Origin of the sequence: Agrobacterium leguminum, from assembly GCF_005144435.2 — a bacterium.
Taxonomy (GTDB): domain Bacteria; phylum Pseudomonadota; class Alphaproteobacteria; order Rhizobiales; family Rhizobiaceae; genus Agrobacterium; species Agrobacterium leguminum.
Map to the genome: position 1 here is coordinate 971,973 of NZ_CP120212.1, position 57,671 is coordinate 1,029,643.

General features: G+C 59.7%; 46 protein-coding genes and 1 tRNA gene (2 of these 47 cut by a window edge). 32 read left to right on the top strand and 15 right to left on the bottom strand.

Annotated elements, in window-relative coordinates; genetic code table 11:
* On the bottom strand, positions 1-734 hold the 5' portion of the coding sequence (locus tag CFBP4996_RS19040) for a GlxA family transcriptional regulator (protein WP_080854209.1). Its footprint begins 241 nt before the window's first position; 734 of the gene's 975 nt are visible here — the first part of the coding sequence; its start codon is at positions 732-734; the stop codon falls past the left edge of the window.
* An 89-nt stretch (positions 735-823) separates the two neighbouring features.
* Between CFBP4996_RS19040 and CFBP4996_RS19045 the strand changes: the two genes are divergently transcribed.
* From CFBP4996_RS19045 to soxG, 4 genes are all read left to right on the top strand, one after another.
* Complete coding sequence (locus CFBP4996_RS19045) at positions 824-2,074, top strand: sarcosine oxidase subunit beta family protein (RefSeq protein ID WP_080854208.1); 1,251 nt, start codon at positions 824-826, stop codon at positions 2,072-2,074.
* A gap of 73 nt (positions 2,075-2,147) precedes the next feature.
* Positions 2,148-2,423, top strand: coding sequence for a sarcosine oxidase subunit delta family protein (locus CFBP4996_RS19050; RefSeq protein WP_080854207.1), 276 nt, complete (start codon positions 2,148-2,150; stop codon positions 2,421-2,423).
* A complete protein-coding gene (locus CFBP4996_RS19055) occupies positions 2,420-5,383 on the top strand; it encodes a sarcosine oxidase subunit alpha (protein WP_080854206.1) in 2,964 nt (987 codons plus the stop codon). The genes CFBP4996_RS19050 and CFBP4996_RS19055 overlap by 4 nt, the downstream gene beginning before the upstream one ends.
* Entirely contained in the window at positions 5,376-5,924 is a 549-nt protein-coding gene (gene soxG / locus CFBP4996_RS19060; RefSeq protein ID WP_080854205.1) for a sarcosine oxidase subunit gamma family protein, read from the top strand. The genes CFBP4996_RS19055 and soxG overlap by 8 nt, the downstream gene beginning before the upstream one ends.
* A 9-nt stretch (positions 5,925-5,933) precedes the next feature.
* Here the strand turns inward: soxG and CFBP4996_RS19065 are convergent, their stop codons facing one another.
* A complete protein-coding gene (locus tag CFBP4996_RS19065) occupies positions 5,934-6,974 on the bottom strand; it encodes a LacI family DNA-binding transcriptional regulator (protein ID WP_080854204.1) in 1,041 nt (346 codons plus the stop codon).
* 148 nt (positions 6,975-7,122) lie between these two features.
* On the opposite strand from CFBP4996_RS19065, the gene CFBP4996_RS19070 reads away from it, so the two are divergent.
* The 9 genes from CFBP4996_RS19070 (at position 7,123) to CFBP4996_RS19110 (ending at position 16,230) form a co-directional block, all read left to right on the top strand.
* Positions 7,123-8,088, top strand: a complete 966-nt coding sequence (locus tag CFBP4996_RS19070; protein WP_080854203.1) for a substrate-binding domain-containing protein — start codon at positions 7,123-7,125, stop codon at positions 8,086-8,088.
* Between the two features lie 105 nt (positions 8,089-8,193).
* The gene (locus CFBP4996_RS19075) at positions 8,194-9,198 is read left to right on the top strand and encodes an ABC transporter permease (protein ID WP_162936062.1); all 1,005 of its coding nucleotides are present in this window, start codon (positions 8,194-8,196) and stop codon (positions 9,196-9,198) included.
* Positions 9,199-9,207: 9 nt separating this feature from the next.
* Entirely contained in the window at positions 9,208-10,029 is an 822-nt protein-coding gene (locus CFBP4996_RS19080) for an ATP-binding cassette domain-containing protein (RefSeq protein ID WP_080854201.1), read from the top strand.
* A gap of 23 nt (positions 10,030-10,052) precedes the next feature.
* A complete protein-coding gene (locus CFBP4996_RS19085) occupies positions 10,053-10,955 on the top strand; it encodes a sugar phosphate isomerase/epimerase family protein (RefSeq protein WP_080854200.1) in 903 nt (300 codons plus the stop codon).
* Positions 10,956-11,038: 83 nt separating this feature from the next.
* Positions 11,039-12,211, top strand: a complete 1,173-nt coding sequence (locus CFBP4996_RS19090; RefSeq protein WP_080854199.1) for a Gfo/Idh/MocA family protein — start codon at positions 11,039-11,041, stop codon at positions 12,209-12,211.
* 81 nt (positions 12,212-12,292) lie between these two features.
* Entirely contained in the window at positions 12,293-13,234 is a 942-nt protein-coding gene (locus CFBP4996_RS19095) for a sugar phosphate isomerase/epimerase family protein (RefSeq protein ID WP_080854198.1), read from the top strand.
* A gap of 55 nt (positions 13,235-13,289) precedes the next feature.
* Complete coding sequence (locus CFBP4996_RS19100) at positions 13,290-14,219, top strand: sugar phosphate isomerase/epimerase family protein (protein WP_080854197.1); 930 nt, start codon at positions 13,290-13,292, stop codon at positions 14,217-14,219.
* Positions 14,220-14,488: 269 nt separating this feature from the next.
* Positions 14,489-15,148, top strand: coding sequence for a hypothetical protein (locus CFBP4996_RS19105; protein WP_080854196.1), 660 nt, complete (start codon positions 14,489-14,491; stop codon positions 15,146-15,148).
* Positions 15,148-16,230, top strand: a complete 1,083-nt coding sequence (locus tag CFBP4996_RS19110; protein WP_080854195.1) for a helix-turn-helix domain-containing protein — start codon at positions 15,148-15,150, stop codon at positions 16,228-16,230. Before CFBP4996_RS19105 ends, CFBP4996_RS19110 begins: the two co-directional genes overlap by 1 nt.
* A 183-nt stretch (positions 16,231-16,413) precedes the next feature.
* Here CFBP4996_RS19110 and CFBP4996_RS19115 read toward each other — a convergent pair.
* The 6 genes from CFBP4996_RS19115 to CFBP4996_RS19140 form a co-directional block, all read right to left on the bottom strand.
* A tRNA-Ser gene (locus CFBP4996_RS19115) sits at positions 16,414-16,503 on the bottom strand.
* 197 nt (positions 16,504-16,700) lie between these two features.
* Positions 16,701-17,582, bottom strand: a complete 882-nt coding sequence (locus CFBP4996_RS19120; RefSeq protein ID WP_080854194.1) for a dihydrodipicolinate synthase family protein — start codon at positions 17,580-17,582, stop codon at positions 16,701-16,703.
* The gene (locus tag CFBP4996_RS19125; RefSeq protein ID WP_080854193.1) at positions 17,579-19,222 is read right to left on the bottom strand and encodes an ABC transporter ATP-binding protein; all 1,644 of its coding nucleotides are present in this window, start codon (positions 19,220-19,222) and stop codon (positions 17,579-17,581) included. The genes CFBP4996_RS19120 and CFBP4996_RS19125 overlap by 4 nt, the downstream gene beginning before the upstream one ends.
* Positions 19,215-20,138: an ABC transporter permease gene (locus tag CFBP4996_RS19130; RefSeq protein WP_080854192.1), complete on the bottom strand. Its 924-nt coding sequence runs from the start codon at positions 20,136-20,138 to the stop codon at positions 19,215-19,217. The genes CFBP4996_RS19125 and CFBP4996_RS19130 overlap by 8 nt, the downstream gene beginning before the upstream one ends.
* Before the next feature lie 15 nt (positions 20,139-20,153).
* Positions 20,154-21,068 (bottom strand): ABC transporter permease, encoded by a 915-nt coding sequence (locus tag CFBP4996_RS19135; RefSeq protein WP_080854191.1) that lies wholly within the window; start codon positions 21,066-21,068, stop codon positions 20,154-20,156.
* Between the two features lie 76 nt (positions 21,069-21,144).
* Positions 21,145-22,653, bottom strand: a complete 1,509-nt coding sequence (locus CFBP4996_RS19140) for an ABC transporter substrate-binding protein (protein WP_080854190.1) — start codon at positions 22,651-22,653, stop codon at positions 21,145-21,147.
* 323 nt (positions 22,654-22,976) lie between these two features.
* Here CFBP4996_RS19140 and CFBP4996_RS19145 point away from each other — a divergent pair, with 323 nt between their 5' ends.
* Genes CFBP4996_RS19145 through CFBP4996_RS19155 form a run of 3 tightly spaced genes read left to right on the top strand, consistent with a single transcriptional unit; the run spans position 22,977 to position 26,250 of the window.
* The gene (locus CFBP4996_RS19145) at positions 22,977-24,173 is read left to right on the top strand and encodes a sialidase family protein (RefSeq protein ID WP_080854189.1); all 1,197 of its coding nucleotides are present in this window, start codon (positions 22,977-22,979) and stop codon (positions 24,171-24,173) included.
* Positions 24,170-25,126 (top strand): 4-hydroxythreonine-4-phosphate dehydrogenase PdxA, encoded by a 957-nt coding sequence (gene pdxA / locus CFBP4996_RS19150; RefSeq protein WP_080854188.1) that lies wholly within the window; start codon positions 24,170-24,172, stop codon positions 25,124-25,126. Before CFBP4996_RS19145 ends, pdxA begins: the two co-directional genes overlap by 4 nt.
* Positions 25,123-26,250, top strand: coding sequence for an iron-containing alcohol dehydrogenase (locus CFBP4996_RS19155; protein WP_080854187.1), 1,128 nt, complete (start codon positions 25,123-25,125; stop codon positions 26,248-26,250). The genes pdxA and CFBP4996_RS19155 overlap by 4 nt, the downstream gene beginning before the upstream one ends.
* 45 nt (positions 26,251-26,295) lie before the next feature.
* Here CFBP4996_RS19155 and CFBP4996_RS19160 read toward each other — a convergent pair whose 3' ends face one another.
* The 4 genes from CFBP4996_RS19160 to CFBP4996_RS19175 form a co-directional block, all read right to left on the bottom strand.
* A complete protein-coding gene (locus CFBP4996_RS19160) occupies positions 26,296-27,003 on the bottom strand; it encodes a FadR/GntR family transcriptional regulator (RefSeq protein ID WP_035260774.1) in 708 nt (235 codons plus the stop codon).
* A 4-nt stretch (positions 27,004-27,007) separates the two neighbouring features.
* Positions 27,008-28,048, bottom strand: a complete 1,041-nt coding sequence (locus tag CFBP4996_RS19165; protein WP_080854857.1) for a four-carbon acid sugar kinase family protein — start codon at positions 28,046-28,048, stop codon at positions 27,008-27,010.
* Between the two features lie 233 nt (positions 28,049-28,281).
* Positions 28,282-30,525: a polysaccharide deacetylase family protein gene (locus tag CFBP4996_RS19170; protein ID WP_080854186.1), complete on the bottom strand. Its 2,244-nt coding sequence runs from the start codon at positions 30,523-30,525 to the stop codon at positions 28,282-28,284.
* Between the two features lie 175 nt (positions 30,526-30,700).
* The gene (locus CFBP4996_RS19175; protein WP_035260778.1) at positions 30,701-31,090 is read right to left on the bottom strand and encodes an acyl-CoA thioesterase; all 390 of its coding nucleotides are present in this window, start codon (positions 31,088-31,090) and stop codon (positions 30,701-30,703) included.
* A 134-nt stretch (positions 31,091-31,224) separates the two neighbouring features.
* Between CFBP4996_RS19175 and CFBP4996_RS19180 the strand changes: the two genes are divergently transcribed.
* Positions 31,225-31,458 (top strand): hypothetical protein, encoded by a 234-nt coding sequence (locus tag CFBP4996_RS19180; protein WP_080854185.1) that lies wholly within the window; start codon positions 31,225-31,227, stop codon positions 31,456-31,458.
* 31 nt (positions 31,459-31,489) lie between these two features.
* Here CFBP4996_RS19180 and CFBP4996_RS19185 read toward each other — a convergent pair whose 3' ends face one another.
* Positions 31,490-33,298, bottom strand: coding sequence for an ABC transporter ATP-binding protein/permease (locus tag CFBP4996_RS19185; RefSeq protein ID WP_080854184.1), 1,809 nt, complete (start codon positions 33,296-33,298; stop codon positions 31,490-31,492).
* A 292-nt stretch (positions 33,299-33,590) separates the two neighbouring features.
* Here CFBP4996_RS19185 and CFBP4996_RS19190 point away from each other — a divergent pair, with 292 nt between their 5' ends.
* The 7 genes from CFBP4996_RS19190 (at position 33,591) to CFBP4996_RS19220 (ending at position 45,329) form a co-directional block, all read left to right on the top strand.
* A complete protein-coding gene (locus CFBP4996_RS19190) occupies positions 33,591-36,917 on the top strand; it encodes a transglutaminase family protein (protein ID WP_080854182.1) in 3,327 nt (1,108 codons plus the stop codon).
* Between the two features lies 1 nt (position 36,918).
* Positions 36,919-39,324 carry a circularly permuted type 2 ATP-grasp protein gene (locus tag CFBP4996_RS19195; protein ID WP_020808587.1) on the top strand — a complete coding sequence of 802 codons (2,406 nt, stop codon included), beginning with the start codon at positions 36,919-36,921 and terminating at the stop codon, positions 39,322-39,324.
* Positions 39,325-39,328: 4 nt separating this feature from the next.
* Entirely contained in the window at positions 39,329-40,207 is an 879-nt protein-coding gene (locus CFBP4996_RS19200; protein WP_059757870.1) for a transglutaminase family protein, read from the top strand.
* A gap of 168 nt (positions 40,208-40,375) precedes the next feature.
* Complete coding sequence (locus CFBP4996_RS19205) at positions 40,376-41,614, top strand: vWA domain-containing protein (RefSeq protein ID WP_080854181.1); 1,239 nt, start codon at positions 40,376-40,378, stop codon at positions 41,612-41,614.
* Between the two features lie 124 nt (positions 41,615-41,738).
* Positions 41,739-43,361, top strand: a complete 1,623-nt coding sequence (locus CFBP4996_RS19210) for an ABC-F family ATP-binding cassette domain-containing protein (RefSeq protein ID WP_003519640.1) — start codon at positions 41,739-41,741, stop codon at positions 43,359-43,361.
* A 60-nt stretch (positions 43,362-43,421) separates the two neighbouring features.
* Positions 43,422-44,432 carry a 2-hydroxyacid dehydrogenase gene (locus CFBP4996_RS19215; protein ID WP_080854180.1) on the top strand — a complete coding sequence of 337 codons (1,011 nt, stop codon included), beginning with the start codon at positions 43,422-43,424 and terminating at the stop codon, positions 44,430-44,432.
* A gap of 144 nt (positions 44,433-44,576) precedes the next feature.
* Complete coding sequence (locus CFBP4996_RS19220) at positions 44,577-45,329, top strand: FadR/GntR family transcriptional regulator (protein WP_080854179.1); 753 nt, start codon at positions 44,577-44,579, stop codon at positions 45,327-45,329.
* Between the two features lie 55 nt (positions 45,330-45,384).
* On the opposite strand, the gene CFBP4996_RS19225 is transcribed toward CFBP4996_RS19220, so the two are convergent.
* Together CFBP4996_RS19225 and CFBP4996_RS19230 are read right to left on the bottom strand one after the other, a co-directional pair.
* Positions 45,385-46,182, bottom strand: a complete 798-nt coding sequence (locus tag CFBP4996_RS19225; protein WP_080854178.1) for a carbohydrate-binding protein — start codon at positions 46,180-46,182, stop codon at positions 45,385-45,387.
* Positions 46,183-46,192: 10 nt separating this feature from the next.
* Positions 46,193-47,980 (bottom strand): heparinase II/III domain-containing protein, encoded by a 1,788-nt coding sequence (locus CFBP4996_RS19230; RefSeq protein WP_080854177.1) that lies wholly within the window; start codon positions 47,978-47,980, stop codon positions 46,193-46,195.
* A 247-nt stretch (positions 47,981-48,227) separates the two neighbouring features.
* Between CFBP4996_RS19230 and CFBP4996_RS19235 the strand changes: the two genes are divergently transcribed.
* The 8 genes from CFBP4996_RS19235 to CFBP4996_RS19270 form a co-directional block, all read left to right on the top strand.
* Entirely contained in the window at positions 48,228-49,157 is a 930-nt protein-coding gene (locus CFBP4996_RS19235) for a carbohydrate ABC transporter permease (RefSeq protein WP_416172225.1), read from the top strand.
* Between the two features lie 3 nt (positions 49,158-49,160).
* Complete coding sequence (locus CFBP4996_RS19240; protein WP_080854175.1) at positions 49,161-49,997, top strand: carbohydrate ABC transporter permease; 837 nt, start codon at positions 49,161-49,163, stop codon at positions 49,995-49,997.
* Positions 49,998-50,001: 4 nt separating this feature from the next.
* The gene (locus tag CFBP4996_RS19245; RefSeq protein WP_080854174.1) at positions 50,002-51,174 is read left to right on the top strand and encodes a glycoside hydrolase family 88 protein; all 1,173 of its coding nucleotides are present in this window, start codon (positions 50,002-50,004) and stop codon (positions 51,172-51,174) included.
* Positions 51,175-51,187: 13 nt separating this feature from the next.
* A complete protein-coding gene (locus CFBP4996_RS19250; RefSeq protein ID WP_080854173.1) occupies positions 51,188-52,297 on the top strand; it encodes an ABC transporter ATP-binding protein in 1,110 nt (369 codons plus the stop codon).
* A gap of 19 nt (positions 52,298-52,316) precedes the next feature.
* A complete protein-coding gene (locus CFBP4996_RS19255) occupies positions 52,317-53,021 on the top strand; it encodes a DUF624 domain-containing protein (RefSeq protein WP_080854172.1) in 705 nt (234 codons plus the stop codon).
* Between the two features lie 48 nt (positions 53,022-53,069).
* Complete coding sequence (locus CFBP4996_RS19260; RefSeq protein WP_080854171.1) at positions 53,070-54,350, top strand: ABC transporter substrate-binding protein; 1,281 nt, start codon at positions 53,070-53,072, stop codon at positions 54,348-54,350.
* A gap of 70 nt (positions 54,351-54,420) precedes the next feature.
* On the top strand, positions 54,421-56,286 hold the full coding sequence (locus tag CFBP4996_RS19265; RefSeq protein WP_080854170.1) for a DUF2264 domain-containing protein: 1,866 nt from the start codon (positions 54,421-54,423) through the stop codon (positions 56,284-56,286).
* A gap of 5 nt (positions 56,287-56,291) precedes the next feature.
* Positions 56,292-57,671, top strand: partial view of an acyltransferase gene (locus CFBP4996_RS19270; RefSeq protein ID WP_080854169.1) — the 5' portion only. The gene runs 288 nt beyond the window's last position; the window shows 1,380 of its 1,668 coding nt (coding positions 1-1,380); the start codon lies at positions 56,292-56,294; its stop codon lies off the right edge, out of view.

Below are 57,671 nucleotides of genomic sequence, written 5' to 3' on the forward strand. Positions count from 1 at the left end.
GCCAGTTTCGCCATGGTCTGCCGGTCGAGCGGGCTTTCAATGGTCGTTTCCATTTTTTCCAGCACGGTCAGCAGGGCCGGATGGTTGGTGCCATGGCGCTCGGCGGCGGAACCCCTTTGCGGCGCGCCGGGTTCGGCCACGGCCGTGTGCAGATACCAGTCGCTGACACGCCGTGCGAAATGCGCGCCCATTCTCTGCGAAATCATCGCATGCATCATGTCGAGGGGCGCGACGCCGCCGGCGCAGGTGATGCGGTCCCCGTCGAAAACGAACCGCGCCTGCCGGGGCGTGAGATGGCCGAAGGCCTCTTTCAGCACCGGCGCATGCTCCCAGTGAATGGTGAAATCGCGGTTTTCCAGCAATCCCGCCGCCGCCAGCACATAAGCGCCGCTGGAGATGCCCCCGATCCGGACACCCTGCCGCGCCAGCCGCCTTAACGTCCCGTAGGAATTTTCCGCAACGGTCCAGTCCTGCGGCCCGCCCCCTGCGCAGACAAAGATCGTGTGGCATCTCTCGCCTGCGGTGGCGAGTGCCTCGCAGCCGACAATGATGCCGGAAGAACTTCTGACAGCCTTGCCATCGAAAGACAGGGGAACCACATCGTAAAGATCGGTTCCGGCGATCAGATTGGCGGCGCGCAATGGCTCCGTCGCCGAGGCGTAGGACATCAGCGCGAAATTCGGAACCAGGATGAAACCAATGCGCTGGACATTCTTCTGCTCAATGATCGTCATGTCTCTTTTTTTAATCATTATGTCCTTTATTTGCAATTCCCTTTCGAACGACGCCGGTAAGCTTGCGCGATATCGTTCGAGGTACGCAGATGCGCTATTCCGCCTTTTCCATTTTCAAGAACGGCCTTTTCGGCAACAAGGCGTGGAAACCCGCCTGGCGGGACGTGTCTCCGAAACCGCATTATGACGTCATCATCGTTGGCGGCGGCGGACATGGGCTGGCGACGGCCTATTATCTTGCGAAAGAATTCGGCGTCACCAATGTCGCGGTGCTGGAAAAAAACTACATCGGCTCCGGTAATGTCGGCCGTAACACCACGATCATTCGCTCCAATTATCTGCTGCCGGGTAACAATCCCTTCTACGAACTTTCGATGAAGCTGTGGGAAGGGCTGGAGCAGGATTTCAATTTCAACGCCATGGTTTCCCAGCGCGGCGTGCTGAACCTCTATCATTCGGATGCGCAGCGCGACGCCTATACAAGGCGCGGCAACGCGATGCGGCTGCACGGCGTCGATGCCGAATTGCTGGACCGCGCCGCAGTCAAGGCCATGCTGCCGTTTCTCGATTTCGACAATGCCCGCTTTCCGGTGCAGGGCGGCCTGCTGCAAAGACGCGGCGGCACCGTGCGTCACGATGCCGTCGCCTGGGGTTATGCGCGCGGCGCAGACAGCCGCGGCGTCGATATCATTCAGGGCTGCGAGGTAACCAGCGTTCGCCGCGAAAACGGCAGGGTCGTGGGTGTGGAGACCAGCAGGGGCTTCATCGGCTGCGGCAAGCTGGCGCTCGCGGCAGCTGGCAATTCCTCGCAGGTGGCCGCCATGGCCGGGCTGAAACTGCCGATCGAAAGCCATGTGCTGCAGGCTTTCGTGTCGGAGGGTCTGAAACCCTTCATCGATGGTGTCGTCACCTTCGGGGCCGGCCATTTTTACGTTTCGCAATCGGACAAGGGCGGCCTCGTCTTCGGCGGCGATATAGACGGCTACAATTCCTATGCCCAGCGCGGCAATCTGGCGACGGTCGAACATGTCGCGGAGGCAGGCAAGGCGATGATACCGGCGCTCTCGCGCGTCCGGGTGCTACGCTCCTGGGGCGGCATCATGGATATGTCGATGGATGGTTCACCGATCATCGACCAGACCCCTATCGACAATCTCTACCTGAATGCCGGCTGGTGTTATGGCGGCTTCAAGGCGACGCCCGCTTCCGGTTTCTGCTTCGCCCATCTTCTGGCGCGCAGCGCACCGCAGGAAACGGCAACGGCCTTCCGGCTGGACCGCTTTCGGCGCGGTTATCTCATCGATGAAAAGGGCCAGGGCGCCCAGCCCAACCTTCACTAAATTTGTAGCGGGATGACGAAAACCGCTCACAGTTTTCGCCATCCCGCTATCTGGCGGATCAAGGACATCTGAAATGGCAAGTCTCGTGCCCTGCCCGCATTGCGGGCCAAGACCCAGGGAAGAATTCACCATCAAGGGCGCAGCCCTTCAAAGGCCCGCCGCCGATGCCGACGCGGAGGAGTGGTTCGATTATGTCTATCTGCGCGACAATCCGCGCGGAGCCTATGAGGAATATTGGCACCACACATCCGGCTGCCGCCGCTGGCTGGTCGTCGCCCGAGATACCGCCACCCATGAGATATCCGCCTGCCGCGACGCCGCCGACAAGACGAAAGTGACAAACGCATGAGCGCCAACCGCCTGAAGACCGGCGGTCTGATCGACCGTTCCAAACCGCTTTCCTTCACCTTCGACGGCAAGCCGATGTCGGGCTTTCAGGGCGACAGCCTCGCTTCCGCCCTACTCGCCAACGGCCAGAAACTCGTCGGCCGCAGTTTCAAATACCACCGCCCGCGCGGCATATTGACGGCGGGCGCAGCCGAGCCGAACGCGCTGATGACCATCGGCTGCGGCGGGCGCACGGAGCCGAACACCCGCGCCACCATGCAGGAGCTTTATGCCGGGCTGGAAGCCAGCAGCCAGAACCGCTGGCCCTCTCTCGATTTCGATATCGGCGCCTTGACCGGCCTTCTGTCTCCCTTCCTCGGTGCGGGGTTCTACTACAAGACTTTCATGTGGCCTGCCGCCTTCTGGGAAAAGATCTACGAGCCCTTCATCCGCAAAGCCGCCGGCCTCGGCAAGGCGAGCTACGAGGCTGACCCGGATGCCTATGACAAATGCTGGGCGCATTGCGACCTGCTGGTGATCGGCTCCGGCGCGGCAGGTCTGGCAGCAGCGCTTGCCGCAGGACGCGCCGGCGCGCGCGTCATCATTGTCGATGAACATTCCGTCGCAGGCGGCGGGCTTCTTTCCGAAACGGCGGCCATCGGCGGCGAGAGCGCACCGGATTTCGCGGCACAATGCGTTGCCGAGCTCGAAACCCTGCCGAATGTGACGGTGCTGACGCGGACCACGGCTTTCGGCTGGTATGACGGCAATGTTTTCGGTGCGCTGGAGCGGGTGCAGAAACATCTGCCCGATCCGAAAGCCCATGTGCCCGTGGAGCGCCTGTGGCGTATCGTCGCCAAGCGGGCGCTGCTTGCAACCGGCGCGGAAGAACGGCCGCTGGTCTTCGGCGGCAACGATGTTCCCGGCGTGATGATGGCGGGCGCCATGCGCAGCTATCTCAACCACTATGCCGTCAGCCCCGGCACGGCGACGGCAATTTTCACCACCAATGACAGCGGTTATGCGCTCGCCCGCGATCTGGAGGCGCAGGGTGTCGCTCTGGCCGCCATCATCGACAGCCGTGAACAGGGCAATCCGGGCTACGAAGGCAAGGCGCGCGTCATCAAGGGTGGCGTCGTCTCGAATGCCAAGGGCGGCAAGGCGCTTTCCGCCATCGAGGTTTATGCGAATGGCCGTGCGGAGAGCCTGAATGTCGATGCGCTGGCCATGTCGGGCGGCTTCAGCCCCATCATCCATCTCGCCTGCCATCGCGGCGGCAAGCCGGTCTGGTCGGAGGACGATGCCGCTTTTCTGGCACCCGACAATCTCAAGGGGCTGGAACTCGCCGGCGCGGTTTCTGCAAAAAACGGTATCGCCGCCTGCCTTGAGGATGGCGCGCGGAAGGGCGCGGCGCTCGCGCAAGAGCTCGGCTTTGCATCAACCGCACCGATATTCGGCACGGTGGAAAACGATATCGTAGCCCCGCCCGCAAAGCCGCTCTGGTCCATCCCCGGCATCAAGGCGAAAGCCTTTGTCGATTACCAGAACGACGTTCACCGCAAGGATCTCGGCCTCGCCATCCGTGAAGGTTATGGCCATGTCGAACTCGCCAAACGCTACACCACCAACGGCATGGCGACGGATCAGGGCAAGCTTTCGAATGTCAATGCCATCGGGCTGCTGGCCGAAGCGCGTGGTATCTCCCCGGCGGATGTCGGCACCACGACGTTCCGGCCGTTTTATACGCCCGTCTCCTTCGGAGCACTGACCGGAGCCTATCACGGTCAGCATTTCCAGCCGGTACGCAAATCGCCGCTGCATGGTTGGGCCGAGAAAAACGGGGCCGTGTTCGTTGAAACCGGGCTCTGGTATCGCTCTTCCTGGTTTCCGCGCGAAGGCGAAAGCGGCTGGCGGGAAAGCGTCGATCGTGAGGTTCTGAATGTGCGCAAGAATGCCGGGCTCTGCGATGTGTCGATGCTTGGCAAGATCGAAATCTGTGGCAAGGACGCCGCCGAATTCCTGAACCGGGTTTATTGCAACGCTTTCCTCAAACTGCCGGTCGGCAAGGCGCGTTATGGTCTGATGCTGCGTGAGGACGGCATGATCTATGACGACGGCACCACCAGCCGGCTGGAGGAAAACCGCTTCTTCATGACGACCACCACCGCCTATGCGGCGGGCGTCATGAACCATCTTGAATTCTGCGCGCAGGCGCTCTGGCCTGATCTCGACGTGCGGCTTGCCTCCGTCACCGATCAATGGGCGCAGATGGCGATTGCCGGGCCGAAGGCGCGCACCATTCTGCAAAGAATCGTCGATGAAGATATTTCCGACGAGGCCTTTCCCTTCCTTGCAGCCAGGGAAGTCTCCCTGTTTGGCGGGCAACTGCATGGACGCCTGTTCCGGATTTCCTTCTCCGGCGAACTGGCCTACGAACTTGCCGTCCCGGCCGGTTACGGTGAAAGCGTCGCCGACGCGCTGATGGAAGCCGGCGAGCCGGAGAATATCATGCCCTATGGCGTCGAGGCGCTTGGCGTGCTGCGCATTGAAAAGGGCCATGTCACCCACAATGAAATCAACGGCACGGTGGTGCCCGCCGATCTCGGCTTCGGCAAAATGGTCTCTACCACAAAGGCCGATTTCATTGGCCGACGGATGCTGGAGCGCGAGGGGCTTTCCGACGCCGCCCGTGCGAGCCTCGTCGGCGTCGTACCGCTTGATCCAAAACAGTCCTTCCGCACCGGCTCGCATATTCTTGCGAAGGATGCCACGGCAACGCTGGAGAACGATCAGGGTTATGTGACCTCCAGCGCCTTCTCACCGCATCTGGGTTCGACTATCGGTCTCGCCCTGGTCAAGAATGGTCCTGCGCGGCATGGCGAGGAAATCATGGTCTGGAACGGCCTGCGCAACGAATTTACCCAAGCCCGCCTTTGCAACCCGGTTTTTGTCGATCCTCAAAACGAGAAACTCCATGTCTGATTTCAAGTCTGACTTCAAATCTGGCGTCCGGCCAACGCTCCGCCCGGTGCTGGGCGCGAAGCGAGCGATTGCCTCCACCGCCATCAAGCTCTCTCCCCTGCCGGAAGGCACGATCATCCACGTTCTGGCCGCACCCGGCGCAGCGGATTTGGAAGCCCGCCTTCGCGACCTTGCCAAAGGCGATATACGCGCGGTCTCACCGGGCCAATGGTTCATCGTCGGTGAACACCCTCTGTCTCATGCTGATATGAAGGCGCTTCTTGCAGCGCTCGAGCCTCAGGCAACGGGTGTCGACCAGAGTCAGGGACGCGTTCGCATCCGCATCGAAGGCAAGATGGCCGAGCGGGTTCTGGCCAAAGGCACGGCGGTCGACCTGTCTCTAGCAGCCTTCCCGGTGGGACATTCCGCCGCGACGCTGATCGGCCACATCGCCGCCCACCTCACCCGCGTCGACGGACAGGTCTTCGAAATCATCGTGCTGCGCGGTTTTGCCGAAAGCCTGTGGGACGATCTTGCCCGGATGAGCCTCGAATTCCAGTGATCGTGCCGCTCAGGTCCAGATGCTTTCGGGCGTCAGGATTTCGAAGGGCACGATCCGCTGTTCAACGGAAGACGAATCTCCATTCTCGATGCGCCGTAACATCACATCGATCAATTGCTGCGGCATCCTGTCGAGGGGAAGCGGCAGCGAGGCGGTGATCAGTCCTTCGTTGAGGCCTTTTCGTGTTTCCGGCCCGATATCGTTACAGATGATTTTTATGTCGCGCTGCCGCTCGGCAGGCAGTTCCCTGAGTGCGCGCAGAACACCCGATATGCCGCCGCCATTGACATAAATCCCCCGGAGCCCCGGTTCGGCAGCAATCATATCCCGCACGATGACATAGGCATTTTCCGGCTCCTCATGGGTCAGCAGCGTTTCCGCGACCTGAAGTTCAGGTGTGTTCTCGCGCATATAGGAGCGGAAGCTGGCGTCCGAAACATCCTGGCACTGATACCGATTGCTGCCGATCAGCGGCGCGACCACGCCCTCGCCCTTTACCGTCTGGCTGAGGAACCATGCCGCCGTGCGGCCGCGTTTCCAGCTGTCGGTGCCGACAAAGCCCGCCCGGCTTGCCGCCGATAGATCGGATACGTAAGTCACCACCGGAACGCCCCTGCCCCGCAGCTCGTCGATCGCCTGGCTGACGAGCGGATGATCGGCCGTCACCACCGCGATTGCGCCGCAGGATTGTCCCATCTTCAAGAGATTGGCGGACACGGCCTCCGGTGAAAGATCGTCCTCGAAAACGACATCCGGCTCAATGATGCTATCCGGCCGCTGGCGTGCGGCGGCGACGATCCCTTCCGCCCAAAGCCGGTAAAGCGGCCGGTGGGATTGCTGCAGCAGAAAGCCGAGCCGGTGATGGGGCATGGCCTCGCGGCGACGGTCCTTGATGGTGCCGAGACCATAAAAACCGATCTCCTCCGCCGCCTTGAGTATCTGCTCGATCGTATCCTGGCGCACGGAAGTCGAACCGTGCAGCAGCCGGTTGACCGTGGAGATGCTGACACCGGCGGCTTTTGCAAGATCGGTAATGGTCGGTCGGTTCATGACGCCTCACAATCGTATCATCCATGAATGACATGAAATGATATTAAATGCAACATTAAATGAAATATAAATTCCATTCCCATGAAAATGAAAGATATAAATCACCCTGTCATTAGGGCCCGTCGGGAGAATGGGCAGGGAGGAAGCAATGGCATTTTTCAGGAAATTTCTCGCAACGGGCGCTGTCTCGCTCGTGATGGCATCCGGCGCGTTCGCGGCCAATATCGCCGTTGTCGGCGGCAAGAACGACGATGCGTTCTGGAACCTCATCAAAAAGGGTGTCGACGACGCACGCCTCGTGGTCGAGGCGAATGGCGGCAAGGTCAATTACCTGCGTTTGCAGACCTATGACAATTTCGCGCCCGACGTGGTGCAGCTGATCCAGACCGCCATCAGCCAGAAGGTCGATGGTCTCGTCATTCCGAACTGGGTTCCGGAAGGCGAGGACCCGGCGATCCGGGAAGCCATCAATGCCGGTATCAAGGTCATTCTCATGAATGCCGGTGGGCACGAAAAGGCAAAGGAACTCGGCGCGATCAACTATGTCGGCTCCGACGAATATATTGCCGGCGTCGCCGGCGGCGAATATTTCGCGAAACAGGGCAAAAAGAACGTCATCTGCGTGAACACCGTTCCGGGCGCCGCCAATCAGGAGGCGCGCTGCAAGGGCGTCATCGACGGCATCACCAAGGCCGGCGGCGCCGGCAAGCAACTGCCGCTTCCCGCCACCAGTTTCGGCGACGCCACCGCCGTCGCCGAGGCGATCAAGGCGACATTGCTACAGGACGGCAAGATCGACGGCGTCCTGACCATTTCGGCGGGCGATGCGGATTCAGCCGCCATCGGCATCATGCAGGCCGGCAAGACCGAAACCGCCCTGCTTGGCACTTTCGATCTCAACCAGTCCGGCCTCGACCGGATCAAGGACGGGACACAGGGTTTTGCAATCGACCAGCAGCCCTACCTGCAATCATTGCTGGCGGTAACGCTTCTGGCCTCGGCCATCGATTTCGGAACCGATCTGCCGACCGCCCCGCTGCTGACGGGACCGAACATCGTCGACAAATCCAACATCCAGACCACGCTTGCCGGCGTCGCCAAGGGAGCGCGCTGAGCGGTGATCCATACCCGCCTCCGATCCCCGGCGAAACCGGGGATCGGGGTTTGACGGGCAGAGGATATCCCCTCGGCACTTAGGGCCAATATTGGAGTGAACGACGTGAAAAATCTCTCTTTGGGCGACCTTCTGCGCCGCCCGGAATCAGGTGCCTTTCTCGGCCTTGTTTTCGTTCTTGCCTTCTTCGTCATCTTCGGCAGCATCGATTTTCTGAAACCCGCCGGTGCCGCAAGCTGGCTGAATGTCGCCGCCAATCTCGGCATCGTCGCCATTCCCGTCGGGCTGCTGATGATTTCCGGCGAGCTCGATATTTCCATCGGCGCGATGATCCCAGCCGGCGCTCTGACGGTCGCCATTATCTCCGGTTATTACGGCATGCCGATCTGGCTCGGCATCATCGGCGCGCTTTGCCTTGGGTTGCTTGTCGGGCTTATCAACGGCTTTCTGGTGATACGGACCGTGGTGCCCTCACTGATCGTCACGCTCGGCACGCTGTTTGCGGTGCAGGGGTTGATCCTCGGCTTTTCCGTGCTTCTGACCGGCACGACCAGCGTGGCGCTGAGCCCTGCCCAATCCGGCCCCGTCGCCAAATTCCTGTTCGGACAGTTCATCGGCGGCAGTTTTCAGGTGAGCATCGTCTGGTGGCTGCTGCTGACGGCGATCTATATCTTCTATGTCCATTATTCGCCCTTCGGAAACTGGATTTTCGCCATGGGCGGCGACCGGGTGAGTGCCCGCAATGCCGGCATTCCCACCGACAAGCTGACGGTGACTCTTTTCGTCCTTTCCTCCGTCAGCGCCTCCTTTGTCGGTGTCTGTCAGGCAATCCTGTTCAACGTCGCCCAGGTTTCGGCCGGCATGACCTTCATCTTCAACTCCATCATCGCGGTCGTCGTGGGCGGGGTGCTGCTGACCGGCGGCTTCGGTTCGGTGATCGGTATTTTTCTCGGCACCATCACCTTCGCCATCGTCAATCAGGGCATTTATTTTACCGCCTTTGACCGCAACTGGTCGAGCCTCATCATCGGCGTCATGCTGCTCCTGGCCGTGCTGATGAACAACACCTTCCGCGTCATGGCGCTCACCTATTCGCCGAAGAAGAAGTGAGGCAAGACGATGTCGACACCCATTCTCGAACTTAAAAACGTCAATAAATCCTTCGGCCCGATCGATGTTCTGCACGATATCTCGCTGAAGGTGCGCGCCGGCGAGGTGCTCTGCCTGCTGGGAGACAATGGCGCGGGCAAATCCACGCTGATCAAGACATTGGCCGGCGTCTACCAGCCGAGTTCCGGCGAAGTGCTGATGGATGGACAGCCGGTCAATTTCGACGGGCCGCGCGATGCGCAGCGCATGGGCATTTCCACCGTGCACCAGTTCGGCGGAACCTTTCCGCTGATGAGCATCGGCCGCTCCTTCTTCATCGGCGCAGAACCCACCAAAGGCTTCTGGCCCTTCCGGATCTACGACCGCAAGAAAGCCAACGAAATCGCCGTCAAGGCAGTGCAGGAATTCGGCATCACCCGCATCGATGACGGCGACCGCCTGATCGGCGGGCTTTCCGGCGGCGAACGGCAATCGCTCGCCATCGCCCGCGCAGTACATTTTGGCGCACGCGTTCTGATCCTCGATGAACCGACGGCGGCGCTTGGTGTGAAACAGGCGTCCCACGTTCTGCGCATCGTGCTGGAAGCGCGCAAGCGCGGCATCGCGGTGATCTTCATCACCCATCAGATCACCCACGCCATTGCCGTCGGCGACCATTTCGCCGTGCTGATCCGAGGCGCAGTCGCCGCCAATTTCCGCAAGGGCGAGAAGTCCCGCGAGGAAATCACCGATCTGATGGCTGGCGGTGAGGCGCTCGCCGATCTCGGTGCCGAGGTGGAAAATTACATGGCCAGCCATGACGGCCATCCGCCGCAGCCGCCATCAAATTAAGACATAGACAAGGATCAAGACCGATGAAAATCGCCATCGACCCCCACATGCACCGTTTCACCAGCCTCGATGCGTTGCCCGCCAAGGTGAAGGAACTCGGCTACGACTGGATCGAACTCAGCCCGCGCGCCGATTTCCTCGAATGGTTCAAGGCGCCACGCGTCTTTCCCGAGCGGATCAGGTCTTTCAAGAAGGCGCTGAAGGACGCCGATGTCGGCATCGCCTCGCTGCTGCCGATGTATCGCTGGGCCTCCAATGACGAGACCGAACGGCAGGCGGCGGTAAAACACTGGAAACGTGCCATCGAGATCGCCATCGAACTCGAGGTCGACACGATGAACTCCGAATTCGGCCGCGGACCGCATCCCGACAAGGGTTCCTGCTACTGCTGCCATACCGGCTCGATGATCGAGGCCTGCGAGGATGCCTGGTGGCGCTCGATGGAAGAACTGGTGCCGATCTTCGAGCGCGAAAACATCAACCTGCATGTCGAGCCGCATCCGGAAGACTGGTGCGAAACGCTGCAACCGGCGCTGGACATTATCCGCACGGTCAATTCGAAGAACGTCAAATTCCTCTATTGCGCGCCGCATACCTTCTATTTCGGCGACGACACCAAGGCGATGCTGCGCGAGGCGAAGGATGTGCTCGCCCATGTCCACGTGGGCGATACCTTCAACCACAAGGCCAGTTCCGGGCTTCGCTATATCCTCAATCCGCCGGGCACACAGGCGCGGGTGCATCAGCACCTGAATATCGGCCAGGGCGAAGTGCCGTGGGACGACTTCTTCGGCACGCTTTCCGAAATCGGCTTTGACGGCATCATGACCTCCTGCGTCTTCGCCTGGGAGGACAGGGCCGATGAATCGAGCCGGTTCATGCGCACCAAGATGCAGGACTATATCGACCTCTATTTCAAGAAATGACGCGGCAAACCGGCGCCCAAGCCCGAGGCAGACCCCGCCTCCCGCCGCGGCCATTCGCAACATCAAATGGAAAGACGACTGACATGATCAACGGAGAAAGACTGATTTCACGCCCGCTGCGCTGGGCCATGGTGGGCGGCGGACGCACGGGACAGGTGGGCTACAAGCACCGCACCGGCGCCCTGCGCGACGGCAACTACCAACTCATTGCGGGCGCCTTCGACCTCGATGCCGAAAGGGGCAGAGACTTCGGCGTCAATCTCGGCGTGGCGGCGGAACGCTGCTATGCGGATTACAAGGCGCTGATTGCCGGCGAGACGGCACGCGAAGACGGCGTGGATGTCGTCTCCATCGCCACCCCCAATTTCACCCATTACGAGATCACCAAGGCCTGCCTTGAAGCCGGGCTGCACGTTATCTGCGAAAAGCCGCTATTCTTCACCGTGGCCGAATGCGACGAGGTGGCGCGGCTGGCCGAGCAGAAGGGCCTGATCGTCGGCGTCACCTATGGTTTTACCGGGCATCCGCTCGTCCACCAGATGGCGGCCATGGTCAAAAAGGGGATGCTCGGCGACATCCGTATCGTCGACCTGCAATATACCCATGGTTTCAATGCCGGTGACGATGTGGGCGCGGGCGAGGCCGTCAAATGGCGCACCAATCCCCGCACCGCCGGCCCGACCTTCGTGCTGGGCGATATCGGCACGCATCTCTATTATCTCTCGGAAGTCGTGCTGCCGCATATGAAGGTGGAACGCCTGCTCTGCGACCGCAAGGCCTTCATCCCCACGCGCGCGCCGCTGGAGGACCACGCCACCGTTCTGATGCACTACGACAATGGCGCACGCGGCCGCCTCTGGGTCTCCTCCGTCAATGCCGGCAATATGGGATCGCAACGTTACCGTTTCGTCGGCTCCAAGGCGTCGCTCGAGTGGTCCGATTCCCATCCCGATCAGCTGATCTACGAGGTTCAGGGCGAACCCGGCCGCATCCTGCATCACGGCATGCCCTATCTGGAACAGGAAAGCCTCGCCATCGACCGCATGGGCGCGCTGCATACCGAAGGTCTCGGCGATAGCTGGTCGAACATCTATCTCTGGATCTCCCAGGCAATCGACGCGGCAAATCGCGGTGACAGGGCTTTCCTGAAAACCCACCATTATCCCGGCATCACCGCCGGCACCGAAGGCGTTCGCTGGCTGGAAAACTGCGTCCGTTCGGCCGATGCCGACGCCGCCTGGGTCGATTTCGCTTAACCAGCTTGGGGGCGCGCCGGACAACTCTCCCGTCCTCCTCCTCTTCAGGCGCGTCCCCATACCTCCTCGGAAAGATGAACTATGAAACTCGCAATTTGTACTGACGTCATGGCAAGCCTGCCCTTCACCGATATGCTCGACAAATGCGTCGCGCTCGGTGTCGAGGGCATAGAGATGACCGGCGGCGGCTGGTCAAGCGGCCCGCATTTCCGGGCCGACGAACTTCTGGCGGATAAGGGTCTGCTCAAATCCAAGCTCAAAGAAATCGAGGCCCGTGGCCTCGAAATCGCTGCGCTGAATTGCTCCGCCAATCCGCTCGATCCCGGCGATATGGGCAAACGCCACCTGAAGGAGATTGAGGACACCGTCCGGCTGGCGGGTGAAATCGGCGTGACGAAGATCGTCACCATGTCCGGCCTGCCGGAAGCAGCGCCGGGTGACACCGTGCCGAACTGGCTCGTCTACACCAAGAGCTGGCCGAACGAGATGCCGGAGCGCGACCGTTACCAATGGGAAGATCGCGCCTTTCCGCTCTGGCACGGGCTTGTGAAGCTCGCCAAGGAAGCGGGCGTCGAAAAATATGCGCTCGAGAATTTCTCTGCCATGCTCGTCTGGAACCCGGAAACCCTGTTCCGCCTGCGCAATGAGGTCGGCCCGACGGTCGGCATGAATCTCGACCCGTCGCACCTGATGTGGATGGGGGCCGATCCCATCGCGTCCGCCCGTTCACTCGGCAGCGCGATCCACCATTGCCACGGCAAGGACACCCGCATCGAACGCGGACTGGCGGATGTGAACGGCCTGCTCGAGCTTAAAGAGGTGACTGACGTCGCCAACCGCAGCTGGAACTATGTGGCGGTGGGCGCCGGCCATGATCTGCAATGGTGGAAGGAATTTTTCTCCGTGGTGCGCATGGCCGGTTACGATGGCTGGGTCAGTCTGGAAATGGAAGATTTCACCATGTCCACCGAGGCGGGCATCCAGTCCTCCATCGACGCCCTTAAAGCCACCATCAGCCGCTGAGACCTGCTCCGGGCCGCACAAGGCGGCCCGGCGTCAATTGCGCCACGAGGATGCCATGACCAACCGGATCACCATCACCACCGCTCCCTGCTGCTGGGGCGTCGACGACGTCAAAAATCCCCATCTGCCCCATTGGGAAAAGGTGCTGGACGAGGCGAAGACCGCCGGTTTCGGCGGCCTGGAACTCGGCCCCTACGGTTATCTGCCGCTCGACCTCGAGCGTGTTTCGCAGGCGCTGGACGAGCGCGACCTGAAGATCGTCGCCGGCACGATCTTCGACGATCTGGTCTCACCGGACAACCGCGACAATCTGCTGCGCCAGACCGACGAGATCTGCGCGCTGATCACCCGCCTGCCGAAACCGGAACCCCATGCCGGCCAACGCTTTTCCGCCCCCTATCTGACGGTGATGGACTGGGGACATGACGAGCGGGATTATGCCGCCGGCCATTCCGACCGCGCGCCGCGCCTCGATGGCGGCGCATGGAAAGGCATGGTGGAGAACATCCGCGCCATCGCAACGCTCGCCCGCGAAAAATATGGCGTGCGCGCCACCATCCACCCCCATGCTGGCGGCTACATCGAATTTGCCGATGAGTTGCAGCAGATCGTCGAGGACATTCCCGCCGATCTGGCAGGCCTCTGCCTCGATACCGGCCATATGGCCTATTCCGGCATGAACCCCGTCACCACGCTTCGCCGCTATTGGGATCGCGTCGACTATATTCATTTCAAGGATATCGACGCTGCGGTTTTCGAGGAGGTGATGGCAGAACGCATCCGCTTCTTCGACGCCTGCGCCAAAGGCGTCATGTGCCCTATCGGTCGCGGCTCAATCGACTATCCAGCCATCCGCAGCCTTCTGACGGAACTTGGCTATGGCGGCTATATCACCATCGAGCAGGAGCGCGATCCGCGCAATGCGGGAAGCATTCTGGATGATCTGGCTGCCAGCAGAGCATTTCTCGCTGAGTGCGGGTTCTGAGAAAACGTGACAAAGTGTCGAAGCTCTTGCAGCGCGGCTTCATACCGCGCCTTCCCTTCGCACTTGTGCTTGCCAGCGCCCTCTGAGTTTTCTGATTGTCGCCATCGTGATCTCCAACGGCTTTTGTCGATCACGCGTAGGATGCCCCGGAAAGGGGGCCAAGGATTTATTTCCATAAGCGCGCAAATTTCCGCCACGAAACTTAGGCCTTGCGCGTTTAATTTTTTTCCTCTCTTATGAGGGTGAGATTCTTAAACGAGAGATGCACCATGTCGCCTTTCCGCACTGCAATTCTTGACAACCCATCAGATGCGAAACAGCGTCTAGCTGATTTTGGACTCACCCTAGAACAAATATTGACGATACGGGATTCTGCAAGAGCGGCTGCCGATGATGCAAGCCCTTTAATGCCTCTGAATGCGCCTGGGACGTTGGCCTACATTCATGGCGTCGGTGCGTTGAGAGGTCAAACGCTAGACAGTGAATGGGTTGTGGATCGAACGTTAGGCGTAGAGGCGGTGATTAATCGCACACTCGGTATTCGCCTCGGCTACCAAAATGTAGATCGAGCATGCGATTTAATATTCGCACCGATGCCGCGCTCTGCAAAAGGTAACGGCACAGCCCAACTATGTCCTGTGCCGTTATTTGATTATTTCGGTGTTGCCCTAGAAAGTGACACAGACCGCCTGCCACCTGCTGATGTTAACGATCCGCTGGGTGATCAAGTTAGAACATATTTCGTAATGGTCGGTGAAGACGGTAGCGTCGAAGTCTCTTGCCCCGTGATTGGAAATAAGAGATATGCCGGATTCGTGGAACGAATTTTCGTTGATCGCCCCGATGGGGAGTGGGAACTGGCAATTGATCTGGACACCGGGCCGATGGACGATTTTGATGTGCCAGTGATTTTTAAAGATAAAGCATAATGTTCTGCGCAGATAGATTGAAGGTAGCTCGCCATAGAAGAAAGCTATCGGGAAAACAACTTGCCGAAGTATCTGGGCTTACCGAGGTCACGGTCTCAAAAGTCGAGAATGGGCATCAACCGGATGATGCTACCATAGAAAAGCTTGTAAAAGCCTTGGGTTATCCCCGAGCCTTCTTTTTTATGGATAAGCCAGAAGTGTTAGAGCCTCAGTCGGTATCCTTTCGTAGTTTAAAGAAAATGAAGGCTGCAGAGCGTAACGCATCTTTGGCTGCTGGTTCCAATGGGATTTCACTGTATTACTGGATTGACGAGCGTTTTCAGCTGCCAGCGCCAGATTTGATTGATCTGAGCGTCGAGCAAGATAGACCTGAAGTCGCTGCGCGATTGCTTCGTCAGCACTGGGGTATAGGTGACCGCCCAATCGGCAACATATTGAAGCTTTTTGAATCAAAAGGCATTCGTGTTCTGTCTCTTTCCGAAAATACGCAGAATGTTGATGCTTACTCGTTTTGGCATGCCGATCACCCTTACATATTTTTGAACCAGAAAAAGACTGCCGAACGCTCAAACTTTGACGCGGCACATGAGCTAGGGCACTTAGTTTTGCATTTTCACGCCCAAGCTGAATCCGCGCCGGAGGATGACGCAGAGCGGCAGGCAAATCAATTCGCATCGGCTTTTTTAATGCCTGAAGCGGATGTCAAAAATTCTGTTGGCCAGATTTATAGCGCATCACAAATCATCAGAGCTAAGGCACGCTGGAAAGTTTCTGCGATGGCGCTTGCCATGAGGCTTAATCAAATTAAGATTTTGTCTGATTGGACTTATAGGTCAATAGTTATTGAACTGGGCCAACAAGGTTACCGAAGTGCTGAGCCGCTTGGAGTTGACCGCGAAACCTCTACACTATTAGCAAAAGTTTTCACTACGCTTTGGTCCAAGGGCCTCACGAAGCGCGATATTGCGAATGATCTTAATCTACCATGGGAAGAGATCGAATCGCTTGTGTTTGGGCTGACCGGGTCTTCTCTGGTGCGGCCCACAAAGGGTAACCTATCCGTTGTAAGTCAAAAGCGCTAATGCACACCGGCGGGCGCTCATCTCGAATGCCTGCCGGACCTGCAATGTTCCGTCCAACCTACAGCATCATCGGCGCAGTGCCGACAATGTGGCCCTACCGCTCGAAAATGAGGCGTGTCACAAATTAAGTGAATACAACTAATCTAACATTGAGAGAGAAACCTTGTCACCCAAGGAAAATTATGGCGGAGAGGGTGGGATTCGAACCCACGATACCCTTGCAGGTATGCCGCATTTCGAGTGCGGTGCATTCGACCACTCTGCCACCTCTCCGCATGCGCGAACGCTTGCGTTGCGCGCTCCTATTAAACATCAATAGCCGGGCTGACAAGGGGAATTTCGTGTTTGTGTCACAAATTATTCGTCATGGGTGAGGCTGGGGAAATGCATCGGCTTCTGGTCGTTTTCGCAGATATTTTTAAGGTGACGCGCACGATCTGCAGCCGTGCGCGTCACATTCGATAGCAGCGTCAGATCCGTTGATAACGCCGCAGGATTTCCAGGATTTTTTCATCCTGCTCTTTATTCGGCAGAAGGGCCGGTTGGCGGCTGGCGCCGACGGAAGAGTCCTGGAGATAAAGCGAGCGTTTGACCATGGCCGGTGCGAAGCCGAGGGCGTAAAGATCGGTGCGGAAGTCGGCGTAGATTGCCTGCTGGCGTTCGGCCTCGGTGATGTCGCCGGCGTTGAAAGCATTGAGAATGCCGGCAAGTACATCCGGCAGCGCGTTGCCGAGGCCGGAAATGCAGCCTGCCGCACCGTTCTGCAACGACCAGAGAACGAGGTGATCCGGGCCGGAATAGACCTCGAAACCGGGCATCTCCTTTGCCACCTGAAGATAGGCTTCGAGCGTCTGCTGCGCGCCGCCGGAATCCTTGATGCCGGCGATATTGCCATGGGTGGCGAGTTTGCGGGCGGTTTCCGGTTCTATGTGGTTCTGGGTGCGGGCGGGAATGTCATAAAGATAGACCGGCGTTTCAACGGCGTCAGCCACCATGGAGAAATGGCGGATCAAGCCATCCTGCGTGCAGGCGATGAAGAAAGGCGTGATGACGGCGATACCGTCGACGCCGATGCGGTCGAAGGCTTTGGCAAGTTGCAGGGTTTCGAATGTGGCGGGCATGCCCGCATTCACGATGACTTTGGCACGGCCGGCAACTTCGTCCACCACCTCTTCCGTCAGCCGGATTTTTTCCGCATGCGTCAGCGCGGTGAAATCGCCATTTGTGCCGGCGCACATGATGTTGTTGCCCGCCGCCACCTGGCGGCGCACCTGCGCGCGGGTCGCTTCGTAATTGATGGTTTCGTCCTCGTTGAAACAGGTGACGAGCGCGACGAAAGCTTGTTTGCTCATGAAAGAACTCCGCTTGAATTTGCGATGGCGTCGCCGGCAACGGCCGGATGGCGCTGGGATTGCATATCGGGGTCGGGATCGAGGCTCGCGGATAGAAGGGCACGGGTATAGGCCTCGCGCGGCGCTTCGAAAACCTGGCGTACAGTGCCGAACTCCACCACCTCTCCCCGCTGCATGACCATGACGTGATCGGCAAAATCCCGAACCACCGGCAAATCATGCGCGATGAAGATAAAGGAGAGGCCCATTTCACGGCGCAGCTTGTCCAGCAGTGCGATGACCTGCGCCTGAACCGAAACATCGAGCGCCGAGACTGCCTCGTCGCAGATGATGAGCTTCGGCTCCAGCGCCAATGCGCGGGCAATCGCGATCCTCTGCCGCTGGCCGCCGGAGAACTGGTGCGGATAACGGCGCATATGTTCCGGCGAGAGACCCACCTGATGCAGCAATTCGGCAACCCGCTCACGCCATCTTGCCTTTGGCAATATCTCCGGATGGATGACCCAGGCCTCGGAAATCAGCTGAAACACCGTCATGCGCGGATTGAGAGACTGGGTGGGGTCCTGAAACACCATCTGCAAATCGCGCCGGAGCGCAAAGAGTTCGGCAGGCGAAAGCTTGAAGAGATCACGGCCCTTCCACAAGGCGCTGCCCGCATCCGGCTCGTCGAGGCGAAGTAGAATACGCGCCAGCGTCGATTTGCCGGAACCGCTTTCGCCGACGACCGCAATGGTTTCACCTTCCATGAGGTCGAAGGAAACGCCCTTCAGCGCCTCGAAGGCGCCGTAACGCTTGCGCACATCATGCACGCTGAGCAGCGCTTCGCCCGCCGCCTGCGGCTCGTGCATGTCGCCCCTGCCGGGTGCTGCGCTGATGAGCTTGCGGGTATAGGGGTGCTGCGGATTGCGATAGACTTCGCGCACCGTGCCAGCCTCGACCAGAACGCCCTTTTCCATCACCACCACGCGATCGGCGATTTCGGCAACGACGCCGAGATCGTGGGTGATGATGAGCACGGCCATGCCCGTCTCCCGCTGCAATTCCTTGAGCAGCGAGAGCACCTCGGCCTGCACCGTCACGTCAAGCGCGGTGGTCGGTTCATCCGCGATCAGGAGATCGGGCCGAAGCGCCAGCGCCATGGCGATCATCACGCGCTGGCGCTGACCGCCGGAAAATTCATGCGGATATTTCTTCAAGGCCCCGTCCGGGTCGGGAATGCCGACGCGGGCGACAAGCCGCCTCGCCTCCGCTTCGGCCTTTGCCTTGTCCATGCCGTGGGTGGTCATCGCCTCACGGATCTGCCAGCCAACGGTATAGACCGGATTGAGATGGCTGAGCGGGTCCTGAAAGATCATGGCGATACGCCGGCCGTTGATTTCGCGGCGCGCCTCGGCCGGCATGGTCAGAAGGTCCTGGCCGTCGAGCAATATCTGGCCGCTGCTGATATGTCCGGGCGGCATGTCGATGAGGTTCATGATGGCCGAGGACGATACCGACTTGCCCGAGCCGCTTTCGCCAAGGATGGCCAGCGTTTCGCCACGGTCGATATGGTAGGAGACATCCTTCACCGCATGGACGACACCGCTTGCGGTGTGGAACTCCACGGAAAGGTTGCGCACGTCGAGAAGATGGTCAGCCATGCTTGCGGCCTTTCATTTCCAGCCGCCAGCGCTGCACGGGATCGAGCGCGATGCGCAGCCAGTTGGAAAGCAGGTTGAGCGACAGGGTGGTGAGAATGATGGCAAGTCCCGGCCAGAAGGACAGCCACCAGGCATTGGTGAGATATTGCCGTCCCTGCGAAATCATCAGGCCCCAGGTGATTTCCGGCGGCTGAATGCCGATGCCGAGGAAGGACAGCGCGCTTTCCGCCAGCATCACATAGGCGAAATCGAGCGTGGCGAGCGTCGTCAGCGTCGGCAACACCACAGGCAGGATGTGGCGGAACAGGATGCGCTTGCCAGAGGCGCCCATCACGCGCGCCGCCTGCACGAACATACGTTCGCGCACCTCCAGCACCTCCGCCCTCGTGGTGCGGATGTAAACGGGAATGCGGGTGATGGCGAGAACCAGCATCAGGTTGAGGATGGAGGAGCCGAGCAGATAAAGTACGATGACCGCGATCAAGAGCGACGGGAACGACATGATCACATCCGCAAGCCGCATGATGATCTGGCCGACCCGGTTGGAGGAAAAACCGGCGATCAGCCCGAGCACGGTGCCGGTGACGGCGGAGAGAAGCACGGCGCCGGCGGCGATCATCATCGTGTTTTGTGTGGCAGCGACAATGCGCGCGAGAAGCGAACGGCCGAGCGCATCCGCCCCCAGCCAGAAATACCACTCGCGCTGCCAGTCGAACGGGGCGAGGTTGCGCCCGCGCAGGTTCTGTTTCGTCGCCAGATCGCCAAGCCATGCCGGGCCGACAAAAGCGAGGATAACGACGATGATGAGGAAGATCGCGGCGCAAAGCGCGAATTTATCCGCCCACAACATGCGCAGCATACGCGTTGCGAAGGACGGCTCGGCGATGATCTCGGTGTCGGCGCTGGAAAGGCTCATGGCTGAACGGCCTCCTCAGTGCCGGATACGCGGATCGAGGAGCGCATAGGCGATATCGATCAGAAGATTCATCAGGAAGATCGCCAGCGCGGTCACGAGAATGGCGGCCAGCACGACGTTGAAATCGCGCTGAAGAATGGAATCGATCATCAGCTTGCCGACGCCTGGAAAACCGAAAATGGTTTCGACGATGACCGCGCCGTTAAGAAGGCTTGCCGCCTGATCGCCAATGACGGTGATGACCGGCAGCATGGCGTTTCGCAAGGCGTGAATGAAGATGATCGGACCCGACTTCACGCCCTTGGCGCGTGCCGTTTTGACATAGGCCGAGGACAAAGCGCCGATCATCGAGCCGCGCACCACCTGCACGATAATGCCGAAGGGGCGTACGAACAGGACTGCGATCGGCAATATCCAGTGCAGCACGGAGCCCGTTCCTGACGTGGGCAGCCAGGCGAGATTGACGGAGAAGACGACGATAGCGACAATCGCCAGCCAGAAATCCGGCACGGATGCACCGATGAGCGAGATGCTTGAGGCCATACGGTCGAAGAAGCCGCCGGAGCGGAAAGCCGCAAGCGAACCGATGACGATGGCGGCGGCGGTGACGAGCGACATGGTGACAACTGCAAGCCACAGCGTCCAGACGAAAGCCTCCAGCACCACATCCAGCGCCGGGCGGGCTTTTCTGAGCGATTCTCCGAGATCACCCGTTATCACATCGCCCGCATAACGCAGGAACTGCACCATCAGCGGATCGTTCAACCCGTGCAACGCCCGGAACTGCTGCTTCAACTCTTCCGAAGCCTCCACCGGCAGAAACAGCGCGGCCGGGTCTCCCGTCAGGCGCGACAGGAAGAAAACCATGACGATGAGGCCGATCAGGGAGATCAGGCTTGCAACGGAACGTTTTCGGATGAAGCTCAGCATGGTTGCCTCCGGTTTTTCAATGCGGCGGCGAAGCTTTCGCCGCGCCGCCGCTTCTCAATTGACAAGACGCGGGGTCTTATTTGATGCCGATTTCCGAAAGCTGCAGCATCGAGTTGGTGGCGATGGTGGGCTTGAAGTCCAGCCGTTCCGAGACGCGGGAGAAGCCGACCATATGGAACAGCAGCACATCCGCCACCACATCGTCGTGCAGATAAGCGATGAGTTCCGACCAGAGCTTGGCGCGCTCGTCACCCACGGCTGCGGATGCACGTTCGATCAGATCGTCCACCTTCTTGTCCGAGAAACCGGACTGCGTGCCCTTGGTGGCATATTTGAAGAACATGGTGAAGGACGGGTCGCCCTTTGAGTTGTCGTGCATGGCGGCGACGATCTGCGGTCCTCGGCCTTCCTTGAAGGGCTTGGAGTAATAGCTTTCGTGCTCGGCCACCTCCACGAATTTCAGGTCGATCTTGAAGCCGACATCCTGCAATTGCTGCTGGATCGCTTCCATGATCTCGGTGACGTTGGGGAAATTCGCGGTGCGTGCGATGATGGTGATCGGCGTATCCACCTTCACACCGGCAGCCTTGGCTTCTTCGAGCAGCTTCTTTGCGCCCTCGGGGTCATAGGGGAAGACCTTGACGTCAGGGTTCCAGCCAAGCGTGGTCGGCGGAACGAGTGCGGTGGCCAGCACGGCACCTTCCGGAACCAGCGTACCGAGGAAGGCCTGCCGGTCGATGGCGAGGTTGAGCGCGCGGCGCACCCGCACATCGTTCAGCGGCGCAATATTGTGATCGAGACGCATATAGACCGTCTCGCTGTCGAGATAGGAAAAGTCGGTCTTCGTGTTGGTAGCGTCTAGCTGGGAAATGGAAGGCGAAAGATCGGCTTCGCCGGTCTGCACCATGGCGGCGCGAACCGAAGGATCGGCGCGGAAAAGATAGGTCGCTTCCGTCACCTGTGGCTTGGCGCCCCAATAATCGTCGCGCGCGGTGAGGACAATCTGTTGGCCCGGCGTCCAGTTGGTCAGCTTGTAAGGCCCGGTGCCGACGGGCTCGCGGATGAATTCCATCTTGGTTTCTTCGGGAACGATGGTGACGAGCGACATCAGCAGCGGCAGAATGGGCTGCGCCGGTTCGGTCTTGAAGTCTATCGTGTGGTCGTCAACGATCGACGGGGTCACGGTCATGCCGCCGAAATAACGGCGGGACTCGCAGGCGTTCTTGTCGCTCATGATGCGTTCGAAGCTGTGCTTGACGTCCTTGGCGTCAAATGTCGTGCCGTCGGAAAACTTCACGCCTTCACGCAGGTGGAAACGCCAGCTTCCATCGGCATTCTGCTCCCACTTCTCGGCAAGACGCGGCTGAACACCCTTCTTGCCGCGCACATCAAGCTCGGTCAGCGTCTCGCTGACATTTTCCATGATGATGCGGCCGATATTGGAGCGGGTGGCCATGCAGGGCTCGAGCAGATCAGCTTCTTCCGCCAGCACGATCTTGATCGGCCCCGATGCCGCAAGCACCGGGGAAACCGCGGCGCTGAGGGAACCCAAGACCAGGGCGCCCGCAATCAATGACTTCTTCATTCCGTTCTCCTCCCAGATTCAGAAATTCAGCAACATGGCGGCGCACCGCAAGGGGCATCTGAAAAATCCCCGTCTCCTGCATTGAGGAGCATGACATGCGGATGATTGTCTCCTCCACCCGTAGACAGAGCATCGACGGTATCGCATTTTTTGTCAATTTATTTTTCTAAGACAATTTTTATTCAAGCCAAATCTCTTATTTTTATCATTTAAAAACAAAAGTTTAATTCCAAAAATCAAAAACATATGATCCTCTTTTTTTATCAAATAAACTTGACAACTTTTCGAATATGTCATTTTCATCAGGACAAGAGGAGACCACGATGACCCCTGATGACATCGCTCACGCCATGACCGGAGCCATCCATGCCGTGTCGCAAAACCGGCAGGAAGCGTTCCTGCCGTCGCCCATGATCCAGAACCATGCGAGCTTCCTGCACCTTCTGGATGACGACAGCCTGCTCTGCGCCTGGTTCGGCGGCACGCTGGAAGGAAAATCGGATATTTCGATTTTCGCATCCGTGCTGACAGCGGACGCAACCCGCTGGGGACCGCCGCAGCGCCTGAGCCACGACCCCGCCCATTCCGAACAGAACCCGGTCCTCTTCACTGCGCCGGATGGCGTTCTCTGGCTGTTTCACACAGCCCAACCCTCCGGCAATCAGGATGAATGCCGCATTCGCATGGCGCGAATCCACCGCGACGCGACTGCACCGGAAAAGCTTGTTTCCGAGGAAGGACGTTTTCTCGATCTCCCGCAGGGCTGTTTCATCCGCGCGCCGCTTCGCATCCGCGATGACGGCGCCTGGCTGCTGCCGATCTTCCGCTGCATCCAGCGCCCCGGCCAGAAATGGAACGGCAGCCACGATACGGCAGCGGTCGGCATATCCACGGACAATGGCGCGACTTGGCAATTGCAGGAACTACAGGAATCGACCGGATGCGTGCATATGAGCCCGGTCGCGGTGACGAATGGCCACTACGCCGCCTTCTTCCGCCGCCGTCAGGCCGATTTCGTTTATCGCACGGAAAGCGCCGATGAGGGCCGCTCGTGGTCAAAGCCGCAGCCGACCGATGTGCCCAACAATAATTCCTCCATTGCCGTGATCGGGCTCAACGATGGCAGGCTGGCTATGATCTGCAACCCCGTCAACGCCGCGCAGTCGAGCGACCGCCGCGCCTCGCTTTATGACGAGCTGGGAGAGGAAGACGACAGGCCCGATGCCGATCCGAGCGGCGGCTGTGTGCCGGTCTGGGGCGTGCCGCGCGCGCCGGTTTCGATCTGCCTGTCCGATGATGACGGGCGCAGTTTTACCACTCGGATCCTGATCGAAGACGGGCCGGGCACCTGCCTTTCGAACGATTCGACCGATGGGCGCAATCTGGAAATGTCCTATCCGTGGCTTCTGGAAGCGCCGGACGGTACGCTGCATGCGAGCTACACCTATCATCGCCGCGCAATCAAATATGTCCGGCTGGCGCCCGGCTGGGCTAACGAGAACGACGGGAGACAAAGATGAGCAACATCATTGGCATCACCATGGGCGACCCCTGCGGCGTCGGCCCCGAGATCACGGTGCGGGCGCTCGCAGAAATGTCCGCCCCGGATCGTGCGGCGACGCGGATTTACGGCAACCTCGCCACGCTGGAAGCGGCGCGGGATGCGCTCGGCGTTGATATCGATCTCACTCAACATGTGGTCGACCTGCCTGTGGAGGGCGCGCCGCTGCCCTGGGGTACATTGTCGCCAGTGGCCGGAGACGCCGCTTTCCGCTTTATCGAAAAGGCCGTTCGCGATGCCGAAGCAGGCGCAATCGGCTGCATCGTCACCGCGCCGATCAACAAGGAAGCCCTGAATCTCGCCGGTCACCATTATGACGGGCACACCGGCATGTTGCGAAGCCTCACCGGCTCCTCAGCCGCCTATATGCTGCTCGCCTCCGAACGGCTGAAGGTCATTCACGTTTCCACTCATGTCTCCCTGCAGGAAGCCATTCGCCGCGCGACGACGGAGCGGGTGCTGGCGACCATCCGCGCCGGCAACGCGCATCTGAAACGCATCGGTTACGAGCGGCCGCGCATCGCGGTTGCCGGCATCAACCCGCATTGCGGTGAAAACGGCCTGTTCGGCACAGAGGATGACGACCAGATCGCACCGGCGGTCGCCGCCGCACGCGCCGAAGGCATCGAGGTGCAGGGACCGATTTCCGCAGATACCGTGTTCCACCGGGCTTATTCCGGTGCTTTCGATCTCGTTGTCGCGCAATATCACGATCAGGGCCATATCCCGATCAAGCTTGTCGCCTTCGACACCGCCGTCAATGTCTCCGTCGATCTGCCGATAGACCGCACCTCCGTCGATCACGGCACGGCTTTCGATATCGCCGGCAAAGGCATCGCCAATCACGGCAACATGAATGCGGCCATCGCCTATGCGCGCAAGCTGGTGGCGGGCAAGGAGCGGAAGGAATGAGCACCATGTCGACAGCTCCCATTCTCATCCACCAGCCACGACGGCTTGCCGTCGGCGCTGGCACCATTTCCCAGGTCGGCACCTGGGCGGGAAAAACCGCATCGACCCTGATTATCGCCACACCGTTGACGGCAAAATTTGCCGAACGGCTGCAATTGCAGGGCCCTTTCACGATCTTCGACGCCATTCCCGGCGAGCCGGACACCACAACGCTAGATGCCGCCCTTGCCTCAGCACGCGCCGCCAAGCCGGATCTCGTCATCGGCCTCGGTGGCGGCTCGGTAATGGATGTGGCGAAGCTGGTCGCTGCCCTCTGGAATTCCAGCCAGTCGCTTGAAGACGTGGCAGGGCCGAACAGGGTTACCGGGCGCGACACACGGCTGGTGCAGATCGCCACCACTGCCGGCACCGGCTCGGAGGCCGGCATCCGTTCGCTCATCACAGACCCGGTGAAAGGCAACAAGATCGCGGTCGAAAGCCCTTATCTGATCGCGGATTTCGCCGTGCTCGATCCGGAACTCACCTATTCCGTCCCATCAGCCGTTACGGCGGCAACCGGGGTGGATGCCATGGCTCATTGCGTCGAAGCCTTCACCAACCGCAAGGCCCATCCGATGATCGACGGTTTCGCGCGCATGGGCTTTGCACTGGTCGGCAAATATCTGGCGCGCGCCGTCCGCGACGGTGCGGATACTGAAGCGCGGGAAGGCATGATGCTTGCCTCCTATTATGGCGGCATCTGCCTCGGCCCGGTCAATACGGCGGCCGGCCACGCCATCGCCTATCCGCTCGGCACGCTTCTCAACCTGCCGCACGGGCTGGCAAACGCAATCGTCTTTCCGCACGTTCTGGCCTTCAACCAGCCTGCGGTTTCGGCGAAGACGGCGGAAGTGGCGGGAGCGCTCGGGCTTCGCGAGCACCTTTCCCCTGATGATCTGCGCAAGGCGGCAACGGATTTCTGTGCCGGGCTCGGTATCGAAATGTCGCTCGCACGGCATGGCGCGATTGAGGCCGATCTTCCCCGCTACGCTGAGGATGCGCATGCCATCCGTCGGCTGATGGACAATAATCCCGTCGACATGAGCGTCGAGGACGTGCTCGGCATTTACCGCCACGCCTTCTGAGAGAACCCGGTGCGCGGACACGTACATCGGCCTTCGGCCATCCGCTTAATCCGCGTGCGAAGACTCGAACAGGCGGTCGCGCGATCCCGTTAGATGCTGGAGCATCAACTGGCGCGCCGCCTCTGCGTCCCCATCGGCAATCGCCTTTGCGATTGCCTCATGCTCGGCGAAAACACGCGTCAGGCCGGATGCCTCCCGCTTCACCGACATGCCGTGGAACTTCATTCCCATTGCAATATGGTCCTTGAGCGCTTCCATCGCGGTGGAGAAATAGCTGTTTCGCGCCGCCCGCGCGATGGCGAGGTGGAACTGATAATCGGCATCCTCGCGGTGGGACTGGCGATTGGTCGCATCCCGCATCAGTTCGAGCGCCTTCCGGATCGCCGCAAGTCTCTCGCCATCGTGCCGCAAGGCTGCCGCGGCCGCCGCAGCCGGCTCCAGCGTCAGCCTGAATTCGTAACAGTTGAGAAGATCAGCAACGTTTTCAAGCTGCCCGAAGCCAAGCGGCTCGCGCAGGCCAAAAGCCCTGACATAGCTGCCGGAGCCTCTGCGGGAATAAATGAACCCCTGCTCGCGCAGCCGCCGCAACGCCTCGCGCACGACGGGTCGCGACACTTCGAATTCCATGGCGAGTTCATGCTCTGTCGGCAGCCGCTCATCCGGCTTGTAGGCGCCGGATTTGATCGCCCGGTGCATTCTTTCGAAAATAATGTCCGGAAGTGCCTTGCGCGCCGTTTCTTTCATCAGCCCCATCTGGTCAGCTCTCTCCAGCGTCATTGTCGCCAAGCATCATTTTCGCGATCCGTTTCAACGTGTCAGCTTGCCCAAAACCGCCGGATTTCGCAATGATGCATTGATTGCCAGACCAGCCGACCCCGAGACCCGGCAGGCATTCGCCGGCAAGACGCAAGCGCGAAACACCCATGGCCCGAAGCACGGCTTCGGCTGTGGCTCCACCCGATAACAGCAGCCTTGCCGCCCTGGCGGTAAAATGCGGCACGACGCCTTCCGCCAACCGGTCTGAAACAGCAAGCGGCGACAGATTTTCCGTACCCTGCGTCGCTTGAACCAAAGTCAGACCAGCACCGTCATCGGTGTGTCGTGGCACGACGCCATTCGGCGCCTCCACGACCGAGACAGGCCCAATGCTTTTGAGAACGTCAATCTGCTGCACCGTGATTGGGTCGCGAGATCCGATGACAAAAAGCCCCCTGCCGGGTGGAATGAACGCCGCTTCAGGAACAGCCTGCGCCGTCATCGCTTCAGCCAGTGCCTCGGCAAGCCCACGCGCGCCAACCAGAAGATCGGCCCCTTCCGCCTGCGCAGCGGCGAGAGCTTCCCTGATATCGCCCTTTGATCGCGTATCGGGTATCGTGCAGCGGCCGGCATGTCCGCCCAGCCTTTCATGAACCGGTATGGCAGCTTCCATGCCAAAGCCGGAAACGGCTCCGCCAATAACGACGCGTCCGAAATCCGGAATGGCGGGCGCGACAAGCGCGTGCCGATAGGAAATCGCATCCATTTCCGCCGCAATATGCCCTTTCAGGCGGGAATCGATCTTCTTGAAAAGAATAGTATCGGCCGGAACCAGCCCCAGCAGTTCCTGCGTGCGACGCCGGGCTTCATCCGCCTCGCCATCGCGGCAGCCGAGATTGACGCTGAGGACGGCAGGCGCATCCGCCAGCGCCGCACGCACACCGTCAAGCCCGATCGCAACCTCGGTCGCCAGCCCACGCCCGGCAAAGGGAGCGGCGGCGTCGAGCGCTCCGGTCAGATCATCGGCAAAAATCAGCAGCACGGGCGAGGCCTTCATAAAAGTTGTAATGTTTTACGTCGATAAATTTATTTATAATCAATAGATAAATGGATGTGAATAACAAAAATTATGGCGCAGCTTTTCGGATTGGCCAATTCAGCCGCAAAGAGGTTCAAAGAACGAAAGAGGAAATCGGAAACGGCAAAGAGAACGCCAAACGCAGGCCGCAGCCATACATGGCGAGACGGCCGAGAGATGGCGAACGACCAACGTCGCTAGATGAACCGGAAGGGCAGGCCCGAGATGAGCGCCTTGACGAAGCGCTTTTTCTGAAAGCGTCCGTTCAGCGATACACGCGGCAACTGCGTCGGCTTTTCAAGGCTGTGAGGGCCGATAACGCCAGCCTGCGTGGTCACGGCTGCGGAAAATCCTGCATCGTGAACCGCTTTCGCTTCACGTTCTCCCACGGCCTTTACCCAGCCATAGGGATAGGAAAAGGACCGTGGCCGATGGCCGGCATAGGCTTCCACCCGGCGCGCCGATTCCGCAATCTCATAAGCCAGACGCGCCGCATCGACCTTGCGCATATTCACATGCGTCATGGTATGCCCGCCGAAATGCACCAGAGGGTCCTGCGCCAGCGCCCTGAGCTCATCTTCATCCATGACAAGTTCGTCCACGATCGCGATGGGATCGACGCCATGCTGCCTCGCGGCACGATCGATCCTTTCCACCGCCTCGTCCTCCGAAAAGTTCTGGACAAAATCTTCAAGCCGCGTGAATGCCTCCGCTTTCTGCGAAGGGCTGGCGCATGCCACCTGCTCCGGCCCCGCCCCGAAATCGAATTCGAACGACGCGGCTTTCTGCGTCAGGGCAGCAGCGGTTTCCCACCAGAGGCTGCGTGTTCGCTCCACAAAACCCGGCGTGATGAAAATCGTGTAGGGAACGGCATATTTACGGAAGATCGGCGCGGCATAGTCGGCATTGTTTCGATAGCCGTCATCGAGCGTGAAGGCGCAGAACGACCGGCCTTCGTGATTATCGGCGAGCAGAGCCGGCAGATCGTGCAGATGCACGGGAACGAGACCGCATTCGAGAGCGGCCTGTATCGCCTCTTCCAGAAATTGCGGCGTGACGGACAATTGCACATTGGGTGCGAAAGCCGAAACAGCCCTTCCGGGGCGCACATGATGAAGCGTAAAGATCGCACCGCGACCGGCAAAAGACGGAAATGCCGAACGGACGGCCGGGAGAGAACTCACCTCCAGCCCCGCCCTTATGGCCCCATATTTCACAAGGCGTTTTACCGGTTGAAAAAACATCCTCCCCGATTGTCCTGATGTCAGGCCGGGAAGAAGGCGTTTTCTCACGACTCTCGAGACCGTCAGCGGCAGATCGATCAGGCCCGGTAAGGGATCGTTCGGCGCAAAGGCGGCCCAGCTGCGGATCTTGCCCAGAGACGCGAAATAGTCGCCGATTTTCGCCTGCCCCCTCCGGGCCAATGTGAAGGCGGCAACGGCATCGCGGACAAGATAGGACCAGGAAACGCCCGGCCGCACATTGCCAGGCTGGCCGACCGGCTCGCCATTGGCGACCCGCCACAGCAGGGCGCCAAGGTCGATGCCCGCCGCCGAGCAAAGGCCAAACCATGACCATGGGCGTGGATTGACATCGAGAAGCTTGAGCTTGCCGTCCCGGCCGTCGAGCTTGAATTCCGCCTCGACCAGCCCGCTATGGCCGGCCGATTTCAGTATTTTTCGGGCCGCATCAACCGCTTGCCCGTTGTCGACGACCTCGACGCGGGTGCTGGTATAGCCGAAATCGACAGGATATTGCCGGGCGCGCCGGGCAGTGAATTCCGCTACCGGCTCTCCGTTCAGCCACAGCGCCGCGTAGGAGAACTGGCTTTCTCCCCCACCCGGAATGAGTTCCTGCACGACGACATTGCCGGCGCCGATCTCTCCACTCGCATCGGCAAAAGCCGTTTTCAGAGCATGTCGGTCATCGGCGCGAATGACTTTCGCCCTGGCGATGGTGGTATCGCCACCGCCCATATTCGGCTTGAGAATGACGGGAAACAATATGTCCAGCGTATCGATGTCAGCGGCCGATGCCAGCGCATAGGTTCGCGGAATATTGACGCCAAGTTCCGCGGCGCGCTGATAAAGCAGCGGTTTTTCGCAGAGCCATTGCAGGGCCGTCCAATCCGGCAGGATGATTTTGTAGAGCGAGGACAGTTCCTCACGATGCTGCGCAACGAGCTGGACCTCTCCGTCGCCGGACGGCACCAGCAGACAGCCCTTCAAACCATGCTTGTCGGCCATTTGACGCAGAAACGGCAGTGCCCCGGCATCATGCGGGCCGGCCCAGCGGATTGTTTCCCGCACGAAACGCGACCAACCCGGCAAAGGGGAATCGTGGGTGAGGTAATAAACAGGCACATTCAGGGCGCCGAGGCTTCGGGCAAGAGCGAGCGTGCCGTGAGCGCCGCCGACAATAACAACACCTGGAATGGTCAAAGCCTGATCCCCGTCCTATTCCATATCTTGATCGCAAAAATTGATAAATAAATTGGATATTTCTAAAGTATTGAGCGGACGGATATCGAATTGCGAAAAATCCGAAACGCCTATTGCTTTTAATCTTTCGCAGGCGCTTCGGAATTTGCTTTGAAAAGAAAATGAGGATGCCGCCTCACGCCTCCTTGCGGACGGGACGCGGATCGCCGTTGTCGTCCACCGCGACCATGATGAAGACGGCCTCCGTCACCTTTTCGCGTGAATCCTGATAGTGCCTGCGGGTCCAGGCCTCGATCTTCAACGTGACGGAGGTGCGGCCGATCTTTTCGATTTTGGTGTAGACACACAATGTATCGCCGATCTTGACCGGCTTCTTGAAGACGATCTCATTGACTGCGACGGTAACGGTGCGGCCGCCGGCCACATCATTGGCGCGGACGAAAGCGGCAAGGTCCATCTGCGACATGACCCAGCCGCCGAAAATATCGCCGGCCGGGTTGGCATCGGCGGGCATCGCAAGCGTTCTGAGCGTGAGTTCCATATCGGCGGGCGGTTGCTGGTCCATGTCTCAAAGTCCTTTCACAAGCCTCCCGCTGCCGGACTTAAACAACCGCACCCCATCCGCCAATAGCCGATTTGTCGCGGCAGCCCTTCCAAAACAGCAAGGAATCACAGAGCCATCGTAAGCTTCGGTTAACCATGATGAGGCACGATTCCAAAAAACGCGAGGGCGTGCGAATGGCCTATGACTGGAGTGGAAACAACACAATACAGCAGCGCTACGACCGTATCGTCGTGGTTGTCGCCAGCGTCGTCGCCATCAGCCTGGCGACCGGCACCCTTGCCCTGCGTTCGCAGGTGGAGCCGGACACCACCATAAGCCTTGCCAAACAGCAGCGGCTCGATTCAGACAAATGGCATTTGCGGCTCTAGTCCGCCCCAAACAGCCGAATGGCCCGATGACCTATTCCGGAGCGCTCCCGGCCCTGGAGATATTTTCCTTCTGCGCAGTGTGGTCGAGATGCGCCACAGCCGGGGCGAGAACCGACAGGAATGTTTCCGACCGGCCGATATAGATGATCGCCGCACCCTCGATCCCGTTTAGAACTGCCGCCAGCGTATCCTGCGTCTGTTTTTCCAGCCCTTCGAGCAAATCGTCGATAACGACGAATTTCGGCTTCAGCAGCAGGGCATTGGCCACCCGGATGCTGGCCTGCTCGTCTGAATCCAGTTTTTTGTCCCAGCGAATATTTTCCTCGAGACGGGATGCCATCTCGCCGAGCCCGCAGGCAGTGAGCGCCGAGACATAATCCGCATCGGCAAAACGCTGGGGCGCGCGCGGATAGGCGAGGATTTCACGCAGCGATCCCGCCGGCAGATAGCCGTGCTGGGCAATGAAAAGCGTGTCGGACTGCTCGGGCATCTCGATCCTGCCCTGTCCCCAGGGCCACAGGCCCGCCATGGCCGCAAACAGCAGCCTTCGGTTCACGCCCTGCTCACCATTGATCATCAGCCGTTCGCCCGGCCCGATCTCGACTTCGCTCTCGCGCAGCTGGAAGCCGCGATCCAGATCCTGCCCACCCGCATCGCGGCAGATCACTACCGACTGGAGGCGGATTTTTTCATTCTCCGCGCTGCGTTGCAGATCGATCGCCAGGCCGTGCTGTTCGACGCTGTCCATCTGGATAAGCGCGTTACGGAACACCGAAACGCGCTGCAACGTCGCCTTCCAGCTGGCGATCGGCCCGAAATTGTCGATGTACCAGCGCAGCGCCGTGTTGACCTGGTTGAACGCACCGACGGCCATCATCAACCCGCCGAAGGTGAGGTTGCCGGAGAAATAAACCGGAGCCGCGATCAGGATCGGCGCCACCACCGCCAGCCAGCCATATCCTGCCGAAACCCATGTCAGATGTGTCAGTGCCATGGCAAGCCCGCGAATGACGCCGAGCACCGCATCAATATCGATACCGATCCGCCGCCTTTCGTTCTTTTCGCCGCGCGCAAGGGCAATGGCGGCAAGATTTTCGCTGGCCCGCATCAGTGAGAAGCGAAGCTCCGCCTCTTTGGAATAACGCTCGGCATTCAGCCCCACCAGCCGATAACCGACAAGATTGCTGAGCAGGGAAGCGGAACCGGCGTAAAGGATCGCCGCCCAGACCATATAACCGGGGATCGCATAGGTATCGCCGCCGATGGTGATGGCAAAGCCGGCCGAGAGCGACCAGAGGACGCCGATAAAGCTGACGAGCAGGATCGTTGCATTGACGAGACCGATGGAAAGCGCCGTGCTGCTTTCAGCCAGATTGCGGACATCGTCATGCAGGCGCTGGTCGGGGTTGATCGCAATGGTGCCGAAACCGGCAAGGCGGGCGGCACGCCCCGGTTTCAGCCATTGATCCACCATATCCTTGGCAAGACCCTCGCGCATGTTCAGCGCCGTCATCTGGTTCAGCCAGGTCTGGATGACGTTGAGGAGAAGCAACAGCCCCGCGATGATGGCGAAGACCTCTAGCTGGTGAATGAAGGCGGCAAGATCGCGCCGCTCCAGCGCGTTGTAAAACGGCGCGTTCCATTCATTGAGCCTGATCTGCCCATAGGCGGTGAGCAATATCACCGTGAGCAGCGCTATCGACAGCAAGATCAGCCGGGTGCGCACCGGCGAGGTCCAGAAGGCACGCCCCATCATGCGCAGCTGCGCCGGGAAATCGAGATCGAAACCCGAAAGATTAGCCGCGCTTTTGCGCTGATCGTCGGTCACCGTTGTTGCCATTCATTCCATTCCGAAACGTCAGTCGGCAAAGAAAGCGGGTCGCGATTCTGCGCCTTTCGTTGCCAAGCAATAACACGCCGTTCGACCTTGTCCACAATCCCGGCGAAATCTCAGCGGCGATGATTGAAAAGCCCGGACAATTCTTCCCGCGGGCAAATATCGCGGCCTCGACCAACAATGCGGTTGCCCCCGGAAATGATCCTTGCTTTCTTTTCCTGCATTGCACAAAATCCGAATAATTTCAGAGGGGCGGACAAACCGCATAAGCCGGAAAACCGAGCAAGGCAGATTAATGGCGATCAAAGCGAGCATCTATCATCTGACGCATTATAAATACGACAATCCGGTTCGCCTTGGACCACAGATCATAAGATTAAAGCCCGCCTCGCACTCCAGAACCCGCGTCATCAGCCATTCGCTCAAGGTTTCGCCCTCCAATCACTTCGTGAACCTTCAGCAGGATCCCTACGGCAATTACCTCGCCCGCTTCGTTTTTCCCGAGCCGGCGACGGAATTTAAGATCGAGGTCGATCTTGTCGCCGATATGACGGTTTACAATCCGTTCGACTTCTTTGTGGAGGAAGAGGCGACAAAGTGGCCCTTCGACTATCCGCAGGAATTGCGCGACGACCTTTCCATCTACATGAAGCCGGAGCCGACAGGCCCGCTGCTTGCCGCCTTCATGGCCACCGTCGACCGCACGCCGGGGCAGCAGACGGTGGACATGGTCGTTGGCCTCAATGCCCGCCTGCAACAGGAGATCGGTTACGTCATCCGCATGGAACCGGGCGTCCAGACGCCGGAGGAAACGCTTGCTTCCGGCAAGGGGTCCTGCCGCGATACGAGCTGGCTGCTGGTGCAGGTTCTGCGGCATCTTGGCCTCGCCGCCCGTTTCGTGTCGGGATATCTCATTCAGCTTACCCCCGATCTCAAGGCGCTGGATGGCCCATCCGGCACCGAAGTGGACTTCACCGATCTGCATGCCTGGGCCGAAGTCTATATGCCCGGCGCGGGCTGGATCGGCCTCGACCCCACCTCGGGGCTTCTGACGGGCGAGAGCCATATTCCGCTGGCGGCAACGCCGCATTACCGCAATGCGGCGCCGATTTCCGGCGGTTATTACGGCCATGCCAATACGGAATTCGCCTTCGACATGCAGGTCCGGCGGGTTGCGGAAACGCCGCGCATCACCAAACCCTTTTCGGATGAAAGCTGGGAGGAACTCAACGCGCTCGGCCAGGAGGTCGATGATGTTCTGAACAGCCATGACGTCCGGTTGACCATGGGCGGCGAACCGACCTTCGTTTCCATCGACGATTTCGAATCCGACGAATGGAACACCGGCGCGGTCGGGCCGACAAAGCGTGAAAAGGCCGATGCCCTGATCCGCCGCCTGCGTGAGCGTTTCGCACCGGGCGGCTTTCTGCATTACGGGCAGGGGAAATGGTATCCGGGCGAAAGCCTGCCGCGCTGGACCTTCTCGCTCTATTGGCGCAAGGACGGCCTGCCGATCTGGCAGAACCCGGCGCTGATCGCCGAGGAGGGCGCAAATACGGGCGTCAAGGCGGAAGATGCGCAGAAACTGCTGGGCGGCATAGCCTCCCATCTCGGCATCGAGCCTGAGCTGGTGCTGCCGGCCTATGAGGATCCGGCCGAATGGATCATCAAGGAAGGCAGCCTTCCCGACAATGTCGATCCATCCAATTCCAAGCTGAAAGACCCGGAGGAGCGAAACCGCATGGCCCGCGTCTTCGAGCGGGGACTGACGACGCCGACCGGCTATATTCTTCCCGTTCAGGCGTGGAATGCGCGCGCCGCCGGCAAGCGCTGGATCAGCGAAAAATGGAAGACGCGGCGCGGAAAAATATTCCTCGTTCCGGGTGACAGCCCGGTGGGTTACCGTCTGCCGCTTGGCACCCTGCCCTATGTGCCGCCATCCGCCTATCCCTATATTCATGAGGCCGATCCTTCGATCCCCCGTGGTCCGCTTCCCGATGTCCTGACGCCATCGGGCCGCGCCATGCCCGAAGCCTCCTTCCATGCCAGCGAGGCCCCGGGGCAGGAGCGCATCGAACAGACGCTCGGCGAAATCGGCGGCGCGGTGCGCACCGCCATGTCGGTGGAACCGCGTGACGGAAGGCTCTGCGTCTTCATGCCGCCGGTCGAGCGCATCGAGGACTATCTGGAACTGATTGCAGCAGCGGAAGCGGCAGCCGCCGATCTTGGTTTGCCCGTCCATATCGAGGGTTATGCGCCGCCGCATGACGAGCGCGTCAATGTCATCCGCGTCGCACCCGATCCCGGCGTCATCGAGGTCAACATCCACCCCGCCGCGGGCTGGAAGGATTGCGTCGACATCACCACGGCTGTTTATGAGGAGGCGCGTCAATCGCATCTCGGCGCCGACAAGTTCATGATCGACGGCCGCCACACCGGCACCGGCGGCGGCAACCATGTGGTCGTGGGCGGCGCCAACCCCAATGACAGCCCGTTCCTGCGCCGGCCCGATCTTCTCAAAAGCCTCGTTCTGCACTGGCAGCGGCATCCCTCGCTCTCCTATCTCTTCTCAGGTCTCTTCATTGGCCCGACGAGCCAGGCGCCGCGTATCGACGAAGCCCGCCACGACAGTCTCTACGAGCTGGAGATCGCACTTGCGCAGGTGCCTGCCCCCGGAGAAGGCGTGCCGCCGCTGCCATGGCTTGTCGACCGGCTGTTCCGCAATCTTCTGACGGATGTGACGGGCAATACCCATCGCGCGGAAATCTGCATCGACAAGCTGTTTTCGCCTGACGGGCCGACTGGCCGCCTTGGCCTTGTGGAATTCCGCGGTTTCGAAATGCCGCCCAACGCGCGCATGTCGCTCGCCCAGCAATTGCTGGTGCGCGCCCTCATCGCCCGCTTCTGGAAAAATCCGGCCGCCGGCAAATTCGTGCGCTGGGGTACAGCGCTCGCCGACCGCTTCATGCTGCCGCATTATATCTGGGCGGATTTCCTCGACGTGCTTACCGACCTCAGGGAAAACGGTTTCGACCTCAAGCCGGAATGGTTCACCGCCCAGCAGGAATTCCGTTTCCCCTTCTTCGGCGAGGTGGAATATGAGGGCGCGAAGCTGGAACTGCGCCAGGCGCTGGAGCCCTGGCATGTGATGGGCGAACAGGGCGCCATCGGCGGAACCGTGCGTTATGTCGACAGCTCCGTCGAGCGCCTGCAGGTGCGGCTGGAAACCTCCAATCCCGCCCGCTACGCGGTTGCCTGCAACGGCCGCGCCGTGCCGCTGACCCCGACGGAAAACCGCAGCGTCGCGGTCGCCGGCGTTCGCTTCAAGGCATGGCAGCCCGCTTCCGGCCTGCATCCCGTTCTGCCCGTCAATTCACCCTTGACCTTTGACATTTATGATACATGGTCGAGGCGATCGATCGGCGGATGCATCTACCATGTTGCTCATCCGGGCGGGCGCAATTACGAGACGTTTCCCGTCAACGGCAATGAGGCCGAGGCACGCCGCCTCGCCCGTTTCGAACCATGGGGGCATACGGCAGGGCAATATCCGCTACAAGCGGAAACCATGTCGCCAGAATTTCCGCTGACGCTCGATCTGCGTCGGCCTTACGGAGTGTAAATTGTCCAAAGCCCCGGCAACGGAACGCAAGACGGAAACGAGCGCGCAACCGCGTGGGCTCGAATATTCCCCCTTGCCGGGCGTTGCCGACGAAATGCTCGATACCAACGGCAAGGTCAGGCCGGTCTGGAAGACCCTGCTCGACGCCCTGTCGCGCATGTCGGAACGGGAATTGCACGAGCGCTTTGCCCGCACCGACCGCTATCTGCGCGATGCCGGCGTGTTCTATCGCGATTACGGCAAGGGCAGCAGCGAAAGAAACTGGCCGATCTCCCATATTCCGGTCCTGATCGACGACAGGGAATGGGCGGTTCTTTCCGAGGGGCTGAAACAGCGCGCCAATCTTCTGGAAGCCATGGTCGCCGATTTTTATGGCGAAAACCGGCTGGTCAAAGAAGGTTTCGTACCCCCGGCCCTGATCGCCTCCAATCCGGAATATCTGCGGCCCATGGTCGGCGTGAAACCGGCAAGCGGCCATTATCTGCATTTCTGTTCCTTCGAGATCGGGCGCGGACCTGACGGCAACTGGTGGGTGCTGGCCGACCGGACGCAGGCGCCTTCCGGTGCGGGTTTCGCGCTCGAAAACCGGGTGGCCACCACCCGTGCACTTTCTGATATCTATGCCGAAACCCATGTGCATCGTCTGGCCTCGTTTTTCGGCGCTTTCCGCGACACGCTGCAGGCGCAAAGAAAGCACCCCGACGACCGGATCGCCGTGTTGACGCCCGGCCCCGCCAACGAAACCTATTTCGAACACGCCTATATCGCCCGTTATCTCGGCTTCATGCTGCTGGAAGGCGAAGACCTCACCGTCGTCAACGGTCGCGTCATGGTCAGAACCGTAGCGGGACTGAAACCGGTCGGCGTTCTCTGGCGGCGTCTCGACGCCTCCTATTCCGACCCGCTGGAACTGAACCAGCAATCCCATATCGGCACGCCGGGCATGGTGCAGGCGCTGCGCAATGAAGCCCTCACCGTCGTCAATGCGCTCGGCAGCGGCATTCTCGAAACGCGGGCGCTGCTCGCCTTCATGCCGCGCATCTGCCGCCACATTCTGGGCGAGGAGTTGAAACTGCCATCGATTGCCACCTGGTGGTGCGGGCAGGAATCGGAACGCCGCCATGTCGCCGGTAATATAGAAGGTATGGTCATCGGCCCCGCTTATTCCCGGCTTCCCTTCTTTGACGACAACGGTCAATCCGTGCTTGGCTCGTCGCTGCGTGAAACGGCGAAGGAATCGATCAGCGACTGGCTCGCCTCCGACGGCCACAGGCTGGTGGGACAGGAAGTGGTGACGCTTTCGACAACCCCGGCCTATATCGACAACAAGCTCGTGCCGCGCCCGATGAGCCTTCGCGTTTTTGCCGCGCGCACCCAGGATGGCTGGCAGATCATGCCCGGCGGCTTCGCGCGTATCGGCAGCAGCAACGATGTCTCCGCCATTGCCATGCAATCGGGCGGCAGTGCGGCCGATGTCTGGATCGTCAGCGACAAGCCGGTGGAACGCACCACGCTTCTGCCGGCGGAAGAAAGCTTTACCCGCAATATGCCGGGCAGCCTGCCGAGCCGCGCAGCCGACAATCTGTTCTGGCTCGGCCGTTATATCGAGCGTTCGGAAGGCGCCCTGCGCATCCTGCGCGCCTGGCACGGGCGTTATGCCGAATCCGCAGATCCGCGCCAGCCTCTGCTCGCGCATGTGACACGCTATCTCGAAGCGCTCGATGTGGAGATGAGCGATGCCGTGCCGGAAAGCCTGCTGAACAACATCAACAGCGCGCTTTATTCCGCCAGCAATATCCGCGACCGCTTTTCGCCTGACGGATGGCTGGCGCTGAACGACCTTGCCAAGACCGCCCGCCGTTTCCATGCGAAAGTGGCCCCCGGCGACGACGCTACCCATGCCATGACGATCCTGCTGCGCAAACTTGCGGGCTTTGCCGGTCTCGTGCACGAAAACATGTATCGCTTCACCGGCTGGCGTTTCCTGTCGATTGGTCGTTACCTGGAGCGCGGCCTGCATATGACACGTCTTCTCGGCCATATGACCGGCCCGGATGCGCCCGACGGCTCCTATGACATGCTGCTCGAAATCGGCGACAGCGTCATGACCCATCGCCGCCGCTACAACGTCAATACGGCCGGCCTGACCGTGACCGATCTCCTGGCGCTCGACCCGCTCAATCCCCGCTCGATCCTGTTCCAGCTGAACGAGATTCGCACCGAGGTGGAACAGCTTCCGAACGCCTTCGTGAACGGCCAGATGTCGCCCTTCTACCGCGAGGCGATGCGCCTGCATTCCGGGCTTGCGGTCATGACGCCGGAAAACATGAACGGCGCGATCTATCGCCAACTCGAAACCGACATGGAACATCTCTCCGATGTTCTGGCCCGGACCTATCTCGGATAATCCTATGCTTTACGATCTTTCCCTGCATATGGGTTACACCTACGACACGCTGGCCCACGGCGCGCGCCACATCATCCGCGTCCTGCCGCTCTCCATCCCCGGCCGGCAGCGACTTGTCGCCGGCTCCATCGATGTTTCGCCGGTACCGGAAGAACGTGCCACCTTCGAAGACTTCTTTCATCAATCGGCCACGTCAGTGCATCTGCGCGCGCCGCATGAAAAGCTGGATATCCGCATGCAGGCCCGCGTGATGGTGGAGGCGCCGGCGCTGACGGCGGATTTTTCGCCCGAGCTTTCCCGCCTGCCGCAGGACCTGGCCGATGTCTGGTCGCTCGATTTCCAGTCGCCGCACCACTTCATCGGTGCGAGCCCAAGGATCGGAATGGATGCGGCAATATCCGCCTATGCCCGGGAATTGCTGAAACCGGGAATGACCATTCGCGAAATCGCGCTCTCTCTGTGCAAACGCATCCACAAGGACTTTACCTATGACGGCGAGGCGACGACCGTCGATACGACGCCATCGGAAGCCTTCAAGCTGAAGCGCGGCGTCTGCCAGGATTTTTCGCATATCATGATCATGGCGCTGCGCAGCCTCGGCATTCCCGCCGGTTATGTCAGCGGTTTCCTGCGCACCATTCCGCCACCGGGCAAGGAAAGACTTGAAGGCGCCGATGCAATGCATGCCTGGGTTCGCGTCTGGTGCGGGGAAGCAGCCGGCTATCTGGAACTCGATCCCACCAATGATATCGTCGCCGGAAGCGACCATATCGTCGTCGGTTACGGCCGGGATTATTCCGATGTCGCCCCGGTGATCGGTGTCTTGAAGAGCTATGGCAACCAGCAGATAAAACAGGCTGTCGACGTCATCCCCGTCCAATAATGACACGATGTGTATTATTGCGGCCATCGCACCAAACAATTCTTGAAAATACTTCGAAAACTGCTCCAATTTGAACGCTGCGTAAAATTGAACCAATCACGTTAGCGGATTTTACATCGTTTGCGGTTTTTCTGTGCTCAGTCGAATATTCTAATCCGTGAGCCCGTCATGACCGCCTCTGCACATCAAAAACCGAAGCGTCGTTTTCTTGCCGATACCAGCGGCAATTTCGGCATGATGACGGCCATTCTGCTGCCGGTGTTGCTGGGTTTTGCCGGCGCCGGCATGGAGTTGGCGAATGTGATGCAGGTGAAAGCGGATATGCAGAATACCGCGGATTCTGCAGCCCTTGCGGCGGCCACCGAGGCCCGTTTGAAAATGGGCGACCTGACGGACGAGCAGATCAAGGAAATCGCCAAGAACTTCATCGCGGCCCAGATGGAAAAGAACCTGACCGCGGAAGAGAAAAAGGAACTGGAGCAGAATTCTCCGACCAATATCACGACGACGGAAAATGCCCGCGGCAAGACCTATACCGTTGAGACCACGATCAACCACCGTGTACAGCTCAATCCGCTGCTCGGGTTCATTGGCGCAAAAACACTCGATCTTTCGGTAACGGGCACCGCAAAGAGCACCGTCAACAAGGGCGCACCTATCTCCATGTATCTGGCGCTTGATCGTTCCGGTTCGATGTCATTCAAGACGGACACCATCAATACCGCGAAAAAATCCTGCCCGAACTACACTTCCAACAATTGGGGCAAGAGCGAAGCGCAGGTCACGTCCAGTCCCTGCTATGTCAACAAGGCCACCTCGCTCAAAACCGCCGTCGGGTTCCTCGTCGCAACATTGAACAAAGCTGACCCGACCTATACCGCAAGCGGCGGTTCCGAGCTCGTTCGCACAGGCGCCTCGGTCTATACACATGAGACCTATCCGGCCCAGCCCATCAGCTGGGGTACGAGCAGCGTTGTCAGCTACGTGGACAAGCAAATCCCGGAATTCCCTACCGGCGGCACCGATGCCCGCAGCAGCCTGACCGCCGCCTATAACGCCCTAAAAAAAGCCAACACCGACGAAGCGAAAGCACACAAAGCGCAGGGGAACGAATCCTTCGAGCGCTATATCGTTCTCATGACCGACGGTGAAATGACGGGCAACAGCGCCTCGTGGAACTCCAGCATCGACCAGTCCGTGCGCACCACCTGCGAGACCGCCAAGAAAGACGGGATCAAGATTTTCAGCGTCGCCTTCATGGCGCCGGACAAGGGCAAGTCGCTGTTGCAATATTGCGCATCGAGCCTCGACAATTATTACGCGCCGGAAAACATGGAGCAGATCGTCACTGCCTTTGGCGAAATCGCCCGCAAGGCTGCCGGCAGCATAGCCACGCTCACCAACTGATTTCGTTTCCGGAGCTTTGCTCCGGAGCGTCTTGTCGGCTGCATGGCTGACAAGACGTGTGCGGCAGGTGACAGCGGCGACGGCCCGTGGCATAGGAGGGCCGCTCCCATTCACAGGCCCTGTCATGATCCGCATCGAAAACATCAGCAAGTCGAACAGTCACCGTATTCTCTATATCGAGGCCTCCGCCGCGCTCAATCGCGGTGAGAAGATCGGCCTTGTCGGTCCGAACGGCGCCGGCAAGACCACGCTGTTCCGGATGATTACCGGCGAAGAGCAGCCAGACGAGGGCCAGGTCGTCGTCGAAAAGGGCATGACGGTCGGTTATTTCGATCAGGATGTCGGTGAAATGTCCGGCCGCTCGGCCGTCGCGGAAGTCATGGAAGGCGCAGGCCCCGTCAGCGAAGTGGCGGCCGAACTTCGGGAACTGGAAGCCGCCATGTCCGATCCCGACCGGATGGACGAGATGGACACCATCATCGAACGTTACGGCGAAGTGCAGGCGCGTTATGAGGAACTGGACGGCTACGCGCTGGAAGGCCGTGCGCGCGAAGTGCTGGACGGGTTGAGCTTCAGCCAGGAGATGATGGACGGCGATGTTTCCAAGCTTTCCGGCGGCTGGAAGATGCGCGTGGCGCTCGCTCGCATCCTCTTGATGCGCCCGGACGTGATGCTCCTCGACGAACCGTCGAACCATCTCGATCTCGAAAGCCTGATCTGGCTCGAGGATTTCCTGAAAAACTACGACGGCGCTTTGCTGATGACGTCGCATGACCGCGAATTCATGAACCGTATCGTCACCAAGATCATCGAAATCGATGCCGGCAATCTCACCACCTATTCCGGTGACTACGGCTTTTACGAACAGCAGCGCGCGCAGAACGAAAAGCAGCAGCAGGCGCAGTTCGAACGCCAGCAGGCCATGCTCGCCAAGGAAATCAAGTTCATCGAACGCTTCAAGGCCCGCGCTTCGCACGCCTCGCAGGTGCAGAGCCGCGTGAAGAAACTCGAGAAGATCGACCGCGTCGAGCCGCCAAAACGGCGTCAGACGGTGGCTTTCGAATTCGCGCCGGCGCCCCGGTCGGGCGAGGATGTCGTGGCGCTGAAGAAGGTGAACAAGGCCTATGGCAGCCGCACGATCTATGGCGAGCTCGATTTCATGGTGCGGCGCAAGGAACGCTGGTGCATCATGGGCGTCAACGGCGCTGGAAAATCGACGCTGCTGAAGCTGGTGACCGGCACGGCGGAACCGGATTCCGGCAATGTCACGCTCGGCGCCAGCGTCAAGCTCGGCTATTTCGCCCAGCACGCCATGGATGTTCTGGATGGCGACAGCACCATTCTCGAATGGCTGGAGGAGCGTTTTCCGAAGGCGGGGCAGGCGCCGTTGCGCGCCCTTGCCGGCTGTTTCGGCTTTTCCGGCGACGACGTGGAAAAACGCTGCCGTGTTCTTTCCGGCGGTGAAAAGGCCCGTCTCGTAATGGCCGCCATGCTGTTCGATCCGCCGAACTTCCTCGTGCTGGACGAGCCGACCAACCATCTCGATCTCGACACCAAGGAAATGCTGATCAAGGCCCTGTCGGATTATGAGGGCACGATGCTGTTCGTTTCGCACGACCGCCATTTCCTCGCCGCGCTTTCCAACCGGGTGCTGGAACTGACGCCCGATGGTATCCACCAATATGGCGGCGGCTATACCGAATATGTGGAAAGCACGGGACAGGAAGCACCGGGCCTTCGTAGCTAAGCCACCTGCCGGACGCGTCGCATTGTAACGGCAGCTTTCGTTTGGAGACTGGAGAAACAGATGCGGATCGTGGTCTACAGCGCCAAACCCTATGACAGGCAGTTCCTTGACGCTGCCGCCCACGCTGGCATGCGGATGCAATATTGCGAAGCACGCCTGTCTCTCGAGACAGTGGCGCTGGCGGAGGAAGCGGCGGCGATCTGCGCCTTCGTTAATGACGACCTGTCGCGGCCGGTGCTTGAAAAGCTTGCGGAAATGGGTATCCGGCTCATTGCCCTGCGCTGCGCCGGTTTCAATCAGGTCGATCTCGCCGCCGCCGAAAAGCTCGGCCTGACCGTTGCGCGCGTGCCGGCCTATTCGCCCTATGCGGTCGCCGAACATACCATGGCGCTCATCCTGTCGCTCAACCGCAAGATCCATCGCGCCTATAACCGTGTCCGCGAAGGAAATTTCGCCCTCGATGGCCTGCTTGGCTTCGACCTTCACGGCAAGACGATCGGCATTATCGGCACGGGCAAGATCGGGGCGATTTTCGCGCGCATTGCGGCCGGCTTCGGCTGCCGTCTCGTTGGCCATGACGTACGGCCAAATCCGGATTGCGAAGCACTGGGCATGGTCTACGTCACGCGCGAGGAACTGTTTCGGACATCGGACATTCTGGCGCTGATGTGCCCGCTCACACCGGAGACCCGTCACCTCATTCGCCGGGAGACGTTGCCGCTTTTGAAAAAGGGCGTGATGCTCGTCAATACCAGCCGCGGCGCCATCATCGACACGCAGGCGGCAATTGCGGGTCTGAAAGACGGCACAATCGGCAGTCTCGGCATCGATGTCTATGAAGAAGAGGCCGATCTCTTTTTCGAGGATCTTTCCAACGACGTGCTGCGCGACGATGTTTTCGCGCGGCTGCTGACCTTCCCCAATGTTCTGGTCACCGGCCATCAGGGTTTCTTCACGCAGGAGGCCCTCAGGAACATCGCGGACACCACGATCGGCAATATCGAAAGCTTTTTCAGGACCGGCAGGGCGCTACATGCCGTTTCCACGGAGCAGTTTGCCGGCCCGGCCTAGTGACTCCGGTCAGAAGCCGGAGATTTTTAATACCATTCTGCGCGTCCTCTGCACGAAGGCGGGTAAAATTGGTATGATCATTGAGTTTTACTGAAATTCATCATACATATTTGACAGGCTTCACGCCTGCCTCGATTTCAATGCATGGTGACCGACGTGCCTGAACAGCAAAAACAGCGCAGCAAATCCTCCGGTTCTCTGGTCAGCAGAGTTAGCCTCAGCCTGAGAAACGCGATTGCCTCCGGGCAATATGGACCCGGTGACCGCCTGCCCAGCGAAATCGAGATGACGGAAGCCCATGGCGTCAGCCGCACCGTGGTGCGCGAGGCGGTGACGGCGCTACGCTGCGACGGGCTGGTGGAGGTGCGTCAGGGGGCGGGCATTTTCGTGTTGAAGCGTGAAAAGGACGCATCGCCCACACCCGGCATCGACCGCGCCCGGCTCTCTTCCGATCTGGAGGTGCTGGAAATCAGGACACCGCTCGAAATCGAAGCGGCGGGGCTCGCCGCCCTCCGCCGTTCGCCTTCGCAGGAGGAGGCGATTTTCGACTGTCACGCCCGGCTTCTGCAATGTATCGAGGAGAACCGCTCCATTCGCGAGGCGGATCTGGCGCTGCATCTGGCGATTGCGGCCGCCACCAACAATCCGCTTTTCACACAGTTCCTCGAGCTGCACGGCCAGGCCGTGATTCCACAATCGCGCGTGGTTTCCGAAACCGGCGAGAACGACCAGACAGCTTACCGGCGATTGATCCACAAGGAACATGAAGCCATCGTCATCGCCATATCGGACCGGAACGAACAGGCCGCGAAGCTGGCGATGCAGGCGCATCTGCGCGGCAGCCAGCACCGCTACCGCGACATGATGCGCGATCTGCGCGGCATCGCGCACAGCTAAAGGGTTTTCAGTAAAACCGGGTCGTAGCTCTGTGCCCGAAAGGGGCGATCAGGCGCTACGGTGCTTCCCGCAGATCCGCTCCCCAGACCTCGATTTGCGTCAGCGCGGGAAAGGGCGAAGGATCATCGGCTTTTTTAAGATCATGCAGACGGATCCATTCCACCCGTCGCGGCGCGACCGGGAAGGTTTGGGCCGCCCCGGTTTTTTGCAGGGAAAAGCTTGCGCTTTCGCCGTCGGAAAAAGTGACGCTCGCTTTTTCCCACCAGGCATCATGGGGGAAGTCCGCCCGCAGGTAAAAAGTCAGCTGGTCGATGAGGACGGCGCGGCCGAATACGAGGGTCAGCGAAGCTTCGGGATCGCGGTTGATGCCCCAGCTTGTATAAGGCCAGAAGCCGTGGCCCGCGCTCGCCTTTTCACCATCGATGACATTGCGGGCCGCGAAGGCCGCCTCCCCGCGCGTTTCCGTGCTCGCATAGACGTGCGGAAACAGCGAGGTGTTTTCATGATCGTCAAACGGGTTGAGCGCCAGATTCCTGCGAACCTCGATTTCACCGGCAAGTGTGCGGCGCGCGGTGATCCGGTGAAGGTTACCGCTGAAAGCCTGCGGCGGATAGGATTTGCGTTTCGCCGCGAAAGGAACGGGCAGGATGAATTCATTTCCGTGCAGGAAAACCAGCGTCGGCGGCATGCCAGCATCGAGCGCAAGCCAGATATGACCGGGCTGCGAAACCTCGACGACAAGCCTGTCGCCCTCGCAATATTCCGCGCGATAGACGAGCAAAGCTTCGTCCTCCGCTCCGGCTTTCGCCAGAACATCACCCACCGCATTGACGACCTTGAGTGTAAGCTTCATCGGCACTTCCTTAACTGATCGTCAGGCACAGACGCTGGGCTGCGATGGGGATGAGAATGCGATAGATCACCGGTGGCCAGGACTGGCGAAGGCGGGCATCGTCGATTGTTATGGCTTCGATGGCGGGTTCTCCTGCGCCTTCGCAGGCTATCTCTCCCAGCCCCGCAAAGATCAGGCCGCCCGGCGTGACGACGGGCTTCTCGGCAGCCATCAGCGACAGAACCGCCTCCTGCCCGCCCTGATAGTCGTCAAGGACTTCCACATGGCTGCCACGCAGCAATCTGACGCAGCGACGATAATATTCAACGCCAGCCACGGCGGGATAGGCTCCGGCTATATCGAAAGAGACTTCCGCCTGCTCTTCAGAGAATTCTGTCATAAAATCTCTCGCCGTAAACTCTGCCCCGGCGGCCTGCATGACGCCGCCGAAAGTCGGCAGATTGTGGAAGGCCGATTGCATCGTCCAGATGTCGTAGCGCTGCGGCGAGAAGGTTTTTGCGGTGTAGGTTTCCACCCCGACATCGATGATGAACGGCCGGCCGTTCTTATAAAGCGTGAAACTGCCGACATCGTTGTGGTTGTGGCTCTCGCCATTATTGCCCGCCTTCACGGCAAGATCGAAAACCCCATCGCGGGCAATCGCCAGACCGATGCCGGGATAGGCGATGTCGGTCTTTGCCGGTTCCGCAGGAATAAGCGAGGACAATCCCGGGATGGTAAGAACCGCCTGGACCCGATACCAGAGGTTCCACTCCTTGCACATCAGCCGGTCCGGTGAGCGGTTCCAGCAGGCGGCAGCGAAAGCCTGAAGCCGTGGCGAAGAAACGGCCTTGCCGAAAAGATATTCCCGCACGCCGGATGTATCGACCTTCGCCGGCGCATCGGCGAAGTTGAAGAACCGGTCTTCCGCCACGTGCATGTTGAAAATGAATTCGGCCATGCTGCGCAGCTTCGACGCATGAAAGAGCGGCGCCATGAAGCCGGGCGCTGAGGCTTCGAGAATGCTCATCGCCCCGAACAGGCAAAGTGCCGCATGGCCATAATAAAGAACGCCCTCTTCGCAGGCGCCGTCTTCCGCATAATCCTTCTGAAACGCATCGAGACTCTTGAGCGCCTTTTCCACGACCGTACGCCTCGTCGACTGGTCGGTGGGCAATAGCAGGGTCGAGAGAAGGACGTTCTGGGTGATCCAGGCCGTCCAGTTGTTCATCCGCTCGTCGCCATTCCCCATCCACCAGAAATGCCGGGCGAGATAGGGCTTTGTAATGCGCCGGTCGATCTCGGCGCGGACGCGGGAAACGAGGTTTACATTTGCCCTTTCCAGTTCCGGTGCCAGCAAATGCAGGCACAAAGCGAGATTGGCACCCGTTTCGGCAGCGAACAGGTCGATCACCGGGTCTCGCGGATCGGGCAGAGGATCTCGTGGGCCGCCGCGAATATGGGAATTATGGGCGGGCAATTGCCAGCCGCTCTCCTCGCATATCAGCCAAAGACCATCGATGATGGCATCGAGAAAGCGACCCTGCCCCTCGGCGCATTCTCCAAGAACCAGCGTATTCAGCTTCAGTCGTCGGGAAAAATAAAGCGCCTCGAAACGATCGCGATTGCCGGTGCGGCTATATTCCCGGTAGTCGCCCGCCAGAATTGTGGACCAAGGCTCGTCAAGCGTCTGTTCCGCCGCCTCGATGAGACTACGGGAAACCGCGCCCGGTGCTGAAGACCGTATTTTCTGCGCCGTCAGTTCCGCGCCGAAATCGGCGAACCGTTCTGGCAGAAGCCGCATCATTTCGACAAACACGCCCTCAAACCTCCCGCGCGTTCCGCAATCCGATATGGGCCTCCTATCATACGTATTTTTGAAAAACCAGAAAATTTGTCTGACTTTATGCAAAGTTGTTTGACCAATATCGATATTGTGTTATCCAGAGCGCGGGAGGCGGCAGGGCGAAGACCCGGACCGCAATGGAAAATGCAGGCAGCCGGCACCGATGAAACAGTGAAACGGCGGCAATGGGAGATATGCTGTGGCAATCGCAACCGCGACCATGTCCGACAAGCAGGCGACTCCGTATCGCAGGAAAAAACTCCGCATCGTCTCCAAACGGCGGCGCAGAATAGAAAATGCGCTCGTCGCCTATTCCTTCATTGCGCCCAATTTTCTCGGCTTTGCGATTTTCACGCTCGGACCGATCCTCTTTGCCTTTGCGCTGGCCTTCATGCATTGGGACGGCTCCAATGCCATGCGTTTTGCCGGTCTCGATAATTTCTGGCGGCTTTTCGAGGATAGGGCCTTCATCGCGGCCTTCTGGAACACGGTCATCTACACCGTCGCGTCGGTGCCGGCCACGCTCGCCTGCGCACTCGGCCTTGCGATCCTGCTCAACCAGAAAATCCGCGGCCGCAATTTCTTCCGCACGGCCATGTTCTTTCCCTATGTCGCATCGCTGGTCGCCGTGGCCGTCGTCTGGAACATGATTTTCAATCCGGAGATGGGTCCGGTCAACATGCTGCTCTATACGCTCGGCCTCGATCCCGCCGACATGCCGGGATGGGCGGCGGACCGGCACTGGGCCATGGTCACGGTCATTCTCTTCGGCGTGTGGAAGAGCATGGGTTATTACATGGTCATCTATCTCGCCGGGCTGCAGGGCATCAATTCGGAGCTTTATGAAGCCGCGGGGCTGGATGGCGCCAATGCCTGGCAGAAATTCATCCACGTCACCCTGCCGCAGCTTGCGCCGACGACCTTTTTCGTGACCGTCATGCTGACGATCCAGTCCTTCAAGGTTTTCGATCAGGTCTATATGATCACGCAGGGCGGTCCCGGCACTTCGACGCTGGTTCTCGTCTATCACATCTACAATGAGGCCTTCATCTCCTGGGATCTCGGCTATTCCAGCATGATCGCGCTCGTCCTTTTCTTCCTCGTCCTGATGGTCACCATCGTCCAGTTCAAACGGCAGCGGGAGGATTGATCCATGCGCATCATGGGCCGCAAAATCCCCGCCGCCACGATCGGTATTTATCTGACGGTGATCGTCGTCACCATCGTCATGCTGTTGCCTTTCGCATGGATGCTGTCGGCGTCGCTGAAACTCAGCCGCGATGTCTTCGCGTTCCCGATCGAATGGATCCCCTCGCAGCCGCGCTGGGAAAACTACGTGGAAATCTGGACTAAAATCCCGCTGGCGCTATTCATCTACAACACGTCGAAGCTGACGATCATCGTCACACTGCTGCAATTGCTGACCTCAAGCTTTGCGGCCTACGCCTTCGCCAAGCTGCATTTTCCCTACAAGAACACGCTGTTTCTCGGCTATATCGCCACCATCGCCATGCCCTGGCAGGTCTATATGGTGCCGCAGTTTCTGTTGATGCGCGAATTCGGGCTCAACAATACCCATCTCGCCCTGATTTTCCTGCAGGCCTTCACCGCCTTCGGCGTTTTCCTGATGCGGCAATTCTACATGTCGATCCCGAACGAGCTCTGCGAGGCGGCGCGCATCGACGGCATGAACGAATACCAGATCTGGGCGAAGATCATGCTGCCGCTTTCCAAACCGGCGCTTTCCACCTTGACGATCTTCACCTTCGTCACGACCTGGAACGACTTCATGGGTCCGATGATCTATCTCACCAAGACCGAGCTGAAGACCATCCAGATCGGCCTGCGCATGTTCATTTCGCAATATTCGGCGGAATACGGATTGATCATGGCCGCCTCGGTCGTGGCGCTCATCCCGGTTCTCGTCGTTTTCCTGGCGTTGCAGCGCTTCTTCGTCGAAGGCGTCGCCTCCACCGGCCTCAAGGGTTGATTTCATGCTCGATTTGACCACGTCCGTCCCAACCCCGATCACAGACGCCGAAATCGATGCTGCGCTGGCCGTGGCCGTCGCGCAGGTCAGGCGCAACCTGCCGCAATTTACCTATGCGGCGCAGAACCATTCGAGCGTGAAGAACTTTTACCCGGCAGTCGCCAACGACCAATGGACCGCCGGTTTCTGGCCCGGCCAGATATGGCTCGCCTTCGAGCATACCGGCGACAGGACCTTTCAGCATGCGGCGCAAATTCAGGTGCAGAGTTTCCTGCACCGTATCGAAAACCGCATCGAGACCGATCACCACGATATGGGCTTTCTCTACTCGCCCTCCTGCATCGCCGCATGGAAACTGGTGGGCGATGAGGATGGAAGACGCGCGGCGCTGATGGCGGCGGACCAGTTGATGGAGCGGTTCCAGCCGGTCGGGCAATTCATCCAGGCCTGGGGCCGCAGGGATAATCCCAACGAATATCGCTATATCATCGACTGCCTTTTGAACCTGCCGCTGCTCTATTGGGCGAGCCGCGAAACAGGCCGGGAAGACTACCGCACCGTGGCGCTTGCCCATGCCCGCACCACGCTTGCCCATTCCGTCCGGCCGGACGATTCCACCTATCATACATTTTACATGGACCCGGAGACCGGCGCTCCGGTGCGCGGTGTCACAAAACAGGGTTACAGCGATGAGAGCTACTGGGCCCGCGGACAGGCCTGGGGCATTGCCGGCATGGCCATTTCCTATCGATATGAGCGCCTGCCCGCCTATCGCGACACCTTCGAGCGGCTTCTCGCCTTCTATCTCAAACGCCTGCCCGACGATCTCATACCCTATTGGGACCTGATTTTTGCGGATGGCGATGGCGAACCGCGCGACAGCTCGGTAGCGGCCATCGTCGCCTGCGGCCTTCTGGAAATGGCGGAGCTGGAGACGCCGGAAAAGGCGGCGGAATATCGCGATCTGGCAAGGCGCATGGTGAAAAGCCTCGCCGATATCTATTCGGTTCGCGATCCCGCGATCTCCAACGGGCAGCTTCTGCACGGCACCTATTCCAAGAAGACGCCCCATAATACCTGCCGGGGCGAAGGCGTCGACGAATGCGTCTCCTGGGGCGATTATTATTATCTGGAAGCGCTGATCCGGCTTTCGCGCAACTGGTCTTCCTATTGGTGAGCGCGAGGAACAGATGGCTAGCATTTCCCTGAAAAAACTCAACAAGACCTTCGGCGCGCTCAAGGTCGTTCACGATATCGATCTGGATATTGCCGACAAGGAATTCATCATTCTGGTCGGCCCTTCCGGATGCGGAAAATCCACGACGCTCAGGATGATCGCCGGGCTGGAGGAAATCTCCGGCGGCGAGTTGCGTATCGGCGAGGACGTGATGAACGATGTACCCTCGAAGGATCGCGACATCGCCATGGTGTTCCAGAACTATGCGCTTTATCCGCATATGACGGTCTACAAGAACATGGCCTTCGGTCTGGAACTCAGAAAGGCGCCGCGCGATCTCATCGACACCAAGGTCAAGGATGCGGCGAAAATTCTCGACATCACCCATCTCTTGAACCGCAAGCCGAAAGCGCTCTCCGGCGGCCAGCGCCAGCGTGTTGCGCTCGGCCGCGCCATGGTGCGCAATCCGGAAGTCTTCCTGCTCGATGAGCCGCTTTCCAATCTCGACGCCAAGCTGCGCGGCACCATGCGTTCGGAAATCTCCAAATTGCACAAGCGGCTGGACGCCACCTTCATTTACGTTACCCACGATCAGGTGGAAGCCATGACCATGGCGGACCGCATCGTGGTGATGAAGGACGGCCATATCCAGCAGGTGGATACGCCGCAAAACCTCTACGACCGGCCGATCAACATGTTCGTTGCGGGTTTCATCGGCGCGCCGCAGATGAACATGCTGCCCGTCACGCTGCGCCGCGACGGCGACCGCTTCATCGCCCTGTTCGACGGCAATCCGCTGCCTCTGCCGGCGGGCATCGATACCGCACGCCTGCTCCCCCATGAAGGAAAGGACATCGTTCTCGGTATCCGTCCGGAAAATTTCCACGAATTCGCTCCGGCGGATATCGATGCCGCCAACGTCGCACCCTTTCGGGCGACGGTGGAACTGGCGGAGCCGATGGGATCGGAAGTGCATCTTAACCTCGTCTCCGGCGGCAGAAACCTCGTCGCACGCGTCTCACCGCGTTTCAGGGCGAAGATCGGCGATCCCGTCGAACTGGTGGCCGATCTGACGAATGCGCAGCTTTTCGATCCCGCCACCGAGCGATCGATCCTTTATTGAGGCGACGGGGAGAAACGCGATGCAATGGCTGGAAGGGTTATGGACAAAGGAAGGGGCCGGGATCGACAAGAACGCCCCGCCGCTGACCGGTCTTGTCCTGTTCCTCGATATCATCAAGCGCGAATGGTGGGAGATGGTGAAGCTCAACCTCCTCTTCATCATCGCCAGCCTGCCGGTGGTGACGATGCCGGCGGCGATGCTGGCCATGGCCCGCATCTCTATTTCCTTCGCAAATGACGAGAATACCTATCTGCTGCGCGACTTTCTCGAGGCCTTGCGGAAATTCGCCCTGCGCGGCACCGCGCTTGTGGTTTTAAGCGCGTTGCTGGTGAGCGCCGGTGGTTACGCGACTGTCAGCTATGCCGGGGCCGCCCGGCTTCAGCTCGCCTATAGCCTGCCTTTTGCGATCAGCCTGGCGGTCACGCTGTTTCTCATCCTCCTCAGCGCCTATGCCAGCGTTGTTCTGGCCAAGCGGGACCTGCCGCTTTCGGAAACCCTGCGGCAGGCGGCGTTTCTGGCGCTCATCAGGCCATTGCCGATGCTTGCCGCGCTCGGCTTCGTCGCAGCGCTCTGGATAGCGCATATCCTCTTTTATCCGGTGTCGGTGTTCATGCCGGCCACCATCAATTTTTCGCTCGGCATGTTCGCTCTCTGTTTCGCAGCGAGAAACGCCGCCGCAAAAACACGCGCGCGGATGCCCGAACCGGCGGGGAGCGGCACTTAAAGCAGACCAGAATCAAAACGACATCAGTCAGGGAAGGAGAAACGGGCTATGGAGTTTAAGACAACCAGACGTGCATTCGCTCTCGCAACCGCCGGTCTCGGCATTGCCATGGGCATGGGAGGAACGGCGTTCGCTGCGGGCGATGCGCCCGTCACGCTGAAATGGGCGCTGTGGGATCTGGACAAGGGCGCATATTTCAAGCCCTTGATGGAGGCCTACAAGCAGAAGCATCCGAATGTGACGTTCGAGGTGGTCGACCTCGGCTCACAGGATTATACGCAGATGATATCCACGCAGCTCACGGGTGGCTCCAAGGATATCGATGTCGTCACCATCAAGGATGTGCCCGGCTACGCCAATCTGGTGCGCGCCGGCAACATCACCGATCTCAGCGGTTTCATCAAGGACCAGAAGATCGAGACGGCCCCCTATGGCGGCCTGATCGAAGAGCTGACCATCGAAGGCAAGATTTATGCTTTGCCGTTCCGCTCGGATTTCTGGGTGGTCTATTACAACAAGGATATTTTCGACAAGGCCGGCGTGCCTTACCCCACCAACGACATGAGCTGGGCGCAATTCGATGAGATCGCCGGCAAGCTGAAGGGCGGCATGGGCGCCAACCGCACCTATGGCGCACTGCTGCACACCTGGCGTTCGACCGTGCAGCTGCCCGGTATTCAGGATGGCAAGCACACGCTGGTGGACGGCAATTATGAATTCCTGAAACCCTGGTATGAGCGTGCGCTTGCCCTGCAGAAGAGCGGCGCGATACCGTCCTACGCCTCGCTGAAAACATCGAACACCCATTATTCCGCTCTGTTCTTCAACGGAACGATCGGCATGCTGCCCATGGGCACATGGTTTGTCGGCACCCAGATCGCCAAGGTGAAATCCGGCGAGTCGAAAAGCGTCAATTGGGGCATCGTGAAATTCCCCCATCCGGATGGTGTGGCGGCAGGCGCGACGGCCGCGCAGATTGCCGGATTGTCGGTCAATGCCAATTCCGGCCACAAGGAAGCGGCGCTGGACTTCATCCACTTCGTCACCGGGCCTGAGGGTGCGGCGATCATCGCCTCCACCGGCACTTTCCCTGCGCTCAGAACCGATGATGTGGCCGAGAAGATCGCAGCGCTGCCAGGCTTCCCGCAGGACCAGAACAGCAAGGACGCGCTGCAGGCGGGCAAGGCCTATCTGGAAATGGCGGTCAATCCGAATGCGGCCAAGATCGAAGTCGTTCTGAACCGCGTGCATGATGCGCTGATGACCGACAATATCTCCATCGATGACGGCATCAAGGACATGAATGACGGCGTCAAGGCCATCAAATAATTGCCACAGGGCCGCGGGCGATGAGCCTGCGGCCCTTTCCTTAGATCATGAATTCCGGACATTCGTAACCGTGCCTCACGAGACCGCCACAGCCAATCCGCTCTTTCACAATCCGCTTCTCGGCAGGGACGATCTCGCAAAGGCGGTGATCGATCTCTTCAACCCGCTGCTTGCCTGTTTTTCACCGGGCGGCGCGCGCGTCCGGCTCGGAGCAACGGGGGCGATTTTCGATTTTCCTGCGGCGGAACTGGAGGGTTTTGCCCGGCCATTATGGGGCATCGTTCCGCTTGCCGCCGGCGGTTATGATTTTCCCCATTGGTATCTCTACAGGCGTGGACTGGCCAATGGCACCAACCCCGCCCACCCCGAATATTGGGGCGATACGGCTGATCGGCACCAGCGGCTGGTCGAACTGGCGGCGATAGGATTTGCGCTCGCCATGGTACCCGAACATATCTGGGAGCCGCTTGCCGAAACGGACAGGCAGGCTGTCGCCGCCTATCTTCTCGCCGCCCGCGAGCGGGAATTCGTCGACAATAACTGGAAATTCTTCCGCGTTCTGATCGATCTCGGGCTGGAGCGGGTCGGCGTGGAATTCGACCGGACGAAGACCCAAACCTATCTCGATGAACTCGAGGCTTTCGATATCGGCAACGGCTGGTATCGCGACGGGCCGGTGCGCCGGGTCGACCATTATATTCCCTTCGCAATGCATTTTTACGGCCTGATCTATACGGTGCTGGCGAAAGGTGACGACACGCGAAAGACACGCTTGCTCGAACGCTCCCGCATTTTCACCCGTGACATACGCCACTGGTTCGGGCCCGACGGGGCGTCGCTCGCCTTCGGGCGCAGCCAGACCTACCGTTTTGCGGCGGGCGGTTTCTGGGGCGCTCTTGCCTTTTCCGGTCTGGAAGCGCTGCCGTGGCCAGAGATCAAGGGTTATTACATGCGCCATATCCGCTGGTGGTCGAAGCGGCCTATCGCGGACCGCGACGGCGTCCTGTCGGTCGGATATGGCTACCCAAATCTTCTGATGAGCGAGAGCTACAATTCTCCCTGCTCGCCCTATTGGGCGCTCAAATTTTTCCTGCCACTGGCGCTGCCCGCCGATCACCCGTTCTGGACCGCGGAGGAGGCCGAACCGCAGGAATTTGCCGAACCGGTTCCCTTGGCGGAGCCGGGCATGGTGGCCTTTCATACGCCAGGCAATATCGTGGTCCTGTCCTCCGGGCAGCAGCACGACAGGATGCGCGGCGCGCAGGAAAAATATTCGAAATTCGTCTATTCCACCCGTTATGCCTTCAATGTCGAGGCGGATGACCGGCATTTCGCCGCCGCGAGTTTCGACGGCATGCTCGGCCTTTCCGACGACGGCGTGCACTTCCGCACCCGCGAGACGATGGAAGAGGCGTTGATCGCCAAAGACTGCCTCTATTCCCGCTGGCGGCCATGGGCGGATGTCGAGATCGAGACCTGGCTCGTGCCGCAAAACCCCTGGCACATAAGGCTGCATCGCATCCGCACCCCGCGCCCGCTGCAAACATCGGAAGGCGGATTTGCCATAGAACGTGCCGATTTCAACCGCGACCGCACCGAGGCGAGTGAAGGTCGCGCCGTCTGTTACGGACAGACTGACACCAGCCTCATCGTCGATCTTTCGGCTGGCATTCAGCGCGAAGGCGTGTGCCATCAGGCAATCGCCAATACCAACCTCATCCACGCCAGAACCCTTGTTCCGCAATTGCGCGGCACCATCGCCTCCGGCGAAACGCTGCTGGTGACGGCGGCCATGGCACTGCCGGCCGGCAAAGAAGCAGAGGCCGCATTGGCTGTCCTCCCCGAAAGTCCCGATCTCCCCGGGCTGGAAGAGATGTTCAAGCGGGAGGGACGGCGCGTTCCCGCCTATGCTCTCGATGAAAACCACGCAGGCTGACGGAGATGACCGACGACACACCGGGTGTTTCCCAGAGACCGGATCGGCTGAACATCCTGACCTGGGAGCGGAGAGGGGAGGATATCGACAGCCCCGACCATCAGGCGCGGCTGAGTGGCCTTGAGCGCTCTGGAAACGCCGCTTTCGGGCAGGGCGTCTACATCGCCGCCAGGGCCGAGGTGCATACGGATAGACTCCTTATGGGTGCGCAGTCGTGGATCGCCGGTTACGCAATCGTGCGTGGCGATATCGAACTCGGCGAAAATGTCTCGATCAACCCCTATGCCTGTCTTTCCGGTAAGGTGACAATCGGCAACGGCGTGCGCATCGCCTCACATGTCAGCATCGTCGGCTTCAACCATGGCTTCGACGACATTGAAACTCCGATCCATCGCCAACCGCTGACCTCGCTCGGGATAGAGATCGGTGACGACGTCTGGATCGGCGCCAATGCGGTTGTGCTGGATGGCGTGAAGATAGGGCGCGGCGCAATTATTGCCGCAGGCGCGGTGGTGGCGAAGGACATTCCCGCCATGGCCATTGCAGGTGGCGTTCCCGCCCGGGTTCTGCGATATCGCGGAGAAAAAGCGGCCGCGCCGAAGCTGATGGAGCCCGATGGCCTGCTGCAAGAACTCGGTAAGGAGATTGCCGACGACTGGCTTGCCGCCATCCGCTCCTATGGCGAGGATGGCATCTATCGTTCCGCCGATGCATCCGGACGTGAGGTCGAAAGCGTCAGGCATCTGTGCGATGCCATCGAGATCGCAGCAGCCTTCGGACAGGAAAAGATCGCTTTCGATGCCGGAAAAACCGTGGCCAGTCTTCAGGACTTGCAAGATCAGGAAACGGGGCTGTTTCTTAACCGTCACCACCACTCCTCGACGCCTCCCGAGAAGGACCCTGCCGTCCTCTATAATATTCTGGCTGTCGGATATGCGCTTGAATGTTTCGGCACCGCACCGAAACAGCCGATCGCTTTCGTTGAGCGTCTGCGCGCCGACGAACTCATCCTCCTGCTGGAAGAGTTGCCGTGGCAAAGCCGGGCATGGCATTGCGGCGCCACGATAGACGCCATCGCCACTGCGCTTTATTTCAACAGGCGCTATTTCACATCCGGCGACAACCTCACCGTTCTCTTCGGCTGGCTGGCGATGAATGTGGGTAAAACCACCGGGCTTTGGGGTGAGCCGACTGCCGCACAGGGCCTGCTGCAACCGGTCAACGGCTTTTACCGGCTTACCCGCGGCTCTTACGCACAATTCGGCCTGCCCCTTCCCCATCCGGAAGCAGCGATTGACTCCGTTATCGCCAACTATCGTGCCTATGGCGGTTTCCATGGCGAGGATTTTAATGCCTGCAACCTGCTCGATACGATCCATCCGCTT

What these genes read in the sequence shown, in the direction of transcription:
- CFBP4996_RS19045 (WP_080854208.1), top strand. Translation starts at nt 824, where the DNA reads ATGCGCTATTCCGCCTTTTCCATTTTCAAGAACGGCCTTTTCGGCAAC.
- CFBP4996_RS19050 (WP_080854207.1), top strand. Translation starts at nt 2,148, where the DNA reads ATGGCAAGTCTCGTGCCCTGCCCGCATTGCGGGCCAAGACCCAGGGAA.
- CFBP4996_RS19055 (WP_080854206.1), top strand. Translation starts at nt 2,420, where the DNA reads ATGAGCGCCAACCGCCTGAAGACCGGCGGTCTGATCGACCGTTCCAAA.
- soxG (WP_080854205.1), top strand. Translation starts at nt 5,376, where the DNA reads ATGTCTGATTTCAAGTCTGACTTCAAATCTGGCGTCCGGCCAACGCTC.
- CFBP4996_RS19065 (WP_080854204.1), bottom strand. Translation starts at nt 6,974, where the DNA reads ATGAACCGACCGACCATTACCGATCTTGCAAAAGCCGCCGGTGTCAGC.
- CFBP4996_RS19070 (WP_080854203.1), top strand. Translation starts at nt 7,123, where the DNA reads ATGGCATTTTTCAGGAAATTTCTCGCAACGGGCGCTGTCTCGCTCGTG.
- CFBP4996_RS19080 (WP_080854201.1), top strand. Translation starts at nt 9,208, where the DNA reads ATGTCGACACCCATTCTCGAACTTAAAAACGTCAATAAATCCTTCGGC.
- CFBP4996_RS19085 (WP_080854200.1), top strand. Translation starts at nt 10,053, where the DNA reads ATGAAAATCGCCATCGACCCCCACATGCACCGTTTCACCAGCCTCGAT.
- CFBP4996_RS19090 (WP_080854199.1), top strand. Translation starts at nt 11,039, where the DNA reads ATGATCAACGGAGAAAGACTGATTTCACGCCCGCTGCGCTGGGCCATG.
- CFBP4996_RS19095 (WP_080854198.1), top strand. Translation starts at nt 12,293, where the DNA reads ATGAAACTCGCAATTTGTACTGACGTCATGGCAAGCCTGCCCTTCACC.
- CFBP4996_RS19100 (WP_080854197.1), top strand. Translation starts at nt 13,290, where the DNA reads ATGACCAACCGGATCACCATCACCACCGCTCCCTGCTGCTGGGGCGTC.
- CFBP4996_RS19105 (WP_080854196.1), top strand. Translation starts at nt 14,489, where the DNA reads ATGTCGCCTTTCCGCACTGCAATTCTTGACAACCCATCAGATGCGAAA.
- CFBP4996_RS19110 (WP_080854195.1), top strand. Translation starts at nt 15,148, where the DNA reads ATGTTCTGCGCAGATAGATTGAAGGTAGCTCGCCATAGAAGAAAGCTA.
- CFBP4996_RS19120 (WP_080854194.1), bottom strand. Translation starts at nt 17,582, where the DNA reads ATGAGCAAACAAGCTTTCGTCGCGCTCGTCACCTGTTTCAACGAGGAC.
- CFBP4996_RS19125 (WP_080854193.1), bottom strand. Translation starts at nt 19,222, where the DNA reads ATGGCTGACCATCTTCTCGACGTGCGCAACCTTTCCGTGGAGTTCCAC.
- CFBP4996_RS19130 (WP_080854192.1), bottom strand. Translation starts at nt 20,138, where the DNA reads ATGAGCCTTTCCAGCGCCGACACCGAGATCATCGCCGAGCCGTCCTTC.
- CFBP4996_RS19135 (WP_080854191.1), bottom strand. Translation starts at nt 21,068, where the DNA reads ATGCTGAGCTTCATCCGAAAACGTTCCGTTGCAAGCCTGATCTCCCTG.
- CFBP4996_RS19140 (WP_080854190.1), bottom strand. Translation starts at nt 22,653, where the DNA reads ATGAAGAAGTCATTGATTGCGGGCGCCCTGGTCTTGGGTTCCCTCAGC.
- CFBP4996_RS19145 (WP_080854189.1), top strand. Translation starts at nt 22,977, where the DNA reads ATGACCCCTGATGACATCGCTCACGCCATGACCGGAGCCATCCATGCC.
- pdxA (WP_080854188.1), top strand. Translation starts at nt 24,170, where the DNA reads ATGAGCAACATCATTGGCATCACCATGGGCGACCCCTGCGGCGTCGGC.
- CFBP4996_RS19155 (WP_080854187.1), top strand. Translation starts at nt 25,123, where the DNA reads ATGAGCACCATGTCGACAGCTCCCATTCTCATCCACCAGCCACGACGG.
- CFBP4996_RS19160 (WP_035260774.1), bottom strand. Translation starts at nt 27,003, where the DNA reads ATGGGGCTGATGAAAGAAACGGCGCGCAAGGCACTTCCGGACATTATT.
- CFBP4996_RS19175 (WP_035260778.1), bottom strand. Translation starts at nt 31,090, where the DNA reads ATGGACCAGCAACCGCCCGCCGATATGGAACTCACGCTCAGAACGCTT.
- CFBP4996_RS19180 (WP_080854185.1), top strand. Translation starts at nt 31,225, where the DNA reads ATGATGAGGCACGATTCCAAAAAACGCGAGGGCGTGCGAATGGCCTAT.
- CFBP4996_RS19185 (WP_080854184.1), bottom strand. Translation starts at nt 33,298, where the DNA reads ATGGCAACAACGGTGACCGACGATCAGCGCAAAAGCGCGGCTAATCTT.
- CFBP4996_RS19190 (WP_080854182.1), top strand. Translation starts at nt 33,591, where the DNA reads ATGGCGATCAAAGCGAGCATCTATCATCTGACGCATTATAAATACGAC.
- CFBP4996_RS19200 (WP_059757870.1), top strand. Translation starts at nt 39,329, where the DNA reads ATGCTTTACGATCTTTCCCTGCATATGGGTTACACCTACGACACGCTG.
- CFBP4996_RS19205 (WP_080854181.1), top strand. Translation starts at nt 40,376, where the DNA reads ATGACCGCCTCTGCACATCAAAAACCGAAGCGTCGTTTTCTTGCCGAT.
- CFBP4996_RS19210 (WP_003519640.1), top strand. Translation starts at nt 41,739, where the DNA reads ATGATCCGCATCGAAAACATCAGCAAGTCGAACAGTCACCGTATTCTC.
- CFBP4996_RS19215 (WP_080854180.1), top strand. Translation starts at nt 43,422, where the DNA reads ATGCGGATCGTGGTCTACAGCGCCAAACCCTATGACAGGCAGTTCCTT.
- CFBP4996_RS19220 (WP_080854179.1), top strand. Translation starts at nt 44,577, where the DNA reads ATGGTGACCGACGTGCCTGAACAGCAAAAACAGCGCAGCAAATCCTCC.
- CFBP4996_RS19225 (WP_080854178.1), bottom strand. Translation starts at nt 46,182, where the DNA reads ATGAAGCTTACACTCAAGGTCGTCAATGCGGTGGGTGATGTTCTGGCG.
- CFBP4996_RS19235 (WP_416172225.1), top strand. Translation starts at nt 48,228, where the DNA reads ATGTCCGACAAGCAGGCGACTCCGTATCGCAGGAAAAAACTCCGCATC.
- CFBP4996_RS19240 (WP_080854175.1), top strand. Translation starts at nt 49,161, where the DNA reads ATGCGCATCATGGGCCGCAAAATCCCCGCCGCCACGATCGGTATTTAT.
- CFBP4996_RS19245 (WP_080854174.1), top strand. Translation starts at nt 50,002, where the DNA reads ATGCTCGATTTGACCACGTCCGTCCCAACCCCGATCACAGACGCCGAA.
- CFBP4996_RS19250 (WP_080854173.1), top strand. Translation starts at nt 51,188, where the DNA reads ATGGCTAGCATTTCCCTGAAAAAACTCAACAAGACCTTCGGCGCGCTC.
- CFBP4996_RS19255 (WP_080854172.1), top strand. Translation starts at nt 52,317, where the DNA reads ATGCAATGGCTGGAAGGGTTATGGACAAAGGAAGGGGCCGGGATCGAC.
- CFBP4996_RS19260 (WP_080854171.1), top strand. Translation starts at nt 53,070, where the DNA reads ATGGAGTTTAAGACAACCAGACGTGCATTCGCTCTCGCAACCGCCGGT.